Annotated in this window: 46 protein-coding genes, 1 tRNA gene and 4 pseudogenes (1 of these 51 running past the window's edge); 31 read left to right on the top strand and 20 right to left on the bottom strand. The window is 72.5% G+C overall.

The genetic code is table 11. The features are described 5' to 3' along the window. The 6 genes in view from ACWDD7_RS25505 to ACWDD7_RS25480 are tightly spaced (at most 49 nt apart) and all read left to right on the top strand, a layout consistent with a single transcriptional unit that may run on beyond the window. Positions 1-574: the 3' end of a GNAT family N-acetyltransferase gene (locus tag ACWDD7_RS25505; RefSeq protein WP_450459057.1), read on the top strand. The gene continues 701 nt to the left of window position 1, outside the view; only the last 574 of its 1,275 coding nucleotides appear in the window; its start codon lies off the left edge, out of view; the stop codon is at positions 572-574. Next, positions 561-1,022: a type II toxin-antitoxin system RatA family toxin gene (locus ACWDD7_RS25500; protein WP_450459056.1), complete on the top strand. Its 462-nt coding sequence runs from the start codon at positions 561-563 to the stop codon at positions 1,020-1,022. The genes ACWDD7_RS25505 and ACWDD7_RS25500 overlap by 14 nt, the downstream gene beginning before the upstream one ends. Continuing rightward, positions 1,019-2,410 (top strand): aspartate aminotransferase family protein, encoded by a 1,392-nt coding sequence (locus ACWDD7_RS25495; protein WP_450459055.1) that lies wholly within the window; start codon positions 1,019-1,021, stop codon positions 2,408-2,410. The genes ACWDD7_RS25500 and ACWDD7_RS25495 overlap by 4 nt, the downstream gene beginning before the upstream one ends. 49 nt (positions 2,411-2,459) lie before the next feature. Continuing rightward, positions 2,460-2,720 carry an acyl carrier protein gene (locus tag ACWDD7_RS25490; RefSeq protein ID WP_392215698.1) on the top strand — a complete coding sequence of 87 codons (261 nt, stop codon included), beginning with the start codon at positions 2,460-2,462 and terminating at the stop codon, positions 2,718-2,720. Further along, the gene (locus ACWDD7_RS25485) at positions 2,717-3,964 is read left to right on the top strand and encodes a beta-ketoacyl-[acyl-carrier-protein] synthase family protein (RefSeq protein ID WP_351868566.1); all 1,248 of its coding nucleotides are present in this window, start codon (positions 2,717-2,719) and stop codon (positions 3,962-3,964) included. The genes ACWDD7_RS25490 and ACWDD7_RS25485 overlap by 4 nt, the downstream gene beginning before the upstream one ends. A gap of 27 nt (positions 3,965-3,991) precedes the next feature. Further along, complete coding sequence (locus ACWDD7_RS25480; RefSeq protein ID WP_450459054.1) at positions 3,992-5,056, top strand: SDR family oxidoreductase; 1,065 nt, start codon at positions 3,992-3,994, stop codon at positions 5,054-5,056. 44 nt (positions 5,057-5,100) lie between these two features. Here ACWDD7_RS25480 and ACWDD7_RS25475 read toward each other — a convergent pair whose 3' ends face one another. After that, positions 5,101-5,607, bottom strand: coding sequence for a hypothetical protein (locus ACWDD7_RS25475; RefSeq protein WP_450459053.1), 507 nt, complete (start codon positions 5,605-5,607; stop codon positions 5,101-5,103). Between the two features lie 390 nt (positions 5,608-5,997). Here ACWDD7_RS25475 and ACWDD7_RS25470 point away from each other — a divergent pair, with 390 nt between their 5' ends. The 6 genes and pseudogenes from ACWDD7_RS25470 to ACWDD7_RS25445 all read left to right on the top strand — a co-directional run. Continuing rightward, positions 5,998-6,846, top strand: a complete 849-nt coding sequence (locus ACWDD7_RS25470; RefSeq protein ID WP_450459052.1) for a HEAT repeat domain-containing protein — start codon at positions 5,998-6,000, stop codon at positions 6,844-6,846. Beyond that, a complete protein-coding gene (locus ACWDD7_RS25465) occupies positions 6,840-7,877 on the top strand; it encodes a HEAT repeat domain-containing protein (protein WP_450459051.1) in 1,038 nt (345 codons plus the stop codon). The genes ACWDD7_RS25470 and ACWDD7_RS25465 overlap by 7 nt, the downstream gene beginning before the upstream one ends. A 546-nt stretch (positions 7,878-8,423) precedes the next feature. Then, positions 8,424-8,660 carry a hypothetical protein gene (locus tag ACWDD7_RS25460; RefSeq protein WP_450459050.1) on the top strand — a complete coding sequence of 79 codons (237 nt, stop codon included), beginning with the start codon at positions 8,424-8,426 and terminating at the stop codon, positions 8,658-8,660. Beyond that, positions 8,657-9,013 carry a DUF742 domain-containing protein gene (locus tag ACWDD7_RS25455; RefSeq protein WP_450459049.1) on the top strand — a complete coding sequence of 119 codons (357 nt, stop codon included), beginning with the start codon at positions 8,657-8,659 and terminating at the stop codon, positions 9,011-9,013. The genes ACWDD7_RS25460 and ACWDD7_RS25455 overlap by 4 nt, the downstream gene beginning before the upstream one ends. Then, positions 8,991-9,581 (top strand): GTP-binding protein, encoded by a 591-nt coding sequence (locus ACWDD7_RS25450; RefSeq protein ID WP_450459048.1) that lies wholly within the window; start codon positions 8,991-8,993, stop codon positions 9,579-9,581. The genes ACWDD7_RS25455 and ACWDD7_RS25450 overlap by 23 nt, the downstream gene beginning before the upstream one ends. Next, a pseudogene (locus tag ACWDD7_RS25445) lies at positions 9,578-10,210 on the top strand (cytochrome P450); the annotation flags it as partial. The gene ACWDD7_RS25450 and the pseudogene ACWDD7_RS25445, both read left to right, overlap by 4 nt. 72 nt (positions 10,211-10,282) lie before the next feature. Here the strand turns inward: ACWDD7_RS25445 and ACWDD7_RS25440 are convergent. From ACWDD7_RS25440 to ACWDD7_RS25405, 8 genes and pseudogenes are all read right to left on the bottom strand, one after another. Next, a pseudogene (locus tag ACWDD7_RS25440) lies at positions 10,283-10,381 on the bottom strand (ABC transporter permease); the annotation flags it as partial. Between the two features lie 15 nt (positions 10,382-10,396). Continuing rightward, entirely contained in the window at positions 10,397-14,338 is a 3,942-nt protein-coding gene (locus ACWDD7_RS25435) for a non-ribosomal peptide synthetase (protein ID WP_450459047.1), read from the bottom strand. Next, positions 14,335-21,303: an amino acid adenylation domain-containing protein gene (locus ACWDD7_RS25430; protein WP_450459046.1), complete on the bottom strand. Its 6,969-nt coding sequence runs from the start codon at positions 21,301-21,303 to the stop codon at positions 14,335-14,337. Before ACWDD7_RS25430 ends, ACWDD7_RS25435 begins: the two co-directional genes overlap by 4 nt. Then, positions 21,300-24,722: a non-ribosomal peptide synthetase gene (locus ACWDD7_RS25425; protein ID WP_450459045.1), complete on the bottom strand. Its 3,423-nt coding sequence runs from the start codon at positions 24,720-24,722 to the stop codon at positions 21,300-21,302. The genes ACWDD7_RS25430 and ACWDD7_RS25425 overlap by 4 nt, the downstream gene beginning before the upstream one ends. A gap of 89 nt (positions 24,723-24,811) precedes the next feature. Then, positions 24,812-25,054 carry an MbtH family protein gene (locus ACWDD7_RS25420; protein WP_351868582.1) on the bottom strand — a complete coding sequence of 81 codons (243 nt, stop codon included), beginning with the start codon at positions 25,052-25,054 and terminating at the stop codon, positions 24,812-24,814. Further along, positions 25,032-26,351 carry an MFS transporter gene (locus ACWDD7_RS25415; protein WP_450459044.1) on the bottom strand — a complete coding sequence of 440 codons (1,320 nt, stop codon included), beginning with the start codon at positions 26,349-26,351 and terminating at the stop codon, positions 25,032-25,034. The genes ACWDD7_RS25420 and ACWDD7_RS25415 overlap by 23 nt, the downstream gene beginning before the upstream one ends. A 22-nt stretch (positions 26,352-26,373) precedes the next feature. Continuing rightward, positions 26,374-27,318: a TauD/TfdA family dioxygenase gene (locus ACWDD7_RS25410; RefSeq protein WP_392215717.1), complete on the bottom strand. Its 945-nt coding sequence runs from the start codon at positions 27,316-27,318 to the stop codon at positions 26,374-26,376. After that, entirely contained in the window at positions 27,315-29,273 is a 1,959-nt protein-coding gene (locus tag ACWDD7_RS25405; protein WP_450459043.1) for a RiPP maturation radical SAM C-methyltransferase, read from the bottom strand. The genes ACWDD7_RS25410 and ACWDD7_RS25405 overlap by 4 nt, the downstream gene beginning before the upstream one ends. A gap of 594 nt (positions 29,274-29,867) precedes the next feature. Here ACWDD7_RS25405 and ACWDD7_RS25400 point away from each other — a divergent pair. Next, on the top strand, positions 29,868-30,884 hold the full coding sequence (locus ACWDD7_RS25400; RefSeq protein ID WP_450459042.1) for a hypothetical protein: 1,017 nt from the start codon (positions 29,868-29,870) through the stop codon (positions 30,882-30,884). Positions 30,885-30,943: 59 nt separating this feature from the next. On the opposite strand, the gene ACWDD7_RS25395 is transcribed toward ACWDD7_RS25400, so the two are convergent. Further along, positions 30,944-31,408, bottom strand: coding sequence for a GNAT family N-acetyltransferase (locus ACWDD7_RS25395; protein ID WP_450459041.1), 465 nt, complete (start codon positions 31,406-31,408; stop codon positions 30,944-30,946). Between the two features lie 501 nt (positions 31,409-31,909). Here ACWDD7_RS25395 and ACWDD7_RS25390 point away from each other — a divergent pair. Next, a pseudogene (locus tag ACWDD7_RS25390) lies at positions 31,910-32,692 on the top strand (tyrosine-type recombinase/integrase); the annotation flags it as partial. Positions 32,693-32,791: 99 nt separating this feature from the next. Here ACWDD7_RS25390 and ACWDD7_RS25385 read toward each other — a convergent pair. Next, positions 32,792-32,865, bottom strand: a tRNA-Pro gene (locus ACWDD7_RS25385). Positions 32,866-32,971: 106 nt separating this feature from the next. On the opposite strand from ACWDD7_RS25385, the gene ACWDD7_RS25380 reads away from it, so the two are divergent. Then, positions 32,972-33,478: a DUF309 domain-containing protein gene (locus ACWDD7_RS25380; RefSeq protein ID WP_351868598.1), complete on the top strand. Its 507-nt coding sequence runs from the start codon at positions 32,972-32,974 to the stop codon at positions 33,476-33,478. Between the two features lie 137 nt (positions 33,479-33,615). Continuing rightward, on the top strand, positions 33,616-34,389 hold the full coding sequence (gene cobF / locus ACWDD7_RS25375; protein ID WP_450459040.1) for a precorrin-6A synthase (deacetylating): 774 nt from the start codon (positions 33,616-33,618) through the stop codon (positions 34,387-34,389). A gap of 6 nt (positions 34,390-34,395) precedes the next feature. Here the strand turns inward: cobF and ACWDD7_RS25370 are convergent, their stop codons facing one another. Beyond that, on the bottom strand, positions 34,396-35,178 hold the full coding sequence (locus ACWDD7_RS25370) for a cobalt-precorrin-6A reductase (protein ID WP_450459039.1): 783 nt from the start codon (positions 35,176-35,178) through the stop codon (positions 34,396-34,398). A gap of 222 nt (positions 35,179-35,400) precedes the next feature. Between ACWDD7_RS25370 and ACWDD7_RS25365 the strand changes: the two genes are divergently transcribed. Continuing rightward, positions 35,401-36,312, top strand: coding sequence for an aldo/keto reductase (locus ACWDD7_RS25365; RefSeq protein ID WP_450459038.1), 912 nt, complete (start codon positions 35,401-35,403; stop codon positions 36,310-36,312). Here ACWDD7_RS25365 and ACWDD7_RS25360 read toward each other — a convergent pair. From ACWDD7_RS25360 to ACWDD7_RS25350, 3 genes are all read right to left on the bottom strand, one after another. Then, a complete protein-coding gene (locus tag ACWDD7_RS25360; protein WP_351868607.1) occupies positions 36,309-37,088 on the bottom strand; it encodes a sulfite exporter TauE/SafE family protein in 780 nt (259 codons plus the stop codon). The genes ACWDD7_RS25365 and ACWDD7_RS25360 overlap by 4 nt on opposite strands. 54 nt (positions 37,089-37,142) lie before the next feature. Next, complete coding sequence (locus ACWDD7_RS25355) at positions 37,143-38,651, bottom strand: long-chain-fatty-acid--CoA ligase (protein WP_450459037.1); 1,509 nt, start codon at positions 38,649-38,651, stop codon at positions 37,143-37,145. 188 nt (positions 38,652-38,839) lie between these two features. After that, positions 38,840-40,027: a thiolase family protein gene (locus tag ACWDD7_RS25350; protein WP_351868613.1), complete on the bottom strand. Its 1,188-nt coding sequence runs from the start codon at positions 40,025-40,027 to the stop codon at positions 38,840-38,842. Between the two features lie 141 nt (positions 40,028-40,168). On the opposite strand from ACWDD7_RS25350, the gene ACWDD7_RS25345 reads away from it, so the two are divergent. The 4 genes from ACWDD7_RS25345 (at position 40,169) to ACWDD7_RS25330 (ending at position 42,752) form a co-directional block, all read left to right on the top strand. Continuing rightward, positions 40,169-40,975, top strand: coding sequence for an alpha/beta hydrolase (locus tag ACWDD7_RS25345; RefSeq protein ID WP_450459036.1), 807 nt, complete (start codon positions 40,169-40,171; stop codon positions 40,973-40,975). A gap of 210 nt (positions 40,976-41,185) precedes the next feature. After that, positions 41,186-41,662: a Dps family protein gene (locus ACWDD7_RS25340; protein ID WP_351868619.1), complete on the top strand. Its 477-nt coding sequence runs from the start codon at positions 41,186-41,188 to the stop codon at positions 41,660-41,662. Between the two features lie 71 nt (positions 41,663-41,733). Next, entirely contained in the window at positions 41,734-42,108 is a 375-nt protein-coding gene (locus tag ACWDD7_RS25335) for a DUF3140 domain-containing protein (protein WP_450459035.1), read from the top strand. Then, positions 42,105-42,752, top strand: coding sequence for an endonuclease (locus ACWDD7_RS25330; RefSeq protein ID WP_450459034.1), 648 nt, complete (start codon positions 42,105-42,107; stop codon positions 42,750-42,752). Before ACWDD7_RS25335 ends, ACWDD7_RS25330 begins: the two co-directional genes overlap by 4 nt. Before the next feature lie 212 nt (positions 42,753-42,964). Here the strand turns inward: ACWDD7_RS25330 and ACWDD7_RS25325 are convergent. Continuing rightward, positions 42,965-43,064: pseudogene (locus ACWDD7_RS25325) on the bottom strand. Between the two features lie 264 nt (positions 43,065-43,328). Here ACWDD7_RS25325 and ACWDD7_RS25320 point away from each other — a divergent pair. Together ACWDD7_RS25320 and ACWDD7_RS25315 are read left to right on the top strand one after the other, a co-directional pair. After that, positions 43,329-43,685: a PadR family transcriptional regulator gene (locus ACWDD7_RS25320; RefSeq protein WP_392215733.1), complete on the top strand. Its 357-nt coding sequence runs from the start codon at positions 43,329-43,331 to the stop codon at positions 43,683-43,685. Then, positions 43,682-44,617: a hypothetical protein gene (locus ACWDD7_RS25315; protein ID WP_450459033.1), complete on the top strand. Its 936-nt coding sequence runs from the start codon at positions 43,682-43,684 to the stop codon at positions 44,615-44,617. Before ACWDD7_RS25320 ends, ACWDD7_RS25315 begins: the two co-directional genes overlap by 4 nt. Positions 44,618-44,674: 57 nt before the next feature. Here the strand turns inward: ACWDD7_RS25315 and ACWDD7_RS25310 are convergent, their stop codons facing one another. Then, positions 44,675-45,529, bottom strand: a complete 855-nt coding sequence (locus ACWDD7_RS25310; protein ID WP_351868634.1) for a Cof-type HAD-IIB family hydrolase — start codon at positions 45,527-45,529, stop codon at positions 44,675-44,677. Positions 45,530-45,709: 180 nt separating this feature from the next. On the opposite strand from ACWDD7_RS25310, the gene ACWDD7_RS25305 reads away from it, so the two are divergent. From ACWDD7_RS25305 to ACWDD7_RS25280, 6 genes are all read left to right on the top strand, one after another. Beyond that, a complete protein-coding gene (locus tag ACWDD7_RS25305; RefSeq protein WP_450459032.1) occupies positions 45,710-46,498 on the top strand; it encodes an SAM-dependent methyltransferase in 789 nt (262 codons plus the stop codon). Between the two features lie 136 nt (positions 46,499-46,634). Next, positions 46,635-48,038, top strand: coding sequence for a glutamine synthetase family protein (locus ACWDD7_RS25300; RefSeq protein ID WP_351868639.1), 1,404 nt, complete (start codon positions 46,635-46,637; stop codon positions 48,036-48,038). A 2-nt stretch (positions 48,039-48,040) separates the two neighbouring features. Next, on the top strand, positions 48,041-49,216 hold the full coding sequence (locus tag ACWDD7_RS25295; protein ID WP_450459031.1) for an amidohydrolase family protein: 1,176 nt from the start codon (positions 48,041-48,043) through the stop codon (positions 49,214-49,216). Positions 49,217-49,232: 16 nt separating this feature from the next. Continuing rightward, a complete protein-coding gene (locus ACWDD7_RS25290) occupies positions 49,233-49,760 on the top strand; it encodes an NUDIX hydrolase family protein (protein WP_450459087.1) in 528 nt (175 codons plus the stop codon). 167 nt (positions 49,761-49,927) lie between these two features. Next, complete coding sequence (locus ACWDD7_RS25285) at positions 49,928-51,151, top strand: hypothetical protein (protein WP_450459030.1); 1,224 nt, start codon at positions 49,928-49,930, stop codon at positions 51,149-51,151. Beyond that, a complete protein-coding gene (locus ACWDD7_RS25280) occupies positions 51,148-51,744 on the top strand; it encodes a hypothetical protein (protein WP_450459029.1) in 597 nt (198 codons plus the stop codon). Before ACWDD7_RS25285 ends, ACWDD7_RS25280 begins: the two co-directional genes overlap by 4 nt. Here the strand turns inward: ACWDD7_RS25280 and ACWDD7_RS25275 are convergent. Then, a complete protein-coding gene (locus ACWDD7_RS25275) occupies positions 51,702-53,804 on the bottom strand; it encodes a tetratricopeptide repeat protein (protein ID WP_450459028.1) in 2,103 nt (700 codons plus the stop codon). The genes ACWDD7_RS25280 and ACWDD7_RS25275 overlap by 43 nt on opposite strands. Positions 53,805-53,987: 183 nt before the next feature. Between ACWDD7_RS25275 and ACWDD7_RS25270 the strand changes: the two genes are divergently transcribed. Then, on the top strand, positions 53,988-54,419 hold the full coding sequence (locus ACWDD7_RS25270) for a hypothetical protein (RefSeq protein ID WP_450459027.1): 432 nt from the start codon (positions 53,988-53,990) through the stop codon (positions 54,417-54,419). Between the two features lie 160 nt (positions 54,420-54,579). Continuing rightward, positions 54,580-55,368 carry a COG4705 family protein gene (locus tag ACWDD7_RS25265; RefSeq protein ID WP_351868654.1) on the top strand — a complete coding sequence of 263 codons (789 nt, stop codon included), beginning with the start codon at positions 54,580-54,582 and terminating at the stop codon, positions 55,366-55,368. Between the two features lie 79 nt (positions 55,369-55,447). Here the strand turns inward: ACWDD7_RS25265 and ACWDD7_RS25260 are convergent, their stop codons facing one another. Further along, positions 55,448-56,107: a chaplin gene (locus ACWDD7_RS25260; RefSeq protein WP_450459026.1), complete on the bottom strand. Its 660-nt coding sequence runs from the start codon at positions 56,105-56,107 to the stop codon at positions 55,448-55,450. A gap of 251 nt (positions 56,108-56,358) precedes the next feature. After that, positions 56,359-57,268 (bottom strand): IPT/TIG domain-containing protein (locus ACWDD7_RS25255; RefSeq protein ID WP_450459025.1); only part of this gene is annotated, 910 nt, incomplete at its 5' end.

The raw sequence follows: 57,268 nt of genomic DNA, 5'->3' as shown, positions 1-57,268 counted from the left end.
CATCGAGGACTTCGCGCCGCTCGTCCCCGCCGTACTCGCCCTGTACGAGCAGGTCATGGACCGCGCGGACCAGACGCTGGACCGGCTGGACGCGTCCTTCCTCGCGGCCCTGGCGGTCTCGGCAGAGCCCCGGCGGGCGCTGGTCGCCGCGTTCGAGGGCGACCGGCTCGTGGCCTTCCTGCTGTGCCTGTTCCGGGGCACCGGGGCGACCGGCGCACGGATCGGCCTCGACTACCGGATCGCCCACCAGGCACGGCTGTACCACGCCGTGCACTACGGGGCGATCCGGCTGGCGATCGAGTCCGGCTGCACCCACATCCGCTTCGCGCAGACCGCGTACACACCGAAGGTGGAGCTGGGCTGCGGCCTGGTCGCCCAGTCCTACGCGCTCACCCACCGCCGTCCGCTCCCCCGCGCCCTGTTGCGCACCGTACTGCCGCGCGCCCTGGACACCGCCCTGGCCGAGGCCCTCGGCCCGCACGCCGAGCTGCTCGCCCGGCCCGCCGTCGTCCCGTCGCCCGCGCCCGCGCCCGCGCCCGCGCCCGAGAAGAGGACTCCGTATGCCCCGAGTTGACGTGGAACTGCGTATCGCCGCCTCTCCCGAGGACGCCTGGGCCGCCGTGGCCGACGTCGAGTCCTATCCGGGGTGCATGGACAACGTGGAATCGGTGACGGTGGTCGAGCGCGGCAACGCGGAACACCGTACGACCGCGTGGTCGGTCCACCTCAAGGGCTCGGTCCTGCGGTGGACCGAGGAGGAGGTGCTCGACGACGCGGCACGGCGGTTCGACTTCCGCCAAGTCGCGGGCGACCTCGGGGACTTCTCCGGATACTGGGCCGTGACACCGGCCGGGGAGGGGCACAGCACGGTGGCCCTGCACGTCGACTTCGACATCGGTATCCCGCTGCTGGCCGAGATGCTCAACCCGGTGGCCTCGGAGGCGCTGCGGGAGAACGCGGCGCAGATGCTGCGGGCGTTGGAGCGGCGGCTGGGTGCGGCGGACGCGGGGGCGGGGCGGTGACGGCAGGATCGGCGGCGGGGGCGGGCGCGGGCCGCGAGGGCGGGGGTGTCCGGGCGGGTCGGCCGGACGCGGCGGCCGAGGACCACGGGGCGCCGGACGCGGCGGCCGAGGACCACGGGGCGCCGGACGCGGCGGTCCCGTACGATCGACTCCCCGACGCCCGGCACACCTTCGACCTCGTCCGCCGGCACTTCTCCCCCGGTCTCGCCCTGACCGGCAACTTCGCCGGGCGCGGTGCGGTGGAGGTCGGCGCCGAGGGCTGTCGGGTGACCCTGTCCGACGGTCGAGACGTGCTCGACTTCGGGTCCTACGCCGTGCCGCTGCTCGGCCACCGGCATCCGGCGGTCGTGGCCGCCGTGCACCGGGCGCTGGACACCCTGCCCACCGCCACGCGCAGCCTCGCCAACCCGGTGACGGCGCAGGCGGCCACCACCCTGGTGCGGTACTTCGAGGACGCCCTGCCGAAGGTGTACTTCGGGCTGAACGGCGCCGACGCGGTGGAGGTGGCGGTCAAGCTGGCCCGGTTGGCGTCCGGGCGGAGCCGGGTGCTGGCGGTGCGCGGGGGGTTCCACGGCAAGTCCATCGGGGCGCTGGCGCTCACCCACAGCCCGCTCTTCCGCGCCGGGCTGCGCGGCAGCGTGACCGACGTGGCGCACGCGGACCCGGAGGATGCCGAGGCCGTCCAAAGAGCCGCCTCTCGCGACGGGTTGGCGGCGATCGTCTTCGAACCCGTGCAGGGCGAGAACGGCGTCGTACCCCTGCCCCCGGCCGTGCTGCGGCGCTGGTGCGCGGACGCCCGGCGGCACGGGGCGTTCGTCATCGCCGACGAGATCCAGTGCGGACTGCGGCGCTGCGGGGAGCGGTCGGTGGCGCTCGCGGAGGGGCTGCCCGTGGACGCGGTCCTGGTGGGCAAACCGCTGGGCGGGGGCGTCGTACCCCTGTCGGCGGTGGTGTGCTCCGAGGAGTTGTACGCGCCGCTGGCGGCGGACCCGTTCCTGCACTCGGCGACGTTCGGCGGTCATCCGCTGGCCTGCGCCGCACTGCCACCGGCCCTGGCGGCGATCGAACAACGCGCCGCCCATGGAGGGGAGTTGGCCGACGCCATGGCCGAAGGACTCGCCCGGCTGCGAAGCCGGCACGCCGGCGCGGTGCGCGAGGTGCGCGGGCGCGGCCTGCTCTGGGGCGTCGACTACGCCTCCCCGCACCTGGCCGGCGACGTCGTCCTCGGCCTCGCCGACGCGGGCCTGCTCGTCTCCCCCTGCCTGAGCCGCCCCACCACCGTCCGTCTGCTGCCGTCGCTCGCCTGCGGCCCGCCGGAGGTGGGCGAGGCGCTGGCCGCCCTCGACCACGCCACGGCCGAGGCCGCGGCCCGGTGCACCGAGAAATGAACCCGCCGCCCGTCCGCGCCGCGCCGCGCCGAAGGAGAACGGAACCCCCATGCCCTCCCGGACCCGTGAACAGCTCGACCTCCTGCTGCGTACCGTCGTCTCCGATGTGATCGGCACCGAGCCGGACGAACTCCACGGCGCCACCAGCCTGGTGGACGATTTCGGCGTCGACAGTCTCGAACTCATGGAGATCGGCTCCCGGTTGGAGACGGCCCTCGGACTGTGCGTCCCGGTGCGGGACCTGACCGCCGCGGACACCCTGGGCGAGGCCGTGGACCTGCTGGAGACCCGGCTCGCGGAGCCGCGATGACCGCCCGGGACGCGCGCGGCAGGTTCCGGGTGGCCGTCACCGGCATCGGGGTGAAGTCGCCGGCGGGCAACACACCGGAGGAGGCGTACCAGACCTTTCTGGCGGCCGAGTCCACGGCGGCGCCGGTCGATCGGCTGGCCGCCGAGGCCGTACCCGTGCGCTTCGCCTGCCTGGTGCCGCCGTTCGAGCCCGAGGCGTATCTGACTCGCCGCGAGGCCCGGCAGATCGACCGGGTGACCATGCTGGCGCTGTGCGCGGCGGCCGACGCCGTCGCCGACGCCCGCCCGCCCGGCGATCTGGCCCCGGAGCGCACCGGGGTGCAGCTGGGCACCGGCATCGGCGGCCTGCCCAGCATGGAGGCGACCGCGCGCGACCACGGAGACTCCCCGATGGGAATGCCGGTGCACACCGTGCCCCGGACGATGGCCAACTCCCCGGCCTGCCGCATCGCCATGCGGTTCGGGTTCCGCGGCTCGTGCACCACGTACGCCACCGCGTGCGCCAGCGGCACCACCGCGCTCGGCGAGGCGGCCCGCAAGATCCGGTACGGGGAGCTGGACATGGCGCTCGCGGGCGGCGCCGACGCGCCGGTCACGACCGTCATCATGAGCGGCTTCGCCCGGATGCGGGCGCTCTCCCTGCGCAACGAGGAGCCCCGGCTGGCCAGTCGGCCCTTCGACGCGGGGCGCGACGGTTTCGTGGTGGGCGAGGGCGCGGCGATGCTGGTGCTGGAGCGGTGGGACCTCGCGGTGGCGCGCGGGGCGACGGTCCACGGTGAGATCACGGGCTACGCGGACAACTGCGACGCCTTCCACATCGTGGCCCCGCACGAGGACGGCTCGGTCGCGGCGGCCTGTATGCGCTCGGCGCTCGCCGACGCGGGGCTGTCGCCGTCGGACATCGGCCACGTCAACGCGCACGGCACCTCCACGCTGCTCAACGACCACGCCGAGGCCGCCGCGATCGGCCGCTGCTTCGGCGGGCAGTCCCCGCCGGTCACCGCGCTCAAGGGGGTCACCGGCCATCTCATCGGCGGCTCGGGCGCGTTGGAGGCGGCGCTGGCGCTGCGCTGTGCGTCGGTGGGCCTCGTCCCGGCGATCGCCAACACGGTCAGCAGCCCGGAGGCGGACCTCGTGGACCTGGTCACCGGCTCACCCCGGGCGGTGCGTTCGGCTCCCGTGCTCTCCAACTCCTTCGGTTTCGGCGGGCAGAACGCCTGCCTCGTCCTCGCCCCGCCCCCCTGACCCCTCGCGCCGCTCGGAGACGGAACCATGCGCATCCTCCTCACCGGTGCCACCGGTGTGATCGGCACCGAGACCGCCGGCACCCTGCGCGCGGCCGCCGACGCGCCGCGGCACGTCCTGGTGCGTACGGCGCGTCGCGCGCCGGACGCGGGGGTCGTGCCCTGGCCGATCGGGCAGCGGCCGGCGCCGGCGGAACTCGGCGGTCACTGGGACGTCATCGTGCACACCGCGGCCTCCACACGCTGGACGATGACCCGCTCCGAGGCGCTCGCCGCCAACGTGGAGCCGCTGCGCGCGGTCCTCGCCCTCGCCGACCGCGACACACATCTGGTGCACGTGTCCACCGCGTACGTCGCCGGGGAACGGGCGGCGGACGGCACGGGGTTCGACGGCTACCGCAACGGCTACGAGTGGTCCAAGGCGGTGTGCGAGGAGATCGTGCGCCAGGAACACCGCGGCCCCCTGACGATCGTCCGCCCTCCGCTGGTCGTCGGCAGGCGACGGGACGGCCGCATCGCCCGCTTCTCCGGGCCGTACACGCTGCTGCACGCCCTCGTGTCGGGCCTCGCCGCGGTCGTCGTCGGCGACCCGGAGGGCTTCGCGGAGATCAGCCCGGTGGACGAGGTCGCCGACGCCGTCGCGGACGCGGCCCTCGGCGCACCGCCTCGCGCTCCCCGCACCGAGATCGTGGCGGCCGGCACCCGCGCCCTGCGCCTCTCCACCCTGATCGACGTGACCTGCACCGCGCTGAACGCCTTCCGCGCCGCCCACGGCGCCCCGCCGATCGCCCACCCCCCGATCATCCCCCCGGACACCTGGACCCGCTTCTTCCTCCCCCTCGCCGACCGCTGCCTCTCCCCTTTCCAGGCGGAGGCGGTCAAGCTCCTCGCCATGTTCCAGAGCTACACCGGCATGGCCGCCCCTTTCACCCCGACCCGCCCCGTCCGGGACCCGGCTTCCGCGATGACGACGGCGGTCCACCACTGGGCCACCCGAAAACCCCGCCTGGCCCTGGCGGAGCCGCGGCCGTGGACGCTGCTGCCGGAAGACGCCTCGCCACCGCGGAACCCCCCGGGGACGCGGCCCATGTGAGGGAGCGGGAGGCCGCCGTACGCGTCGCCGGGCGGGGAGCACCATTACGGGTGGTAGATCTCCTGCATGGCGGTGATCTGGTTCTTGCCGTTGACGCGGTAGTAGAAGTAGGGGCTGTTGGCGAGCTTGTGGTTCACCAGCCACTTCGGGGTGACCTTCACGGTCGTGGTGTCCTTGAGTACCTTGACGGACGCACCCGACGCGAAGCCGAGCGACCGGACCGCCCCCGTCGAGGTGTAGACGACGTCCTCGTCGTTCCGGGTGTTCACCTTGCACGCCTCCGGGGTGACGCGCACGACGGTGTTTCCGTGGGAGTCCTTGGCGGATTCCAGCTTGAGGAAGTGCTGGTACCCCGTGGGCAGGTAGCAGGGCTTCCAGGCCGCCGCGACCGGCGTCCCGGCCGCACCGGTGGTGGCCGAACCGGTCTTGGCGGAGGCGGCCGGGGTGCCCGCGGCCGGGTTCGGGCCGGCGCTGGACGACCCGCACGCGACGGTGACGAGCGCGGCGGCGGAGGCGAGGACGACGGCGGCGGAGACGTAACGGTGCTTCATGAGCATCCTCTGCTACGAAGTTCTTCTGACGCCCAGGGAGATACCGGACCGTGGGCGCGGGTTTCATCGGCCGACGGCTGTGACGGGACGGTGACAACCGGGACGCGGCAACGGGCGCTCCGGCGGGGAGGTCTCGGAGGAACCCGAAGCCGGCTCTTGGCATTTCGGGCCGCCGACGGCGGCCGAAACGCGCCGGTGGCCGGCCAAGGCGGCTTCAGCCGATGGGCACCGGTGAACCCTTGCGACCATCCCCGCTCGCGCCGGTCCACCCGCGTTCTCCTCGGAATCACCGGCACGTAGCCCGGTTCCGGTCGGCGGGCACGGGTTTGACCTTGGCACGGGTTTGACCTTGGCACGGGTTTGACCTTGCCACGGTGACAAGGTGTCCACTTGGTACAGGAGGTGGTCCCGATCAACGCGACAAACGGAGCCCCGCAGAACACCCGCCTGGTCGACGCCCTGGGCGCTGAGGACTCGTCGGTTCGCCTTCAGGCGGCCCTGGCGGTCGGCTCGAACCCCGACCCCGGCCTCCTGGAGACGCTCGTCGAGCGGTGCGCGGTCGAGCCGGACTTCTTCGTGCGGGACATGCTGTCGTGGGCGCTGACCCGCCTCCCGCCGGAAATCACCCTGCCCCGGATTCGTCAGGAACTCGACTCCGAGCGCGCCCGGGCGCGCAGTCAGGCGTTGCACACGCTCTCCAAGATCGGCGACAAGAGCGCGTGGGCCTGGATCACGCGCGCCATGCTGCGTGACGCCGACGACGAGGTGGCACGGACGGCATGGCGCGTCGCGGTCGCCCTTGTGCCCGAGGACGACAAGAAGGACCTGGCCGACGAACTGGTCCCGCAGCTCGGCCGCGGCGACCGCGATGTGCGGCTGAGCCTGAGCCGGGCCTTCGTCGACCTCGGTGACGTGATCGAACCCGCCCTGGAGAAGGCCGCGGCGAACTCCGACCCGGTGGTGGCCGCGCACGCCCGTGCCACCGTGCTGCTCCTGCGGGACGCGGAGACCGGTTTCGACGCGGCTGTCTTCGAGGCGAGACGAGTCGTCGCACTCGGTCCGGAACGAGCCGCCGCCGCGGCCGCAGCCGCGTCGGGAGGTGGCGAGGCTCCGGAGACCGCCGAGACCGCGGAGGCCGCCCAGACCGCGGAGGCCGCCCAGACCGCGGAGGCCGCCGAGCCCACGATGACGACCGGGCCGACGGAGGCTGCCGAGGCTGCGGAGAGCTCGAATTGCTGATCGGTGAGGTGGCCCGTCGCTCGGGGGTGAGCACGCGGATGCTTCGGCACTACGACGCCCTCGGGCTGGTGCGACCGACCGGTCGCACCGTCGGCGGCTACCGCGAGTACTCCGCCGAGGACGTCCGCAGGATCTTCCACGTGGAGAGCCTGCGGTCCCTGGGGCTCTCCCTCAAGCAGATCGGGCTCGCGCTGGAGGACCCGGCCTTCACCCCGTCCGCTCTGGTCGGCGACCTCATCCGGTGGACGGAAGATCGATTGGAGCGGGAACAGGAGCTGCTCAAGCGGCTCCGCGCGGTCGATGCGTCGGCGCCCACCGGCTGGCAGGGTGTCCTGCGCATCGTCGAACTCATGCAGGGGCTCGACTCGACCAGCGCCGCGCGCAGACAGCAGGCCGTCCTGGCCCGGCCGGAAAGCGTGGCGGTCCCCGCCGAGCTGCTGGCCGGTGCGGTCCTGTCCGAATCCGACCCCCACGTCGCAGGCGCCCTGTGCTGGGCGCTCGCCCGGTCGCGTGGCGACGGCGTGGCGATGCTGGCCGCCGGCGTGCGGTCGGAAGACGTCGACATCCGGCGGCGCGCGGTGCGGGCGATCGCCGGGATGTCCGAAGCCCCGGGTGCGACCGTGGTGCTCGCGGAGGCGCTCGGGGACCCGGACACGACGGTGCGCGAGCACGCCGCACTGGCGTTGGGCAGGCGTGGCGTGACCGCGGCCGTGCCGACACTCGTCGGCATGGTGGTCGAGGGCTCCCACGACGTCGACGCGGCGGAGGTCCTGGGAACGCTGTCCCGGGACCCCGGGTCCGCGGACCGGATCACGACCTCGCTCGTCGACGCACTCGCCGCGCGCACGGCGGACCCCGCGATGCGGATTCGCGTGGCCCAGGCACTGGTCGAGCTGTCGGGGACCACCGTGCCGGAGGTCCTGCGTCAGCTGACCCATGACGACGACCGTGCTGTCGCCCTCGTCGCCTCGGCCTTCGTCGCAGTCCTCGAAGAGCGGTTCGCTGGGGACCGAGCCGACGAGGGTTCCTGAGAGCCCGCGGCCGGGGCGCCGCGGCACCCTGTCCCGGCGGCACCGCTCCGCCGGGACTGCGACCGGTCGGAGCTGCGCTGTCCCGCCGTGATCATGAATGAGGTTGCCGGCGTAGCCGGTGCGGATCGAGGCGAGGGTTTTCACGCTGTTTCACGCTGCACGGCACGACGGCCATGCCGTCCGTCCGGAACGAGCCGGAGGAGGGGACCGACCCTTGCTCGCCGGGCTTGTGGTGGACGTCGGCCAGGCCGATGACCTCCCGCACGGTGCGGGCGGACTCGGCCCCCCTGGACCTCGACGACCTTCGGCGTCGACTTCGGCGAACAACTGCTGGGCTACTGGCACCACCGGCACCACCGGCACCAGCAACCTCCTGGCCACCGTCTTCCGCGCCGGCGCCGACACCCTCTTCGACTTCATCACCGACCGGGTCGGTTCCCTGCCCGGCCTCCAGGCCGTCCGGACCGCTCCCCCACCGAGCACCGCACGATCGTCCGCCGCGGCGGCCACTCCACCACCGCCGAAGCCCGCGCCGCCCTGCGCAAGATGACGGAAAGCGAGGCCGCCGGCTTCACCACCGACCCCAACCAGACCGTCGCCCTGGGCCAGGTGAGACCCGGCGACCTCCGTTACTCCCGCATCGCGGGCGCCGTCCGTACCAGCAGCCCCCACGTCGACATCGGTGTGATCGGCGAGGCCGCCCTGCGGCTGGCGGGAAGCGTCGGCGACCAGTTGGGCGTCAAAACCCGGGTGACCAGCGGCGTGGAAGCACCCCTGGCATGAGCAGGCCGCGGCAGGATCCCGACCTGGTCAGGCCCTACGTCCGCACGGGCGGACGTACCCGCCCCAGTACGGACGTGCGTCTGGAGAGCGTGGTCTTCGCCGCTACCGGCACCCACCCCGGACTTAATGCCGACGGGCGCCGCCTGCTGGCTCTGTTCGCCGGCTCCCGCGGTGGCGGTCTGGCCGTCGCCGAGATCGCCTCCGAACTCGCCCTGCCGCCCTCGACCACCCGCATCCTCGTCGCCGACCTCATCGGTCTCGGGCTGATGACCCTCGCCCAGGCCCAGGACGACGACCGTCCTCCCGCCTCACTGATCGAAAGGGTCCTTCATGGCCTCCGCGCTCACGCCTGACCGGTTCGTCGCGCCGACGGTGACGGCGACCGCGAAGATCGTGGTCGCCGGAGCCTTCGGCGTGGGCAAGACCACGTTCGTCGGCAGCGTCTCCGAAGTGCCGCCCGTGCACATGGAAGAGACGATCACCCAGGCCAGCGCTCTGGTCGACGACCTGGCCCGCACGCTGGAGAAAAGCACCACCACCGTCGGCGTCGACTTCGGGCGCAAGCACCTCGACGACGACCTGGTGCTCTACCTGTTCGGCACCCCAGGCCAGGCCCGGTTCCGGTTCCTGTGGGAGGAGCTGATCGCCGGCGCCCTCGGCGCTCTGGTCCTGGTCGACCCCCGCGACTTGGACGCCTCCCACGAGATCCTCACCCTCCTCGAAGAGGCCGGCGTGGCGTACGCGGTCGCGGTCAACCAGTTCGACGGCGCACCCCGCTACCCGCTCGCCGAGATCCACGAGGCGCTCGCCTTGGAGGCACACACCCCGCTGACCGTGTGCGACGCCCGCGAGCGGGCGTCCTGCATGCAGGCCCTGATCCAGCTCACCGAATACCTCGCACGTCTGGAGCCCCGACCGTGAGCACCGCGCCCCCTCGCATCTCCCTGTACGAGCCGGACTTCGCCCAGGACCCGCACGCCTTCTACCGGCGTATGCGCGAGCAGTTCGGGCCCCTGGTCCCGGTGGACCTGGCGCCCGGCGTGCCGGCCACGCTGGTCGTCGGCTACGAGCACGCTCGCCGTATCCTCGGCGACCCGCAGCGCTTCCCCGCCGACCCGCGCCGGTGGCAGACCACCGTCCCGGACACCTGCCCGATCCGGCCGATGATGGAGTATCGGCCCAACGCGCTGCGCTCCGCCGGCGGCGAGCACGCCCGCTACCGGGCCGCCAACACCGCCGCGCTCCGGGCCGTCGACCAGCACGCGCTGCGGGATCACGTCGAGCAGGTCGCCGCCCAGACCATCAATGCCTTCAAGGCCGGCGGGAAGGCCGACCTGCTGTCCCAGTACGCCTGGCCGCTCGCCTTTAGGACGCTCAACCATCTGCTCGGCTGCCCCGACGAGGTCGGGCAGCGGATCGCGGACGGCATGTCCAAGGTCTTCGACGGGGTCAACGCCTCCATCGGCAACCAGATCCTCGCCCAGGCCGTCGCCGACCTCGTCGCCCTGCGCCGCCGGCGTCCCGGCGACGACGTGACCAGCAGGCTCCTGGTCACCGACCCCATCGCCCCGTAGGTCCGCTCCGCCCGGCAGTTGGCCTCCGAGGTCACGATCGCTCCTACTCAGCGCTGCCAGCCCGAACGCCGTCAGCCACTCCAGGGTTGTGACGTCGGTGGAGCGGAAGCCAACAGCCACAGCGTCGGCGCCGATGAGAACCACGCTCCTGCGTCCGGTGGACTACCGCGTCATCCGGTCGATCAGGCGGGCGAGTTCGATAACGTACGGTGGCTCGAACAGGGTTAGGTGGTCTCCTTCCAGGACGTGGTGGGTCAACCGGGCAGGGGCACAGACACAGGACCAGGAGCGGATCGCGGCGCGCCGGAAGTCCACGTCCTGTTTGTCAGCCTGGACGAGTGCGACCGGGCCGGCGTACCGCGAGGGGCGGTAGGCTCGGGCGGCCCGCAGATGGGCGCGGTTGGTACGCCACCGGAGGTCCAGCCGGATCAGCTCGGCGGCGCTCACATCCTCCTCCGCCGCTACGGGGCCCGGCTTCCCCCGGTCGTCGTCCTCGTCGAACTCCGGGAGCTGTGCGGAGAGGTAGCTCTCGACGAGGAAGACCATCTCCGCCCGCTCACCCCGCAGTTCGAGCAGCCGTGCCATTTCGAAGGCCACCAGCCCGCCCATGGACCAGCCGAGCAGCAGATACGGGCCGGTCGGCGCCACCGCGCGTACGGCCGCCAGATAGCGGGCGGCCAGCGCCTCGACGCTCTGGTCCTCGCGGTCGGCTCCGTCCGCCGATGTCTGGAGGGCGTACAGCGGGCCGCGCAGCTCGGGGCAGGCGGCGAGATGGCGGAAGCCGGTGGCCTCGCCGCCCGCCGGGTGGACGCAGAACAGCGGGGTGCCCTCGCCCCGGGGCCTCAGTGTCACGATGTCGTCCGGAAGGGCGTGGGGGACGGCATCGCGCGCCTTGAGCAGCCGGGCCAGGTGCCTCGGCGTGGCCGCCCTTCCGGGCCGCCCCACCTCATGCTCCGGCCCCGGCCCCGTATCCGGTTCTGAGAAGAGCACGGGGACCGGGAGCTCGGCGTGGAACTCCCCGTTGAGCCGTGCGATCAGCCGTACGGCCAGCAGGGAGTGGCCGCCGAGCGTGAAGAAGTCGTCGTCCGCACTGACGGGGGCGACGCCGAGCAGTTCCTCGAAGACCCGGGCCACGGCGGCCTCCACCGGGTCGGCCGGCGGCATGTCGGCCCCGCCCACCGACGAGACCGAGAACCCGGTGCCGCCGGCCTGGACGAGGGATCGCACCGCGGCCTGGTCCACCTTGCCGTTCGATGTGAGGGGTATCGCCTCGGTTCTTGCATACGCGGTCGGCACCAGCTGGGCCGGCAGCCGCTCGGCCATGTGGGCGCGCAGCGCCTGCGTCGTCGTGGTGTGGACGTCGTCGGCGACGACGCAGGCGGCCAGGTGGTCGCCGTACTCCTCGCCCGAGACCAGGACGACTGCCGCGTCCCGCACCGCAGGGTGCCGCAGCAGCACGGCCCGGATCTCCTCGGGCTCCGCCCGTACCCCGTTGACCTTGATCTGGTCGTCCACTCGCCCCAGGTATCGGATCAGGCCGTCCGGGCCGACGCAGGCGAGGTCGCCCGAGCGATACAGACGGCGGCCGGGTTCCGGTGAGAAGGGGTGCGGTACAAACCGTTCGGCGGTGGCGGCCGGGGCGCCCAGATATCCGCGGGCGAGGCTCGTGCCGCCGATGTAGATCTCACCCGGCACGCCCACCGGCACAGGGGCGAGGTCCTCGTCCAGGACGAGGACCTCGGCGTGGTCCATGGGCTGGCCGATGGGGACGGGGCCGGGGCCGTCGTGGGCACCCACCTCGTGCACGCACACGCCGACGGCGGTCTCGGTCGGCCCGTACTCGTTGAAGATCCTCGTCCCCGGTGCGTGTGTCATCCAGGTGTCGACCGCGCTCCTGTCGAGGGCCTCACCGCCGAGGACGAGGGAGCTGGTGGTGCCGGTGAAGTCCCGTGATTCCACGGACTGATTGACGACCTTCAGGTGCGACGGGGTCAGCTTGAGCAGGTCCAGGCCGGTCCGGTCGGCCAGGTCCGCGGAGAGGGCGAGGGCGTCCCGCCAGGCGGGGTCGAGGAAGACGGGACGACCTGTGATCAGCGGCAGAAACAGACTCGTCACGGTGAGGTCGAAGCCGATCGAGGAATGCGCCATCGCTCCGCCCTCGCCGCTCCGGCCGTCCGCGCCGTCGCTCTGGGCGTCGTCCACACCATCGTCGCGAACGGCGCCTGCAGCGACGTACGTCCGAGCACTCCACAGCAGGTAGTCGCACACAGCCCGGTGCGGCAACATCACCCCCTTCGGTGTCCCGGAGGAGCCGGAAGTGAACATGATGTACGCGAGGTGGTCCGGGCCTGCCTCGCACGACCGTCCGGGTGCTGCTTCCCCGTCCGTACTGGCGGGTGGCAGGTTGCGCAGGTCAACGCACGCGACGCCCTCGACTGCCACCGCCTCGTCCGGGCGGTCGGTGAGCAGCGTGCGGCATCCGGCCCGCTCCAGCAGCTCCCGGGTCCGCAGGGGCGGGAGCAGTGGATCGAGCGGCACATACGTCCCTCCGGCCTTGAGCACGGCCAGCAGGGCGACGACCAGCGCGGCCGAGGGGGCCGCCCGCACCGCCACCGGGGTTTCGACGCGGACGCCCCGGGCGCGCAGCACGCCGCTCCACCGGTCCGCCCACGTGTCGAGTTCCTGGAAGGTCAGCCGATCGGTTCCGGCCACGACGGCGAGGGCGTCCGGGGACCGTCGGGCCTGCCGCTCGACGAGGCCGTGCAGACACCAGCCGTCCGCCGGCTCCGGGAGGCGGGCTCGCAGCTGGGCGGCGCCGGCCGCGGGAGGCAGGCTCGCCTCGCGCACCGGGGTGGCGGGCGCGGCCAGCAGCGCGGCGAGAAGTATGGCGTACTGGTCGGCGAGCACCCGGACATACGCGTCGTCGAACTGCCGGCCGTCGTAGTGCCAGGTCGTGCGGCCTTCCGTCGCGCTCAGGGCGCAGGTCAGCCGTAGGGCGTGGGACTCGGTCTCGACGTCGTCCCAGGCCACGGCGAAGGTGACGCCGCCGGCGCACCGTGGTACCGGGGTGTCCGCGCAGAGGAAGCCGATGTCGCGCCCCGCCTGCTCCGCGGCGCCGGAGGGCGGGGCGTACTGCTGGGTCTCCTCGGCGTCGGACAGGGCGCGTTCCGCGCGGGCGGCGAGGGCGTCCAGGACCAGACCGGGGTCGATCCGCGCGGTGATCTCCGCCCACTGGGCGAAGTGGCCGAGGACGGTGGCCGTCTCCTCGAACTCCCGGCCGCTGAGTAGCGCGTCGACGGTGACGTCGTGCTGTCCGCTGATCCTGGCCAGCAGCGTCTGCCAGCAGGCGAGCAGCACAGCCCCCGGCCGCACACGCCGCCGCCGCGCGTAGTCGTGGACGGCCGTCGTGACGGCGTCCGGCAGGGGCGCGGTGACGGTACGGCGCTCCGGCCGGTCAGAGTCGGGAGGCCGACGGAGCGGCAAGGACAGCCGTGGGGTGGGTCCGCCCAGTGCCGGGTGCGGTGGTTCCTCGCCGAATTCCTGGTGTTGCCACTCGGCGAACTGGCTGTACTGCAGCACCTCGTCGGTGGGCGGTGTGCCCGCGTACCGCTCGGCCAGCTCGTCGACGAGCAGCCGCAGCGTGTGGCCGTCTGCGGCCAGGGCGGTGGTGGTGAGCAGCAGCAAGTGCCGACGGGGGCCGAGGGCGAAGAGGGCGGCCCGCAGCACCGGATCGCCCGGCCCGCCGTGCGGCTGCTTCCGCCGGGCGCGGACCTCCTCGTCGAGCCTGCGGCGGCGCGCCGTCTCGTCCAGGTGGCCCAGCTCTGAGTGGGACCAGTGTGGGCCCGGACGGTCCGCGTCGTGGACGACGAGTAGCGCGTTGCGGGCGCCCGGCACCCGCCGGTAGACCGAGCGGAGAATCTCGTGCCGGGCCACCGTGTCGTGCAGCGCGGCCGCGAGCCGTTCCGTGTCCAGCTCGCCGTCGACGGTGACGAGCACCTGCGCCCAGGACAGCACGCCGCGTTCTGCGAGCTCCCACAGCCGCCGCTGCCGGAACGACAGCCGGAACCCCTCCACCTGCCGCTCCTGCTCCGCCTCCGCCGTCACTGGTACCTCACCATGTCGCCCATGGCGACGAGGAGTTCGCGCTCGCCGCGGAAGGGATTACGGGCATGGGCTGTGAGGATGTTGTCCAGCAGCATCACGTCACCGCGCTCCCAGGGGAAGGAGACCTCCAGCTCCTGGTAGACCCGCAGGATCTCGTGCATCGCCTCGTCGGGTATCTCGGTGCCGTCGCCGAACTGGCAGCTGCGCGGGAGTTCCTCCGGGGCCATGGTGGACAGCAGCGACTCCCGTACCTCCGCGGAGAGGCAGGCGGTGTGCCAGTGCTGTGCCTGGTTGAACCAGGACGACTCGCCGGTGCGCGGATGGCGCAGCACGGCGGGCCGTACGGCGGTGGTGCGCAACCGGTCGCCGTGCCACTCGTAGCGCAGTCCCTGTCGGGCGCAGCAGGCCTCGGCCTCGGCCCGGTCCCCGGTCCGGAAGACGTCCCGCCAGTCGAGGCCAAGTCCGGTGCCGTAGTTGCGGACGTACATGACCCCCTTGGCGGTGAACTCCTCGCGCACCGCCGGGTCCAGCCTTCGGTGGACGGCGCGGCTGTCGACCAGGGGTGTCTCGCCGCCGGAGTCGGCCGGGCGTGCGCAGCAGAACCAGATGCGGGTCGGGCCCTCGTCGTTGAAGGAGTTCTCGTTGTGCCAGAGCAGCTTCTCCTCCGGCGGGAAGAACACCGGCGTGTAGACGTTGCCGCTGAGTGCGGCTCGTGGGTGCTCGCCGTTCTCGCCGAAGAGGTCGTCGACGAACACGGAGGCGAAGCGTTCCAAGGCGTCCGGGTCGGTGACGGCGAAGCCCCGGAACAGCAGGGCGCCGTGCCGTTCCAGGTCGGTGTCGAGCCGAGTGCGGTGCGAGCGGGCCCAGGCCACCAGGTCGACGTCAGGGTGGCCCGGGCGCAGCACGAGCGGCAGGTCGGCGCCGTCCCGCAGCGGCTCCCGTACGACCATGTCGTCGGAGGCCACGGCGACCTTGGTGGGCTTGATCGCGCGCAGGGCCCCGGGGCCGCGCCGCCTGGCCCGGCCCGGAGCGGAACGGGCCGTGGGAGCCGTCGTGGGCAGGGGTGTTTCGGCGATCGAGGCGTCCGGCCTGGCGGCCATGTCCGCGACCAGCGCGACGTACTGCTCGCGCAGTTCCTCCATGGTCGACGCGTCGAAGAGGTCCGGATCGTAGTTGAGGAACCCGGCGACCCCGTCGTCGTCCTCTTCCAGGACGAGGGTGACGTCGAAGCGGCTGGTGTCGATGAGGTCCACCGTGAACGGGCTCAGCCGCAGGCCGGCCATGGCGTCGGCAGCCCGCCGGTTGCTGTTGAGTACCAGCTTTATCTGGAACAGCGGGCTCAGGTTGCGGGTGCGGGGCGGGCTGAGTGCCTTGACGACCTCCTCGAACGGCAGGTCCTGGTGCGCGTAGGCGTCCAGCGCCACGTCCTTGGTGCGACCAAGCAATTCGCGCCAGGTCGGGGCACCAGTGAGGTCGGCGCGCAGTACGATCTGGTTGACGAAGAAGCCAATCAGCGGCTCGGTCCTGCTGTCGGAGCGGCCGGCGACGTCCGAGCCCACCACGAGATCAGTCTCCCCGGTCCGCCGGTTCACCACCGCGTACAGGGCAGCGAGCAGCGCCATGAACAGGGTGCTGTCCTCCTCCCGGCACAGCGCGCGTATCCCGTCCGTGGTCGGGGCCGGGATCCGGAAGCGCAGGCTCTCGCCTCGGTTTTGGGGGTGCGCCGGGCGCGGCCGGTCCAAGGGGAGCCCCGGCAGGTCGAGGATGCCCCTCAGGCGTGCCGTCCAGTGATCCACCAGACGGTCGAAGTGGCCGGCCTCGGCGAGCCGGCGCTGCCAGACCGCGTAGTCCGCGTACTGCACGGGCAGTTCGGGCAGGCGGGGCGCTCGGTGCTCGCGGCCCGCCGTGTACAGCTCAGCCAGCTCGTCCAGCAGGACGGCGGCCGACCAGCCGTCCACCGTCACATGATGGGCGGTCAGCAGCAGAACATGGTCCTCCACGCCCAGCCGGAGCAGCCCGGCCCGCAGCATGGGCCCGGTGGCCAGGTCGAAGGGCTCGGCGTACTGCTCCCTGGCCAGCCGCTGCGCCTCCGGTTCCCGTCGCTCCGGCGGGTGGAAGGTGAGGTCGGTGAGCGGGAGCGCGGGAGGCTCGGCGGGCAGTACGGTCTGGAACGGCTGCCCGTCGCGGGCGGTGATCACGGTTCTGAGTACCTCGTGCCGCCGTACGATCTCCGCCACCGCTCGGCGCAGCAGGCCGACGTCGAGTTCGCCGCTCAGCCGGACGAGGACCGGGAAGTTGTACTGGGCGGTGCCTGGGTCCATCTGGTGGAGGAACCACAGGCGTTCCTGGGCGAAGGAGGCCGGTACGGTCCCGTCCCGTTCGGCGGGGGCCAGCGCGGGCAGCAGGGGCCGGTTCTTCTCGGCGACCAGGCCGTCGACGAGGGCGGCCAGTGCGCCGAGTGTCGAGGCGTCGAACGGGCCGCGGATCGGCACCTCCACCTCGAACTCCTCGCGCAGCCGGAACACGAGGCGGAAGGTGAGGAGGGAGTGCCCGCCGAGGTCGAAGAAGTCGTCCTCGGCACGGATACCGTCGCGGCCGAGCAGTTCGCTCCAGATGGCGGCCATCCGCCGTTGCGTGGACGTGAGTTCGACCTCCGACCGCACCCCGTAGTCCCCGGTGCCGTCCTTGTCCTCGGTTGTCAGCAGCAGGTCCGTGAGCGCGGCGCGGTCGACCTTGCCGTTGGCGTTGAGCGGGATCCGGCGCAGCAGGACATAGCGGGCGGGGAGAAGGGGACCGGGTAGCCGTTCGGCGAGCCGGGACTCGATCCCGGGCAGTGCGGCGAGAGCCGCAGGGCGCCACAGCGGTGCGGTGGCGAGCCGGTGCGGCTCCGTGGCGGTGACGACCGGCGGCAGCGCCGTCGGCGGCGTTCCCCGGCGGTGCAGCAGCAGGTCGAAGGAGCCGTCGGACCGTCCCTCGGCCCAGCTCGGTTCGGCTTCGTACCCATGGCGCCGGGCCAGGCGGCACAGCTCCTCCGGGTCGGCGCCCGGCCGTACGGCGTCCTGTGCCGCGCCGGAGAGCCGGGCCAGCAGCCGCAAATCCTCTGTCAGCCGGGCGTTGGGGATGCCGTGCAGCACGAGCCGGGCGGGGCGTTCGGCGCCGAGCAGCGCGTCCAGGCCGTCGGCGTCCAGGCCCTCCGCCTGCCAGTCCCTCTTCGGCAGTGACCCGGCTGGCCCGGCCCCGGGGCCGTCGTCCGCCGTGCGCTCGCCGGTGACGGTGAGGACGACGTCGTAGCGGTACCGGGTCAGTTCGTTGTCAGCCGTTCCCCGCTTCAGCAGGACCCTTACCGAGCCGACCCTCGGCCACCGTGCGGTCAGTCCGCTGAAGAACCGGGGGTCGAGGCAGAGTTCGTTCTCGGTCTCCACGCGCCAGGTGGTCTCGGCGCGCAGGACGGCGTCGGGCGTGCCCGGCTTCGCCCGGTGGGCGGCGACGGAGGCGTGGAAGGCGTCCAGGAGGGCGAGGTTGCGCAGGTCGCCGAGGAACACCTGACCACCGGCGGGCAGCGCGTCGATCGCCCGCTCAAGGACCGCCAACAGGTAGTCCACGGACGGGAAGTACTGGACGACGGAGTTCAGGATCACAGTGTCGTACGTCTCTCCCGGGCGCATCGCGAGATGGGCGGGGCCGGCCCGCAGCCCGATCCGCTCAGGGGCGACAATGGTGCCGATCTCGTGCCGCAGCCGTTCGATGACCTGCTCGGACAGGTCGACACCCTGGTAGAAGTCGCAGTCGGGGGCGACCCGGGCGAGGATCAGGCCGGTGCCGCAGCCGATCTCCAGGGCCCGGTTCGGCCGCAGCGTGCGTATGCGGTCGACCGTGGTGTCGAGCCACTCGCGCATCGCATCGGCCTCGATCGGGTCGCCGGTGTAGCTGCTGCTCCAGCCGGCCAGGTCGAACGACGGGTCGGCGGGGCGCTCCCCGCAGCTGTAGGTGTCCTCGTACAGCGTCTGCCAGCGGCTCACCCAGTCCGTCTCGGCCGCCGCGCCCGACGGTGCGCCGACGTTGGTGTCGGGGCTGACGAAAGCGATCAGCTGCCGGGACTCGGGGGTGGGGCCGTGCGCGATCACGGCGGCCTCCCGGACCGCCGGATCCCGGGCCAGTTCGGCGGCCACCTCCTGCGGCTCGACCCGGTGACCGCGTATCTTCACCTGGTCGTCGAGGCGGCCCAGGTATTCGAGGTCTCCGCCGGCCGTCCGCCGCACCCGGTCACCGGTCCGGTACAGACGTCCGCCTGGCTCCCCGCCGAAGGGGTCGGGGATAAAGCGCTCCGCCGTCAGGCCGGGGCGGTTCCAGTAGCCGTGGCAGACGCCTGCCCCACCGACGTACAGCTCTCCGGGCGCGCCCGGTGGCACCGGGTTCATCGCCTCGTCGAGCACGTACAGCCGCGCGTGGTGCACCGGCCTGCCGATCGGCACGCGGCCGAAGCCGCCGGCCGGCTGCGCGCTGTCGTACGCGGCGCAGGCCACGGCGGTCTCCGTCGGGCCGTACTCGTTGATGATCCGGGGCGCTCCGGCAGCCGTGCGCCAGGCCGCGAGCTGCTCCTCGTGCAGCTCCTCGCCACCGAGGACCAGGGTGCGGGTCCACGCCCCGGCACGCGCGGGGGCCGTGGAGCCCTCCAGCATCTTCAGGTGCGAGGGGGTGAGCTTCACGAAGGCCAGGCCGGTGTCCGCCTCGGCCGAGACGCGCAGGGCCTCGCCGGGTGTGCCGAAGTCGTCGGCGAGCAGCAGGCGCCGACCGGCCAGCAGCGGGGCGAAGAGGCTCGTCACGGTCAGGTCGAAGGAAAGCGAGGAGTGCACGGGGACAGCGCCGTCCGCCCCGGGCGGCAGGTACGTCTCCACCGCCCACAGCAGGTAGTTGGCGACCTGACGGTGGGAGAGCATGGCGCCCTTGGGCCCGCCGGTCGAGCCGGAGGTGTACATCAGGTACATCAGGTCGTCGGGCCCGCCGTCTCCTTCCGGCGGGGCCCCGGTCGCCTCCTCGGCCATCCGGTCCGGGTCCACCACGATGGTCGGGATGTCCGGGACGGCAGGGAACGCCGGGTCCGCCGGTCGTGCGTCGGTGACCACCAGCATGGCCCCGCTGTCGTGCAGCATGTGATCGCGCCGGGCCTTCGGATAGGCCGGGTCGAGCGCTACGTACGCGGCGCCGCTCTTCAGCACGGCGAGCAGCGCGACCAGCGCCTCGGGCGTGCGGGGCAGCAGCACCGCGACCACGCGGCCGGGACCGGCGCCGAGGCCACGCAGCCGGTGGGCGAGGCCGTTGGCGCGGCGGTCGAGGTCTCGGAAGGTCAGGTCGGCGCGGCCCGGCGCCGACACGGCCACGGTGTCGGGGGCGGTGCGCGCCCGCTCGGCGAAGAGCCGGTCCACGCGCGTGTCCTCGGGGCGGTCGGCAGGTGCGCCGTGACCCTCGCGCAGGACCTGCTCGCTCTCCACGGCTGTCAGCAGCGGCAGTTCATCGATCCGTGTGTAGGGGGTGGCGGTCACGGCGTCGAGCAGGACACCCAGCGATCGGGTGAGCCGCTCACCGGTCGCCGTGTCGAACAGGTCCGTGGCGTGGATGAGCCGGCCCTCCAGTCCGGCGTCGGTCTCCCAGATGTTCAGGTCGAGGTCGAAGCGGGCGGCGTCGTGGTCCAGGTGGTCCAGTGGAATGAGACCGATCCCGCCCGGCAGGGTACGAACTGGACGCGGCGGCGTGTTGTGCAGGGTGAAGTTGACCTGGTAAATCGGATTCCGGCCGGGGCTGCGCTCCGGGTGCAGCCGCCGGGCGATTAGGTCGAGGGGCACGTCCTGGTTCTCGTACGCCTCCAGGCACGTCGTGCGGACTTCGGCTAGGAAGTCCTCGAAGGACGCCTCCGATGCGACCCGCGAGCGCAGCGGGACCGAATTGGCGAAGAAGCCGACCAGATCGTGGAAGCCGCGGTAGCGGCGGTTGGCAACGGGAGTGCCGACCACCACGTCGTCGTGGCCGCCGTACCGGGCGAGCACGATCTGGAACGCCGCGAGCAGCACCATGAACAGGGTGCTGCCGGTGCGCGTGGAGATCTTCCGCAACTCGTCGGTCACGGGCGCGGGAATGGTGAACACCGTGGACTCGGCGCGCCCCTGGGGGCGCTCGGGCCGGGGACGGTCGGCGGGCAGTGGCATCGGGTCCGGGGCACCGGCCAGCCGGCGTTCCCAGTAGTCCAACTGGCTTGCGGCCTCGGCGCCTTCGGCCCACTCGTGCTGCCAGCGGGCGTACTCGGCGTACTGCACCGTGTGGGCGGGCGGTTCGGGCGTCTGCCCGTCCACGCGCGCCCCGTACGCGGTGCCCAGATCGCTCAGGAGGACGCCCAGCGACCAGCCATCGACGACCGCGTGGTGGAAGGTGAGTACCAGGACCGCGTCGTCGGCCGCGAGGCGGAGCAGCCGGAACCGCATCAGCGGTCCCTCGGCCAGGTCGAACCGTTTCTCGGCGTCCGCCCGCGCGAGTCGCTCGGCCTCCGCCTGCCGGTCGTGCCCGGGCAGTGCGGACAGGTCTACGACGGGCAGCGCGCGATGCCGGTGCGGCAGGACCCGCTGCACGGTACGGCCGTCCCGGACCGGAAGAACGGTGCGCAGGACGGCATGGTGGCGCAGCAGGTCGTTGAGGGCGGCTTCGAGGGCGTTGTCGTCCAGTGGTCCGGTGAGGCGGTGCACGACGGGGCTGTGGTAGGCCGGGCTGTCCGGATCCAGCCCGGACAGGAACGCCATCCGTCGTTGGGTGAAGGATGCGGGGGCCTCCCCGTCGTCGTCCAGGGCGGGCAGCCCGGTCGGGGCGCCCTTCTCCCACAGACGCTGTCGCAGCAGGGCCCGCTGCCCGGCAGGGAGGCGTTCGATCCTGCCCCGCAGATCCGCGTCGATCGCGTCGGCCGTCTTCGTGGTGCGCGTCATGCGGCTCCCCCCGCTCGTCCCTCGGCGCGCCGGGACTCGGCGAGCCGCTCCAGTTCGGCCACCAGGCCGTCGAGTTGTTCCGAGTCGTCGTCCGCTCGCGCGGACGCCGGTACGGCCGCCGCCGCGTCGACGGCCCGCTCGACCTCGACGGCGAGGCCGGCCAGAGTCGGCGCGTCGAACAGGGTGCGCAACGGCAGGGCCACCCCGAGTCGTTCGCGGACCGAGGTGCGCACCATCGAGGCCAGCAGCGAGTGACCGCCGACGAGGAAGAAGCTGTCGTGCACGCCGAAGGACCGCACGCGCAGGGCATCCGCCCAGATCTCCCACAGCGCGCGCTCCGTCGCCGTCCTCGGCGGCACGGTGTCGGCGCCCGGCGGACCAGCCGCACCCTCGGCGATGCCGGGCAGCGCCCGTCCGTCTATCTTCCCGCTGGGCGTCGTGGGCAACTCGTCGAGCATGACGACATGGCCGGGCACCATGTGCGACGGCAGCCGGTCCCGCAGCCCGCCCAGCAGCTCCGGCGGGGACAGTCGGCGCCCCGGCCCGGGGACGACGTAGGCGACGAGCCGCCGGTCCCCGGCGACGTCAACCGCCCGCACGACACATTCGCGCACGTCGTCGCGGTCCAGCAGCGCCGCCTCGACCTCCCCCGGCTCGATGCGGTAGCCACGGATCTTCACCTGCTGGTCGGCCCGGCCGAGGAAGTCCAACGCCCCGTCCGGGAGCCTTCGCACCAGGTCTCCGGTGCGGTACATCAGCGCCCCTGGCCTGGAGGCGAACGGATCCGGCAAGAAGCGCTCCGCGGTGTGGCCCGGGCTGCCCAGATAACCCCGGGCGACCCCCAGCCCACCGACGTACAACTCGCCGGTCACCCCGATCGGCACGGGGTCCAGCTCCTGGTCCAGCACGTGCAGCGTGGTGTTGGTGAGGGCGCAGCCGATAGGCACGCTCAGGGTGTCCTCGGACAGCCGGTCCACCTGGTGGGTTGTGGAGAACGTCGCGTTCTCGCTCGGGCCGTACCCATTGTGCAGGTGCCCGGGCGGCGCGCCGCCGCGCAGCACCGCGCGCGTACGACGGGGGTCCATCACCTCTCCGACAACAAACAGGTGGCGCAGCCCGCCGAAAGCCCTCGGGTCGATGTCGGCCACCCGGTTGAAAAGGGTGCCGGTGAGGGCGACGATCGTCGGCCGCAGCTCACGCAGCGCGGCCAGCACCTCGTCGGGCCCGAGGGGTTCGTCGCCGGGCAGCACGTCCACCCGGGCGCCGTTGCACAGCGCCCCCCACACCTCGAAGGCGGTGATGTCGAAGGCCGGGTCGCCAAGGTGCAGCAGGACGTCGCCGGGGCCGATGGACACGTAGTCGGTCGCGGTGATCAGCCGCACGACGGCCCGATGGGGTATGCCGACAGCCTTGGGCCGCCCGGTCGACCCAGAGGTGTGCACCACCGCGGCCAGCCCGACGGGGTGGGAGCGGGACCGCGGAAGCGGGCCGACGGGGCAATGCCTGACGTGCTCCGGGCCAGCTGCCACAGGCTTGTCGTGTGTCGGCCCAGCTGTCAAGGGCCCCTGCCGCTGCGTTGCGGACGTATCGGCGCTGTCGTGTTCCGCGTGGGTGAGTCGCAGTACGGGTACGCCCAGGCCGTGCAGCCAGGCGGGGGGTTCGGCGCGGCTGAGGACAGCCGATATCTCGGCGTCGTCGGCCATGAACCGCAGTCGTTCCTCGGGGTGGCCGGGGTCGAGGACGAGGGGGGCGCCGCCGGCCAGGAGCACGCCGAGCATGCCCGTGACCAGGTCGGCGGAGCGTCGCATGTGCAGGGCGACGACGGAGTCCGGGGTGACGCCAGCCCCGATCAGGGTCCGTCCGACACGCTCGGCCCGCCCCCGTAGCCGCGCGTACGTCCAGGTTCCGGTGCGGTCGGTGAGGGCGAGAGCTTGCGGGGTACGCTCCGCCCACGCGAGGAACAGGCCGTCCACGGTAGCCGGTTCGGGCAGGGGACGGTCGGTGGCGTTCCAGGCGTCGACCCGGGCCCGGTCCTCGGGCGACAGCACCGGAATCTCCCCGATCCGCCGGTCGGGGGTCTCGGCGAGGGCGGTGAGCAGAGTGCGGAAAGCGGTCGCCATGCGGTCAGCCGACTCCGGCAGCCACAGGTCGGACGCGAGGCGCAACTCGGCCCCGAGGCCGCCCCGCCCATCGTCATCTGTCACCGTGCACTGCAGGTCGTAGGGGATGGTCGCGTCGTCCAGGGCGAGTGCGGACGTGGTGAGCCCCGCCGCGGTGAAGCCCGTACGCCGCGCCCCCGTCATGGCGAAGACCGCCTGGCAGAGCGGGTGACGACTCAAGTCCCGCTCCTGACCGCAGAGTTGAACGAGCCGTCCGAAGGAGACGTCGGCGTGCCGCTCCGCCTCGTCCCGGGTGCGTGCGACGCGACGCACCGCTTCTCGTAAGGAGGGACGGCCCGCCAGGTCGACCCGCAGCAGGAGCAGATCCTCGTACGGCCCGAACGCTGTCCGCGTGGACTCCGGCGGACGACGGTCCACGGGGGTGCCGAACACCAGGTCGTGCCGACCCGTCCAGCGCGCCAGCAGCACGGCGAAGGCGACCGCTGGCACCGTCCACGCCGGTACGCCTTCCTCGCGGGCGAGCCGCCGCAGGGCCTCGGCGTGCCGGGCGTCGAGGAGCAGGCCGCGGCCCGTCGCCCGGTGGGTCGGTGTCCTCGGCCGAATCCGGTCGACCGGCAGGTCGAGCGGCGGGAGACCCGCCAACCGCCGCTTCCAGTACGGCAGCCCCTCGTCCCGGATTTCCCGCTCCAGGACCGCCCGCTCCAGGGGCGTCCGGTCCGCGTACGAGAGCGGGAGCTGCACCGGGCCCTCGCTCAATGCCGCGTAACGGCAGGCCAGTTCATGTTCCAGCACAGTGAGCGAGGCCCGGTCGGCGACGATGCGGTGCGCTGTGAGCAGCATCACGTGCCGCTCTTTGCCGGTGTGCACCAGGGTGGCACGCAGTACGGGCCCGCTGCCGAGGGCGAAGGGCCGACCGCTCTCCTCGGCGAGTACACCGCGCAGCTCCGCCTCGGGCACGGATCCGTCCCGGGCGTCCGTGCCCGGCGCGGATCCTCCCTCGAGGTCCAGTTGCCGCAGCGGCACGTCGGCCGTCGCACGGACGGTACGGCTCGGCCCGTCCCCGCGATCGTCGAAGGTACTTCGGAGCAGCTCGTGGCGGGAGACACAGTCCCGCAGGGCGGACTCCAGTCGACCGGCGTCCAGCGGGCCCTCGACTAGAGTGGCGGAGGACACGTGGTGGACCGGGGCAGCGGCGGCGATTTGCTCCAGGTACCAAAGTCTTTTCTGGCCGTGGGAGAGCGGCAGCCGGGGCGCCCCTGCCGAGCGGGCCGTCGGTCGTGTTTCCAGGTCGTCGTGCACGATGGCCTTCCCTGGTTCGCGGTACGGCGGGTGCGGTGACGGACCGGGAGTCAGCCCGCCCGGTCGGCGCCCTCCGCCACCGGTCCGTCCTATCCGTTCCGTCCGTCCGGTACATCCTGTTCGCCCGCCCGCAGGTGACGGCGCAGGCTCAGCGGACGCATGTCGGTCCACACGTCCTCGATATGAGCGAGACAGTCGGACTTCGGGCCGGTCCTGCCCGCGTCCGACCATCCGGCCGGATTGTCCCGGTCGGCGGGCCAGACGGAGTACTGCTCCTCATGGTTGACCACGACCTTGTACAGCCGGTCGTCATCGTCGGGCTTCGGCGTCATCCCCGTGACTCTCCTCTCGTGGTAGCGGCGCATCAGTGGGCCGCGTCTGCGGGAGCGGTGAGGCGGTCTGCTCCGGTTGGCGCTGTCGAATGGGAGTAAAGGCGGCGGCCACCACCACGGCCAGGAAAACGACCGCCACTGCGGTCAGCGGCCCGCGTGTCCCTAGTCGGCCGACCAGGGCGGTGAGCAGGGCCGCGCCGAGGGGCGCGAGGCTGCCGTGGATCGTCCAGAACGCAGAGGTAACCCGGCCGAGCAGATGGTCTGGCGTGACCTGCTGCCGCAGGGACATCGAGCAGACGCCCGCCAGTGCCATGCCGAAGGAGTAAAGACAGATCGTCACGGCCGCCATGGACACCTGCCCGGTGTTGCCCAGCACCAGCACCGACACCGAGCACAGACTCATCGCGCCGAGCCAGCAGGGGCCGAACCCCCAGGAGCGGCGTAGCCTGGCGGTCGCGGCGGCGGCCGCGCACGTGCCGAGCCCGGCCAGCGCGAGTACGTAGCCCACCGTGCGTTCGTCCTGCCCAAGACCGTGCCGCAGGTGGTAGATGAACACGTCGGTCATGCCCAGGCTGAGGAAGGTGGTGACGGTCAGCAGCACGGTGAGCGCCCGCAGCACCGGCGTGCGCCACAGGAACGCGGCGCCGACCCGGAAGCCGGAGCGCAGGTCCTGGGCCCGGGCCGCCTTGCTCTCGGCCTCGTCTGCCGACGGCCGCGCGATGGGCCTGAACCTGATGAACGCCAGGCCCACCAGAGAGATCCCGAAGCTGCCCGCATTGATCGCAACGGCGGCCGTCGGCCCGAAGAACCCGGCCACCACACCGGCCAGGGCCGGCCCGGCGATGTACGCGATCGCGTTCGTCGCCTCCAGCCGGCCGTTCGCCGCGACGATCTGCTCCTTGTCGACGAGGTTCGCCACGGCGGTGACATACGTGATCTTGAACAGCATCTCGAAGACCGAGGCCAGCGCCATGACCACGTACAGCAGCCAGATCTGCGGGGTCAGGGCCCAGCAGACCGGGATCGCGCCGTACAGCACCAGCCGGGCGGCATCACACAGCATCAGCAGGCGCCGCCGGTCGAAGCGGTCGGCCCAGGCGCCGCCGACCAGACCGGTGAGCAACGAGGTGGCGCCGGCGACGGCGGTGAGCAACCCCATCTGCGCCGCCGACCCGGTGGTGTGCAGCACCAGCAGCGGAAGCGCCACCAGGGAGAAGGCGTTGCCGACCTCGGACAGCGCCTGGACCGCCCAGAAGACGGAGAAGTCCCGGTTGGACCAGAGTGAACGCGCGAACATGAGAGGGTCTTCCGTCCTGGGGCTAGCGTTCAGGGGTGTACGGCTCCGCCATGGCGACCGCGATCCGGCGGGGCCCCGTGAACGGCTCGCGGCCGTGCGAGACCAGCATGTTGTCGATCACCAGGACGTCGTCCGCACGGTAGTCGAAACGGGTTGCCGCGGCCCGGTAGCAGGCCCGGAGATGGTCCATGACGGCGTCCGGGATCGGTCCGCCGTCGCCGTAGTAGGTCTGGCTGGGGAGATTCTCCTCGCCCAGCATCTCCAGCAGCCCCAGCCGGACTGACTCCGGCAGCGTCGTGACGTGGAAGACCGTCGCGTGGTTGAACCACACCGGCTCGCCGGTCACCGGATGCCGGTGCACGACCTCCCGTACCGCCCGGGTGCGCAGCCCGCCGCCGGCCAGCCACTGTGCCTCGATGTCCCGCTCCCGGCAGTACCGCTCGACCTCCGCGCGGTCCTCGGTGGCGAACGCCTCCTGCCACGGCAGGCCGACCAGGTCGCCGTAGTTGCGTACGACCGTCCAGCCGCGCCGGTCGAACTCTCGGCGCACCTCGTCGTCGACGGCGGCCAGCACCCGCCGGGTGTCGGCCAGCGGCGTGGCGCCCCGGGTCAGCGGCGGGCGCACACAGTGGAAGTACAGGGTCAGCGGCCAACTCGCCTGGTACGAGTTCTCGTTGTGCAGGAAGATCTCTTCACCGGGCGGGTAGTCGGTGGATGTGTAGACGTTCCCCTTGATCACGCTCCGGGGGGAGGAACGCTCGGTGTACGGCAGCGGCTCGCCGGAGAGCGCGCGGACGATGTCCGCGAAGCCATCGGCTCCCCCGACGTCGAAGCCGCGCAGCAGCAGCGCACCGCGTTCGCGCAGCGCGGCCCGGAGTTCCTCCCGCCGGGCGCGCAGCCGTTCGACGGCCGACTCGCCGTGCCCCTCGACGACCAGCGGGAGCATCGGGGTGGTCTCGACCGTCATCGAGGTGCCTCCGACAACAGCGGCAGCAGCAGCCGGGCACCGACCGTGGCGCGCTCCTCCCGCGCGGGTTCCTCGATCTCACCGTCCGCTCCGGTCAGCACCAGGCTCATCACCCGGCCGTTCTCCGCGAAGAGGAACCGCTGTTCGGTCAGCGTGTCCAGGCGTTGCCGCAGATCGTCCGGCCCCTCCGGCCAATCCCGGGCCAGCTGCTCGGGCTTGGCCGGCGAGGACAGCCGACGCAGCAGCCGGCCGGTCACCGAGTCAACGGGGTGCGTCCGGAGAGCCCCGGAACGGGAGTCACGGACCGTGAGTCGGCCGTCATCATCGGCGACCAGCCGCAGCTCGCGAGGGGCCGCTCCGTCCTCCCCGTACCAGGCTGCACGCCACTGGGTGACCAGCCCGCTCAACTCGTCGTGCCACTCGACCGCGTTGAGCATGTACGGCGCCAGGTTCTGGTCGGCGAAGAAGTAGGCGAGATCGGCCAGCGCTGACTCGTCGAAGGGATACGTGAGGGAGTAATAGTCCACTGGCTTCAGGAAGAGCCCGTACTCGTCGCTCCGCTTGAAGTAGGGACTGAAGCGGTCGAAGCGCACCATGTACACGCCGTGCGGCGGCACCAGGTGGACGAAGTCGCGCAGTTCCTCGGCGTACTTGCGGTAGACCGTCGGGTCCTCGCCGGGGAAGCCGATCAGCAGGTTCCACTCGGGCTTGATCCCGAACTCCTCACAGTTCTTGAGGAACTGCAGGTTCTGGAACGCGGTCGTGCCCTTGCCCATCAGTTTGAGCGTCGAGGAGGACAGCGCCTCGATGCCGGGCTGGACGACGGTGACCCCCGCGTCCGTCATGGCGCGCAGGTCCTGACGGCTCAGTGGGAGCTTGACCTCGTAGAAGATCTCGGCCCCCGGCGGCGGGTCGAGTCGAGGGAAGACCTCACGCGAGTAATTGCGTGGCATGACATTGTCCGTGCAGAAGAGCGAGGTGTAGGTGGGCGCGAAGCCGAATAGCCACTCGAACTGCTGGACTGCCAGGTCCGGAGCCATGGCCCGATAGGCCATGCTTTCGCCGTTCAGCCCACAGAAGGTGCAGTGGGAACGCTGTCCCCACCAGCAGCCGCGGGACGTCTCGAAGAACAGCATGGGTTTGCTGGTACCCGTGCGCCGCAGTTCCGGATGTTCCTCCAGCGCCTCGAAGAAACTGTCATAGTCGGGCAGGAAGAAGTCGTCGATATCGCGTTCTGCACCGATGGCCTTGCGGAAGCGCGGGTCTCGGCAGTTCCGCTCGGAAAGGATTCCCGGAACGGCATCGGCGCGCTCCAGATCCTCGTCTAGGACACACCGCAGGAACTCGCCGAAGGTGTTCAGCGCGGGCCCGGAGAAGACGAAGTCGACGGCCGGCACATGCTCGGCGACCACCGAGCCCATGGGCGCCTCGCAGTTCGCCCCACCGAGCACGACGAGCGTCTGCGGGCTGCGCTCCTTGATCAGCCGCGCCAGGGCGATACTCGGCACATGCTGGGCGAACATCGAGCTGAACCCTACGATGTCGGCCTCGTCAAGCCGGTAGCGGTCGATCAGTTCCTCGCAGAACTCCCACAGTCCGTCCCGCGCTGACAGGATCTGCTCACGGAAGTCGGCCCACCGGGCACCCCGGTAGTAGCGCTGAAAGTACTCGGTGGCAGTGTCGGCCTGGCCGGGAAAGGCGATGTGCCGGAACAGCCAGTCCCCGATCCCTGTGTCCACATGATCGTGACTCACAGAGAGGGCCTCGTACAGACGTGTCCCGAAAAACTCGGCCATGTCCTGGTTGAGGTAGCACACGTGCGCTCGCGCCCGGTCGTCGAACTCCCGGTGAACGAGAGTCGATAACTGTCCCAGGGCGAATGACGGACGATTCCAGTCGGCGAATGGCATGTTCACTAAAGCGACACGCAACAACTGCGGCCTCCCCGTGGTCATTCGTTTTGAGTCTAGTGCGCCATGGCTTTAGTCGGCAGAGATGTTCAGGCCAACGGGGATTCCGACGGGCACGGGGTGAGGTCCGGATGGACGGTATCCTTTCCTGCTGCCACGCAGGTGCGTTCGCCGTGGTCCGACGTGTGTTCGTCGAAGACTTCGCCGACGTGGCGGCCGGTCCTCACGCGGGACCACGTGGACGGGGCAGAGGGATGATCCAGCCAAGTGCAGCAAACACTTGCGTCATCGGACGGGAGGCTGGACCGCTGGACGTACGCCTCGTCACCGCGTCCAGTGGACGAATGCTACGGAAGCGGGCCCCTTGAAGTAGGGGGTGGCAGGGCCTCGGTAGTCGACCGTCGGGGCGAGGGGCCTCGTGCGGGCCGTGTACGTCGACAAAGCCCACGATCCCGTGGTGCGCGTTGGCCAAAGGGTCCGACTTCTCTGTCCTGAGGGGCTCAACCGGCACGGCGATGGTCAACGTGGCACGGGCAGTCTCTGCGAGTCCCGACTTGTGCCGTCACGGTCCCGTGATCCAGCAGCGAACCCGCACGCCTGAGGCGGTAATTGACTGGGTGCCCCTTGGGTTCCGGCGAGTTGCCCTTTGAGATTCCGGGAACCCGTCGGCTTCTCGGCTCCGGCGGATACAACGCCGAGCTGCTCGCCCACGTCGTCGGACCGACCGGCCGGGTCGTCACGGTGGACATCGACCCGTACGTGGTGCACCGCACACGGCGGCTGTGCGCGGAGGCCGGCAGCGGTCGGGTCACCGCCATCCTCGGCGACGGCGGTCTTGGCGCGCCGGGACACGTCCCCGCCCGCGGCTTCGACGGGGTGGTGATCACACACAACGCGTCGGACATCGCCCCGGCCTGGCGCGAGCAACTCCGTGACGGAGCGCGGCTGGTGGTGCCGCTGGAGATGGGCGGCTACACCCGCTCTCTCACCCTGGTCCGGCGCGGCGACGTGCTGCACTGCGAGCACTGGACGTACTGCGGATTCGTACGGGACCGCGGCGCCGCCGCCCGCACCACTCCCACCGTTCGCCTGACCGACGGCGAGGTCACCGTGCGATGGGAAGACGGGGAGCCCGGTGACATCACCGGGCTCCAGGAGGCGCTGCACGGGCCCCGGCACGAACTCACCACCGGCCTGGTGGTGCGAGGCACCTTCAATTTCGAGACCCTGCAGACCTACGCCGCGACCACCCTGCCCGGCTTCTGCCGCCTGACCGCCAGAGAAGGATCCGCGCTGGTGGCGCAGCAAGACGCGGCCGCGCTGTTGGCGGGTGGCTCCCTCGCCTACCTGACCTACCGCAAGGTCAAGGACGCCCCGGACCCGGCCGACCGTCTCACCGAGTTCTTCATCCACGCCTACGGCCCGGCAGCCGACGAACTGGCGCAGCGCTTCGCCGACTGCGTGCGCGCCTGGGACCAGGAAGTGCGCGAGAGCGGGTACCCACCGATGACCGTCCACCCCGCCGGCACCCCGGATGAGCAGCTGCCGGCAGGGGACGTACTCGACAAACCCTCCGCACGGCTTGTCTTCCAGTGGCCCGGCCGCGTTCCCGACGAGACGCAGTCCCTGCTCATGACGGGCGGACAGCGTGCCTGACGACGATGAACTGATCCGCGCTCAGGCGGAGGCCGACGCCGGGCGGGGCGGTCCTCCGGCTATCGCGGTGAGCCGCTGCTGAGGGCCTTGGTCATGGCCCGGTTGATTCGCGGGTCGCGTCCGGCGACGTAGGAGGGGCAGGGCAGGTAACCGGTGCGGTGGTAGAGGGCCAGGGCGGCGGTGTTGCGCCGTCCGGTCTCCAGCATGATGCGGGTGGCCCCGCGGCTGGCGGCGTGTTGTTCGAGGTGTACGAGGAGGTGCCGACCGATTCCGTGGCCGCGGGCGTCACCGGAGACGTACATCCGCTTGATCTCCGCAGTGTGCTCGTCAAGCAGGCGTACGCCTCCGCACCCGACCGCCTTTTCGCCGACGTGGGCGATGAGAAAGAGGCCGGCGGGCGGATCGAAGTCTGCCTCGGGGGTGGTGTCCGGGTCGTCGGCGAAGCCGTACAGGCCGAGCTGCTCGATATGGAGGGCCTGGGTCAGGCGCCGGGCGTCCGGGTGGTCGTAGGGCGCGGCTGTCACGGATGGCGTCCGGCGTGACGAGGCCGGGTCGTTGGGGGCGGTGGGGACCTGACCCGGTGACGTTGGGATGTCCTCTCCTTCCTCCTGGGAGCTGCCGTTCGTCCTGCCGCCCAACGCGCCCTCCAGCGTCAGATCAACGGCTTTCCGTCTCGCGGCGATTGTCCCCTTCTCCCGTGGGCGGCGGAACCACGCCCGGCGGCCTGCCTCCGGGACGCCGAGCAGGGTACGGGACGGAGCAGTTGGCCAGGGCGGCTGGGCGGACAGCGTCTTCTCCGAAACTGTGACGGGCGCGGTCTGCCGCGGCTTCTGCTGCCCGCGCGCGCTCGTCGGCGGGATCGAACAGGAGCTGCTGGTGGGCCTCGCCGCGGGAACTGAGCTGATTCGCGCTCAGGGTGTAGGCGCGGACCCGCGCGCGCTGCAGTCCCAGCGAGGCGAGCGCGCCGAAAGCGGTGACGGCCAGGGCGGGAGAGTGGGCGGTGGGTTCGGGCAGGGAGCGGGTACACCATCGCCGTCCTGGTCCGCGTCATGGAGCAGGCAGTCCGCGACGGCATCATCAAGGTCAACCCCGCCCGGGTGACCGGCTGGCAGAAGCTCTACAAGCAGGCCGAGGACGAACTCCTCGACCCGCGGGCGCTGGCCCTGCCCAACTGGGAGACCCTCATTGCGCTGGCCGACGCGCTCGTTGCCGCCTCCCACGACCAGTACCGCGGCTGGGGAGACGTGGTCATCTTCGCCGCATGCACTGCCGCACGGATCGGCGAGGTCTCAGGCTGCCGTGTCGGGGACATCGACACCAACCAGTGGATCTGGACCGTGCGGCGCCAGACCACACCCGCGCCCGGCGGGCTGACCGACAAGGGGACCAAGGGCAAGCGGGCCCGCAAGGTTCCCATCGTCGAGGAGATCCGCCCCCTCGTCGCCCAGCGCATCCTGTCCGCCGGCCCGAATCCCGATGCCCGCCTGTTCACCGGCCCGCACGGCGGACGCATCTCCACCGCCGTCCTGCGCGACGCCACACACTGGGACAACGTGGTCACCAAGCTCGGCTATGAGCATCTGCGCCGACACGACCTCCGGCACACCGGACTGACCTGGTTCGCCGACGCCGGAGTCCAGGTACACGTCCTCCGCAGGATCGCCGGCCACGGCTCCCTGACCACCACTCAGCGATACCTGCACCCCGACGTACACAAGATCACGGCGGCCGGGGCGGCGCTCTCCGCACACCTGAGCGTGCTGCGCGCACCACGCTCACTGCCGAGCCCGATCGTCGTGACCCGCTGACCTCGGTCAAGGGCGCCGGTCCCCATCTGGTCCCCAAGAATGATCAAGGGCCGGTTTCGGATGCCTCCGAAACCGGCCCTGACCTGCGACTGTCTCCAGTCGGGACGACAGGATTTGAACCTGCGACCCCTTGACCCCCAGTCAAGTGCGCTACCAAGCTGCGCCACGTCCCGTTGCGCTGACTCGCGGTGAACCGCGTGATCGCGCGAAGAGAACTTTACCGCATGTACGGGGGTGCGCAGAAAAGGGCTCGGGGCGGGGCGGGGGAGAATCGGCGGTATGACGAGTGCGGGCGGAGTGGGGGGACGGGACCGGGACGCGGAGGGGCGGGCGCGGAGCGCGCGGCCGCGGGACGGGCTCGGACGGCCGTTGCCGTACGGCGCGGAGGGCGTGCCGCGGCAGCCGGAGGGCGTCGTACGAACGCCTGAGGAGACGGTCGCCGAGGCTCAGTCATTGCTGGACGCGGGCCGGCCGTTCCACGCCCACGAGGTGTTCGAGGACGCCTGGAAGTCGGGGCCCGAGGACGAGCGCGCCCTGTGGCGGGGGCTGGCGCAGTTGTCGGTGGGTCTCACCCACGCGGCCCGGGGGAACGCGGTCGGCGGGGCACGGCTGCTGCGCCGCGGCGCGGGCGCGGTCGAGGGCTGGGAACGGGAGAGGGGCGAGGACCGCCCGTACGGGATGGATCTCGCCGGTGTCGTCCGGTGGGCGCGGGAGCTGGCCGGGCGGGTGGAGGCCGGGAGCGGCCCTGTTGACGCCGCGACCGAGTCACCCCGACTCGGGCCCTGACGCGCGCGTCCGTGGCGCCGCCGCCCCCGTGCTCGATCCCCGTACCACCCACCCCACGCCTACGCGAACCCCCTGCTGTCGCTGTCCGTGCGGAGGCGGTGGACCCGTTGTCAGTGGCATGCGGCAGACTCGGTGGCGTGCGAAAGATTCATGTCATCGGTATCGGCGCGGGCGACCCCGAGCAGCTGACGCTCCAGGCGGTCAGGATGCTGCGCGGCACGGACGTGTTCTTCCTGCTCGACAAGGGCGAGGCGAAGAGCGATCTCACACAGCTGCGCCGGGACATATTGGACGCGCACCTGCCCGACGGGTCGTACCGGGTGGTCGAGGCCCGGGATCCGGAGCGGGACCGCAAGGCGGGCGGTTCGGCGTACTCGCCCGCCGTCGGGGACTGGCGCAGCGCCCGCGCCGGTATCTATGCGCGGATGATCGCCGAGGAGATGGGCGACGACGAGACCGGCGCGTTCCTGGTGTGGGGCGATCCGGCGCTGTACGACAGCACGCTCGGCATCCTGGACGAGGTGCTGGCGCGGGGCGAGGTCGCGTTCGAGTACGACGTGGTGCCCGGGGTCAGCAGTGTCTCCGCGCTGGTCGCCCGCCATCGCACCGGCCTGAACCGGGTCGCCCGCCCCGTGCAGATCACCACCGGGCGGCGGCTCGCCGAGGGCTTCCCGGAGGGGGTGGACGACGTGGTCGTGATGCTCGACGCCCACCAGGCCTTCCGGCGCTACGCGGACGAGGACATGGACATCTACTGGGGCGCCTACATAGGCACTCCGGACGAGATCCTCGTCTCCGGGCCGCTCGCCGAGGCCGCGCCGGAGATCGAGCGGGTGCGAGCGGAGGCCCGGGAGCGCAAGGGGTGGATCATGGACACGTATCTGCTGCGGAGGAATCCCGGCGAGCGGTAGCCCGGTTCAGCCGGCTACCTCCGGAGTGAGGGCCAGCCGACGCAGTACGGCGTCCACGTCGGGTACGGCCGTCACCCCCGCGGGCAGCGCCGGCCGCCGTACGACGACCACGGGCAGCCCGAGTTCCCGCGCCGCCGTGAGTTTCGCCGTCGTGGCCTCGCCCCCGCTGTCCTTGGTGACCAGGACGTCGATGCGGTGCGCCCGCAGCAGCTCGCGTTCGCCGGCGACGGTGAACGGGCCACGCGCGAGGACGATCCCGGTGTGCGGGGGCAGTGGCGGGTCCGGCCGTTCCACCGACCGCACCAGGAAGTACCGGTCCGTCAGGTGCGCGAAGGCGGCAAGGCCCAGGCGCCCGGTGGTCAGGAACACCCGCTCGCCCAGGCCGGGCAGCGCCTCGGCGGCCGCGGCCAGGGACGGGACGTCGTGCCAGTGGTCGCCGGGGAGCGACCGCCAGCCGGGGCGGCGCAGCACGACCGCCGGTACCCCGGTGGCCGCCGCCGCGCGCGCCGCGTGCGCGGTGATCGACTCGGCGAACGGGTGGGTGGCGTCGACCAGCGCGTCCACCTGGTGCGCCCGCAGCCACTCCGCCAGCCCCTCCGCTCCCCCGAAGCCACCGATCCGCAGCTCCCCCGCCACCGCCTCCGGCCGGGAGGTGCGGCCGGCCAGCGAGGTGGTCACCCGGACGCCCGAGGGGTGCGCGGCCAGACCGGCGGCGAGGCGGCGCGCCTCGGCCGTGCCGCCGAGGACGAGGACATGCCGTCGCGGGGGCCGTGGGGAGGGAGAAGGCATGGAGGTGAGCGTACGACAGGCGGCGGGGCGGAGGAACGCGTCCCCGGCGGTGTCCTCCCGGCAGAGCGAGCGGGCGCCTTCTCAGGAGAGTCAACGGCTGGGCGACCGGGGATGGTTCCCGCCGCGGATGTGACATCCCGCCCGGCCGGACACCCTGCCGCGGCACGCCGTACCCGCCTCATACTCCAGGGTCTGCGACGAACCCGCGGCCGGAGGAGAACGGTGAACACAGCGGCGGCGGAAGGTACTTGGCGGCTCGGGGACCTGGAGGTGAACCGTGTCGGCTACGGCGCGATGCGGCTGACGGGCAACGGCATGCGGGGGAACTCCGACGGCACGCCGATCGACCGCGCCGCCGCCGTCGGCCTGCTGCACAGCGCGTTCGAGCAGGGGGTCGACCACATCGACACGGCCGCCTTCTACTTCTCGCCCCTGCGGTCCGCGAACGAGCTCGTCAACCGCGCGCTGTCCGCCTGGCGCGGCGACGTGGTCGTGGCGACCAAGGTCGGACCGGGGCGCGAGCCCTCCGGTGAGTGGCTCACCATGGCCCGCCCCGACCAGCTGCGCGGCCAGGTCGAGGAGAACCTGCGCCAGCTCGGCCGGGACCACCTGGACGTGGTGAACCTGCGCCGCAACGGACCCGACACGGCCTCGGTCGCCGAGCACTTCGGCGCCCTGGCCGAGCTGCGCCGGGCGGGCCTGATCCGGCACCTCGGACTCTCGAACGTCCGCCCCGAGCACGTGACCGAGGCCCTGGCGATCGCGCCCGTGGTCTGCGTGCAGAACTCCTACGCGCTGGACTGGCGCCGCGCCGACGAGACCGGGCTGGTGGACCTGTGCCCGGAACTGGGCATCGCCTTCGTCCCGTTCTTCGCCATCTCCGGCCTGCGGCGTGAGGCGTCCGCGGACCGGCGGCACGACGCCCGCGTCCGCTCCGTCGCCCGCGCCCATGGGGCGACGCCGGCCCAGGTACGGCTCGCCTGGACCCTCCGTCGCGGGCCGCATGTGCCGGCCATCCCCGGCACCCGCGACCCGGCCCACCTCGCGGAGAACATCGCGGCCGGGGCCCTGCGGCTGTCCGCGGAGGAACTGGCCCTCCTCGACACGCCGGCCGAGGACGCCGCGGGGAGCTAGCCCAGCAGGAGTTGCAGACCGCCCACCACCGTCGCCGCGATCACCAGCCGTTCGAACAGCCGCTGGTTGATGCGGGGTACGGCCCAGCGGCCGAGGAACGCGCCCGGGACGACGAAGAGCACGAGGGCGGCGTCGAGGAGGAGGGAGCGGGTGCCGATCAGGCCGAGGGCGGCGCTGAAGGGGAGCTTGGAGACGTTGACGATGAGGAAGAAGAAGGCGGAGGTGCCGAGGAAGCCCAGTTTGCGGAAGCCCGCGGAGAGGAGATACAGGGACATCACCGGGCCGCCCGCGTTGGCGACCATCGTGGTGAAGCCGCCGAGCACGCCGTAGGAACGGGCCCTCAGGCGGCCCGAGGGGGTCGTCACCGCGTCCGGCGCGTCGTCCGCGCCCTCCTTCTCGCGGTGCCGGCGCCACAGGGTGACACCGGTCATCAGCAGCAGGATCGCGCCGATGGAGGTCCGTACGATCCCGTCGTCGGCCCACATCAGGAACAGCGTGCCGGCCACCACGCCGGCCGCGACCGCCGGGAACAGCCGCCACAGGGTGGGCCAGTGGGCGTGCCGCCGGTAGGTGAGGACGGCGAGCACATCGCCGGCGATCAGGATGGGCAGCAGGACGCCGGTGGAGGCGCGGGCGGGCAGGACCGCCGCGAAGACGGCGAGGCTGACCGTGTTGGCGCCGCTCACCGCGGTCTTGGAGAAGCCCACGAGCAGGGCCGCGAGGGCGAGAGCGGCGAACTCCCAGCCGGTCATGTGCCAGAGCGTCATCATGTTCATGCGGAGACCGATGCTAGGGCGCGGGCATCGGCTCCGCGAACGAACCCCCGGCCGTCAGCCCGTGTACCGCGCCCGCAGCTCCCGCTTGAGGACCTTCATGCTCGGCCCGAGCGGCAGTTCCGCGGCGAACTCCACGCGCCGCGGGTACTTGTGGCGGCCGAGGTGCTCCTTGGACCACTCGATCAGCTCGGCGGCCTCGGGGGCACCGCCCTCGGCGGCTACGACGATCGCGCAGACCTCCTCACCGTGCAGCTCGTCGGGCAGGCCGATGACGGCGACCTGGGTGATGGCGGGGTGCCGTACCAGGATCTCCTCGACCTCGCGCGGATAGACGTTGTAGCCACCGCGGATGATGACGTCCTTCTTGCGGTCGACGATCCTGAGGAAGCCCTGCTCGTCCTTGGTGCCGAGGTCGCCGGTGCGGAACCAGCCGTCGACCAGGGCCTCGGCGGTGGCCTCCGGGCGGCCGAGGTAGCCGGAGAACACGTTGTGGCCGCGGATGACGACCTCGCCCAGCTCGCCGGGCGGCAGCAGTTCGACACGGTCCTCCACCTCGGCGCGCGCGATCTCCGCGTCGACGCCCCACAGCGGGTGCCCGATGGTGCCGGCCCTGGTGCCGAAGGCCGGCTGGTTGACGGTGGCCGTCGGGGAGGTCTCCGACAGCCCGTACCCCTCGTAGACCCGGGCGCCGAACGCGGCCTCGAACCGCTCCAGCACGGCGACCGGCAGCGAGGCCCCGCCGGAGATGCACACGCGCAGTTCGGGCAGCACATCGGCGTCCGCCGCGGCCGCCGCGAGGGCGACGAACATGGTGGGCACGCCGTGGAAGGTGTTGACGCCCTCCTTCACCATCAGCTCGATCGCGCGGGCCGCGTCGAAGCGGGGCAGCAGCACCAGCGTGGCGCCCGCCCGCCAGGTGGAGTTGAGCGAGACGGTCTGCCCGAAGGCGTGGAAGAGGGGCAACGCGCCGAGGGCGACGTCGTCGGGGCGGACGTCGTTGGCGTCGAAGGCGCAGACGGTCGCGTTCATCACCAGGTTGAAGTGGCTGAGCACGGCGCCCTTGGGGACGCCGGTGGTGCCGCTGGTGTAGAGGATCACGGCCGGATCGTCGGCGGACCGGGTGGCGTACGTCGGCAGCGGCTCGGCCTCGGCGGCGAGCCGGTCGAACTCCCCGCCCAGGGTGACCACGGGGACGCCGAGCGCGTCGGCGGCGGCCCGTCCGGTCTCGGCCTGCGCGGGGTGGACGAGGAGCAGCGTGGCGCCGCTGTCCCTGAGCACATGCTCGATCTCGCCCGCGGACAGCAGCAGATGGACGGGGACGACGACACCGCCGGCCGCGGCGACGGCGTAGTAGGCGAGGGGGAACTCCGTGGTGTTCGGAGCCATGAGGGCGACCCGGTCGCCCGGTCGTACGCCGAGGCCGGTGAGCGCGCCCGCCTGGGCCAGGGCGGCCTGCCATGCCTCGCCGAAGCTCAGCCGCCGTTCTCCTTCCACGAGTGCGGTGCGGGCGGGCCGGCGCCTGGCGTTCTCGGCCAGGATGGCGGCGACGGACAGGGTTGCCATGGAGTGCGGCTCCGTTTCCTTGCTGCGGCTCGGGGTGCGAACCGGTCGTACTGTCGTTCCCTCGGGGGTCTTTCCCTCAGAGGCCGGTCCTTCGGAGACCGTTCCCCGGGAAATCGTTCCCGGGGAACGGTCCCTGGAGATCGATCCCCGGAGATCGGTCTCCGGGGGAATCCCTCGTCGGATGGTTGCTAGTGCCTCTCGACCAGCACCGCGCTGCCCTGGCCCACGCCCACGCACATGGTGGCGAGCCCGCGCTCGGCGCCCGTGCGGCGCATGCGGTGCAGCAGGGTGGTGAGGATGCGGGCGCCCGAGGAGCCGAGAGGGTGACCGAGGGCGAGGGCGCCGCCGGTGGGGTTGACCAGGCCGGGGTCGATGCCGAGCTGGTCGACGCAGGCGAGGACCTGTGCGGCGAACGCCTCGTTGAACTCGGCCTCCTGGAGGTCGCCGATCTCCCAGCCGGCCCGCGCGAGCGCCTTGCGGGTGGCGGGCACCGGCCCGATGCCCATGACGTCGGGGTGGACGCCCGCGGAGGCACCGGCGACATACCGGCCGAGGGACTCCAGGCCCAGTTCGCCGAGCGCCTCCTCGCTGACCAGCAGCAGCCCCGCGGCGCCGTCGTTCATCGGCGAGGTGTTGCCCGCGGTGACCGTGCCGCCCGCGCGGTAGACCGGCTTGAGGCGGGCCAGCTTCTCCAGCGAGGTGTCCTCGCGGATGCACTCGTCCTGCCGGACCACGATGCCGTCGGGGCGCTCGATGGGAAGGATCTCGTCGTCGAAGACGCCGTCCTTGCGGGCGGCGGCGGCGAGCTGGTGGCTGCGCAGCGCGAACTCGTCCTGCCGCTCGCGGGTGATGCCGTGGCGCGTGGCGACCTCCTCGGCGGTCTCGCCCATGGCGAGCACTCCGTGCAGGTCCTTCATCGCGGGGTTGGTCAGGCGCCAGCCCAGCCGGGTGTCGAAGGTCTCCATGCGGTGCGGCAGGGCCTCGTCGGGGCGGGGCAGCACGAAGGGGGCCCGGCTCATGGACTCGGAGCCGCCGGCGATCACGATGTCGGCCTCGCCCGAGGCGATGGCACGGGCAGCGGTGGTGACGGCTTCGAGGCCGGAGGCGCACAGCCGGTTGACGGTGGCGCCGGGCACGGACTCGGGCAGTCCGGCGAGCAGGGCGGCCATCCGGGCGACGTTGCGGTTGTCCTCGCCCGCCTGGTTGGCGGCGCCCCAGTAGACGTCGTCGATCCTGGCGGGGTCGAGCGTGGGCACCTCGGCGACCAGTCGGCGGATCACGGCCGCCGCGAGGTCGTCGGGCCGGACGGACGAGAGGGCGCCACGCAGCTTGCCGATGGGGGTGCGGCGGGCAGCCGCGAAGTGGACGGGACGCACGGCTTCGACTCCTGACCTACGACGGTGTGGATCAGCGGACCGGGACAGCAGTTAATTAGCACTGCTAGTTTTCGACTATAGACCCCGGGGCGGCCCCCTGGGAAGATCCTCCGGGACCGTACCGAGGCAGTTGGAGGAGAGATGCCCCACGTTCGCACGCACGTCCTCGACGGCACCCGCGGCGACATCGCCGTCCGCGAGTGGCCCCATCCCGCGCCCCGCTTCCTCGCCCTGCTGGTGCACGGGTACGGCGAGCACGCGGGCCGGTACGACGGGCTCGCCGCCGTGCTCACCGGGCACGGGGCCGCCGTGTACGCGCCCGACCATATGGGTCACGGCCGGTCGGCGGGCGAGCGGGTGCTGATCGAGGACTTCGAGGACGTGGTCGCCGATGTGCGCTCCGCGGCCGATCTCGCCCGCGCCGCGCACCCGGGGCTGCCGCTGGTCCTGGCCGGCCACTCCATGGGCGGGCTGATCGCGGCCCGCTACGCCCAGCTCCACCGCCCGGAACTCGGCGCGCTGATCCTTTCCGGGCCGGTGATCGGCGCCTGGGAGCTGCCGGGCCGGCTGCTGGCCCTGCCGGAGATCCCGGACACCCCGATCAGCCCGTCCGCGCTCTCCCGCGATCCCGCGGTGGGCGCCGCGTACGCCGCCGATCCGCTGGTGTGGCACGGCCCGATGAAGCGGGCCACGCTCAAGGCGTTCGCGCGGACCCTGGACGCCGTCGCCGAGGGCGGCGACGTGGGGGATCTGCCCGTGCTGTGGCTGCACGGGGACGACGACCGGCTGGTGCCGTTGGCCGGCAGCCGGCCGGGCGTCGAGCGGCTCGGCGGCGACCTCACCGAGCGGATCTTCCCCGGGGCGCGGCACGAGGTGTTCCACGAGACGGTGAAGGACGAGGCGTTCGCGGAGGTGACGCGCTTCCTGGACCGGGTGCTGCCCCGCTGAGCAGGGCCGTTTGCCTCCCCCGACGCGGGGCACCCGCCTTTTCGGACGAGATCCGCCGAGGTCGTACGAACCGAGGGCGGCCGTATGGAGCCGATGACGACCGCACGGACCCGATGAGGGTCGTACGGAAGCCGTTGAAAGCCCTACGACGCCGCCGCGAGGCGTACGACCGCGTCGGATACGACGCTGACGAAAGGGGACGCACGCACCATGACCGTGGTGAAGAGCACGCTGCCCGAGAGGGCCCTCGGTGTCACCGGGACCGCGCTCCAGGACACCCTGGTGGACCTGCTGGGCCTGTCGCTGATCGGGAAGCAGGCGCACTGGAACGTCGTCGGTCCCAGGTTCCGCTCGATCCACCTCCAGCTCGACGAGGTGGTGGCGACGGCCCGCGCCCACTCCGACACGGTCGCCGAGCGTGCCGCCGCGCTGGGCGTGCCTCCGGACGGCCGGCCCGAGACGATCGCGGCGACCTTCGCGCTGCCCGGGGCCAAGGACGGCTGGCTGCGGGACACCGAGGTGGTCGAGCTGATGGTCTCGGCCCTGGAGGCGGCCGTCGGACGGCTGCGCGAGCGGATCGCCGCCACGGACGAGCCCGATCCGGTGACCCAGGACCTGCTGATCGCGATCACCGCGGACCTGGAGAAGGAGCGCTGGATGTTCGCGGCGGAGAACCGGACGCACTGAGACCGACCCCGTCGGGAACGACCCGCAGGGAACGACTCGTAGGGAACGACCCGCAGGGAAAGGGGAGTCCCATGGCCGACGCCCTGGAGACCGAGGCGCTGTGGGAGGACTTCCACCGCGTGGTGAACATGACCTCGGCGGAACTCGCGGCCTGGCTCAGGGTCCGCGACGCCGCGGAGAACACGGAGCCGCTGCCCGACGAGGCGGGCAGCGCGACCGGGCGGCATGTCCTCGCGATCCTCCAGAAGCGCCGCACCGACCTCACCGACGACGACGTCCGCGTGATGTACGAGGTCGTCGACACCGTCGGTGACCTGGTGGACCTGGAGGACGAGCCGGAGCCGGAACGGGCGCCGCAGGACACCCGGCGACGGCACCGGCTGATGACGCTGGGCCACGATCCGCTCAAGGCCCAGCGGCGCGGCAGCAGGGAGCGGCAGCCATGAAACGGGACGAACGCGTCGTACGGGAGCTGGTGTCCGCGTACGGGCGGACGTACGCCGAGGAGGCGGGCATCCGGCTCGCGGACACCCCGCAGCCGCTGTACCGGCTGCTGGTGCTGTCACTGCTGCTCAGCGCCCGGATCCGGGCCTCCGTGGCGGTGGCGGCCGCCCGGGCCCTGCACGAGGACCGGCTGGACAGTCCGCGCCGGATGGCCGACGCGGACCGGCAGCGGCGGGTCGACGCGCTGGGCCGGGGTGGCTACCGGCGCTACGACGAGCGGACCGCGACCCGACTCGGCGACGGCGCCGAGCTGTTGAGCGAGCGCTGGGGCGGCGACCTGCGTCGGCTGCACGAGGAGGCGGGCGGCGACACCGGGGAGTTGAAGCGGCTGCTCCAGGAGGAGCCGGGGATCGGGCCGACCGGCGCCGACATCTTCCTGCGCGAGGCGCAGCGCGTATGGCCGGACGTCGGACCCTATCTGGGCGGCAAGGCCCTCGACGGCGCCGAGCGGCTCGGGCTGCCGAAGGACGCCCAGAAGCTGACGAAGCTGGCGAAGAACACCGAACCGGCCGTGCTGGCCGCCGCGTTGGTGCGGGCGGCGCTCGACAGGGCCGTGGCCGAGGACTGCCTCCAGCGCGCCGCGTGATCATGCCGGACCACTGTCCGCGACAACGGGGACACGGAAGCCACACGGCCCGATCCGTGGCCTGCTCACCACCGTGACCGCGGCCCGATCCGTGGCCTGCTCACCACCGTGACCGCGGCCCGATCCGTGGCCTGCTCACCACCGTGACCGCGGCTCGGCCCGGGCCGCTTCCCGAAAAGCCGGTCGCGGTCCCAGGGCGTCTACGCGGGCTCTGGCGGAGAGGGCAGGATTCGAACCTGCGCGGGCCCCCGAGGGGGCCCGACCATGAGACGAGCTCGCTGGTCCCCGATCAACCACTCCGGGCACCTCTCCCTGTTCCCGACGTCCGGTCTCCCGTGCCGGTCACAGGAACAACCGTGCCAGGCACCGCTGACCGGACCCTGACGTGGCGCTGACCTCGTACCGGCCGCGTGCCGGGCGAAACCGCCTGCCGCCGACCGCGGTTCGAGACGGCGGCCTCCAGATCACAGGCCCCGCGGGGCAGCAGCTCCCCCAAGGGGGCGAATCGGCCCTCGGAGCCGCGGAGTCGATATGCCACTCGACAACATATGCCGGTCGCCGATATATATAGGCGGCATGAGTGACCGACCGCTTCAGGAGCCGACGCTGCTCCTCCTCACCGCCCTGGCCGACGAGCCCAGGCACGGTTACGGACTGATACAGGAGATCGACGCGATCTCCCGGGGCCGCGTGCGGATGCGCACCGGCACCCTCTACGGCGCCCTGGACCGGCTGCTCCAACAGGGCCTGATCCGGGTCGAACGCGAGGAGGTCGTCGACGGCCGGGCACGCAAGGTCTACGCCCTCGCGGAGCCCGGCCGCTCCGTGCTGGCCGCCGAGACCGAGCGCCTGCGCACCGTCGTCGCCGAGGCGGAGCGCCGGATGGCCGCCCGCCGTGCCACGGCCACCGGCCCGAAGGGAGCCCTCGCATGACGGAGCAGCGCCCGCCGCGCGCCCTTCGCTGGGCGGTACGCCTCCACCCGGCCGCCTATCGCGCCGAGCACGAAGCCGAGTTGACCGCGATCTACACCGAGGCGACACAGGACGCCGGCCCGCTCGGCCGGCTGCGCGAGGCGCTCGACGTCGCCGGCCACGGCCTGCGGCGGCGCACCGGTCTGGGCTCCGACCGGATGGCCGGTCAGGTCCTCGCGCACGCGGCACCGCTGACCGTCGCCGCCGCCGCGGGCGGCAGCGTGGCGAGCCTGCTGTGGCTCTTCGCCCCCGGCGTCCGGGGCCTGCCCTCGGCGTCTTCGCTCCCGGGTGTGCTCCTCCTGGCCGACCAGGGACTCGTGCCGCTGTTCTGGCTGGCCGCGCTGACGGCTGTCTGGACCGGCCGCTGGAGCGTGGCCCGGACCCTGGTCGTGCCGGCGACGGTGCTGCGGCTGGCCGACCTTCCCCTGCTCCTGCTCGCCCACTCCTTCCACGACACCTACGCGGGCGCTGCGCTGAACCTGATCGTGCCGCTGCTCACCGGCGCCATGGTCCTCGCCGCGCCCGGGGACCTGCTCGGCGCCTCCCGGCCGCAGCGCACCGCGATCGCGGGCACCACCGCCCTGACCGCCGTGCTGTGGGTGGCGGATCTCGTCGGCGTCTACCACCCCCTGGTGGGGGGACCTCCCCTCATCCATGCGCTCTGGGCCGGGGTCCTCGCGGCCGCTCTGCTCTTCAGCAGGCGTGACCGGTTGACCGCCGCGGGGCTGGCGGTGGCTCTGCTGCCCGGCGCGCTGAAGATGACCGTGTCACTGCTGTACCCGATGTCCCCCGCGGGCGTGGGCGCCCTGCTCGTCATTCTGCTCAGCGGCGCGGTCTCCGTCGTGCGCGCGCGCCGGCGCCGCGCCCAGGTGATCCCGCCGAGCGCGGCATAGCGGGACTTCGCGGGACCCCGGCCGGCGGCCCGGACCGAGCCGGGCGCCTCCGCCGGGTCACAGCCCGAGAACCCGGGAGATCGTCCGCAGGACGCCGTTCTCGTTGTTGGACGGGGCAAGGTGGCGGGCCCGGCGGACGACCTCCGGGTGGGCGTTGGACATGGCGAAGGACCACTCCGCCGCGTCCAGCATCTCCAGGTCGTTCAGGTAGTCGCCGAAGACCATGGTCTGGGCCGGGGTGATGCCCAGGGTCCGCTGGAGGGCCCGCAGGGCGGTGCCCTTGCCGGCGGTGCGGGTCATGACGTCGACCCAGTGCTCGCCGGAGACGACGACCTGGTGGGTGCCCGCGAAGGGGGCGAGCGCGGGCGCGGTGGAGCGCTCGGCGGACCGGAAGTCGAAGACCGCGACCTTGATGAAGTCGTCGTCCACCGCGGTGACGTCGTCGACGACGCGGTGTTCGACGTAGTAGCGGCGCACCTCGGCCAGAAAGGCCTCGTCGGTCCGCTCCACGTATGCGGCCCGTTTGCCGCAGACGACGGCGCCCGCGTCGCCGCCGGCCGCGTTCAGCCCCCGTACCGCCTCCGCCACCCCGGCCGCGACCGAGCGGTCCAGCGGGTCGGAGCTGAGTTCGGCGCCGTCGCGGACCACGTAGGTGCCGTTCTCGGCGATGAAGACCATGCCCTCGGCGACGTCCGCGAACTGCCGGGCCAGCGTGGCGTACTGGCGGCCGCTGGCGGGGCTGAACAGCACGCCGCGCCCCCGCAGTTCGGCGAGCATCGGCCACAGGCCGGCCGGGATCCGCTTGTCGTCGTCCAGCAGCGTGCCGTCCATGTCGGTGACGATGAGCCGGATGTCCGCGGGGCCCGCCGGGAGGCCGGGAACGTCGAGGAGGGGCGTGGGTATGGCGGACATGTCCTGCTTCCGGCCGGGGTCAGGGTACCCGTCCAGTGTCCCTCATGGGGGAGAACCTCCCCGGGCCGCCCCGAACCGCCGACCGTGCGCGGTTCCCGGGACAGCGCGATCGGGCGGCGGCACAATGACGGCGGGCACCCGCACGACAGAGGGGCGAGAGACGTGACCGACGGTGACGCTGTGACCACCGGAGCGCGGCTGGACACGTCCGTGGCGCACAACGCCCGGGTGTGGAACTACTGGATCGGCGGCCGCGACCACTACGAGGTCGACCAGCGGGTCGGGGAGCACATCGCCGGGATGTTCCCGGTGATCCGCGAGGTGGCCCGCGCGGACCGCGGGTTCCTCGCGCGGGTGGTGCGCCACCTCACCGCCGAACAGGGCCTCCGGCAGTTCCTGGACGTGGGCACCGGCCTGCCCACCGTGGAGAACACCCACGAGATCGCGCAGCGCATCGCCCCCGAGTCGCGGGTCGTGTACGTCGACAACGACCCGATCGTGCTGGTCCACGCCCGCTCGCTGCTCACCAGCTCCCCCGAGGGTGTCACGGACTACGTCGACGCCGATGTGCACGACCCCGACGCCATCCTGCGGCGCGCCGCCGACACCCTCGACCTGGACCGGCCGGTCGCGCTGATGATGCTGGGCATCGTCAACTTCGTCATGGACACCGACGAGGCCCGGGACATCGTGCGGCGGCTGATGGCGGCGCTGCCCTCCGGCAGTCACCTGGTGCTCACCCACCCCACCACCGACCCCGAGGTGGGCGGCGAGGGCAACGTCGCCGCGATGGAGTTCTGGAACGCCCACGCCACCCCGCCGATCACCGCCCGCGGCCGCGCCGAGATCGCCTCCTTCCTCGACGGCCTCGACGTGGCGGAGCCGGGCCTGGTGCCCTGCTCCCAGTGGCGCGCCGAGCCGGGCGCCGCTCCGGTACCGCAGTTCGGCGCGCTCGCGGTGAAGCGCTGACGCCGCAGCGGCGGGCACCCGCGGGACGCGCCCCCTCGTCCGATGCCGCGCGAGCCGTGCGCGAGCGCGGACAGCGGCACCCACCGGAACCACCTGTACCCCCGACCCCACCGGGCCCCGCCCGCGGAGGACACGTATGACCACTCTCGCCGACCCCGTGCCCGGCGGCCGCCCCGCCGACCTGAGCCGGGTCGCCGCCCTCACCGCCATGCTGGCCGCCCAGGGCGTGCGCGGCATCGTCCTGGCCTACGTGGACACGGCGGGCGTCACCCGGGTGAAGACCGTTCCGACGGCCCGTCTGGAGGCGGCGGTCTCCTGGGGCGTCGGGATGTCCCCGGTGTTCGACACCTTCCTGGCCGACGACTCGATCGTCACCACCGACGTCCTCGGTTCCCCCGACGGCGATCTGCGGCTCTACCCGGACCTCGACCCCCTGGTGGCGCTGGCCGGGCAGCCCGGCTGGGCGTGGGCGCCGGTGGACCGGATCACTCAGGAGGGCGAGCGGCACCCGGGCTGCGCCCGCACCTTCCTGCGCCGTACCGTCACCGAGGCGGCCGAGCGGCACGGGCTCGCCTTCAAGGCGGCGATCGAGGTCGAGTGGGCGGTCGGGCTCGGCTCGGCGCCCGCCGGGGAGTACGTGCCAGCGGTGTCCGGACCGGCGTACGGCGCGATCCGGCAGGTGGAGCTGGGCGACTACCTCGCCGATCTGCTGGGCGCCCTCGACGCCCAGGACGTGGACGTCGAACAGGTCCATCCCGAGTACGCGGCCGGGCAGTTCGAACTGTCGGCGGGCGCTCTCGACCCGGTGGCGGCGGCCGACCGCAGCGTGCTGGTGCGCCAGACCGTCCGGGCGGTCGCGCAGCGGCACGGGCTGCGGGTGTCGTTCTCCCCCGCGGTGCTCGCCGGGAGCGTCGGCAACGGCGGCCATGTGCACCTGTCCTGCTGGCGCGACGGCGTCAACCTGCACGCGGGTGGCGAGCGCCGGTACGGCATGACGCCCGAGGCGGAGTCCTTCGCCGCCGGCCTCCTGGCACACCTGCCCGCGCTGACGGCGGTCACCGCGCCCAGCCCGGCCAGCTACCTGCGGCTGCGGCCCTCCCAGTGGGCGGGCGTGTTCACCGCGTGGGGCCGCGAGACCCGCGAGGCGGCGCTCCGGCTGGTGACCGGCAGCGCGGGCCGGCAGCGGCAGGAGGCCAACCTGGAGGTGAAGCCGGTCGACCTGGCCGCCAACCCCTATCTGACGCTGGGCTGTCTGATCGCCGCGGGACTCGACGGGCTCGCGGCGAAACGCCCGCTGCCCGAGGAGGTCACCGGCGACCCGGCCCGCTACGGTGCGGACGAGGCCGCGGCGCTCGGCGTACGACGGCTGCCGACCGCCCTGCCCGAGGCGGTGGCGGAGTTCCGCGCGGACGAGGTGCTGCGGGCCGCGCTCGGCCCGGTCCTCGCGGACGCGGTGAGCGCCGTACGGCTCGGTGAGGCGGCCGCCGCCGAGGGGCTGGACGACGCGCAGGTGGCGGCGGCCTACCGCTGGACGTACTGACCATGGCACCCGCCGGACCGGTCCACGAGGCGCTGGCCGCACTGGAGTTGGTGGACCACCACTGCCATGGCGCGGTGACCGCCGACCTGGCCTTCGACCGGTTCGAGTCGCTGATCACCGAGGGCGGGACCTGGCCCGGCGTCTCGCCCTTCGACAGCCCCGTGGGCGTCGCCGTACGACGGCACTGCGCGCCCCTGCTGGACCTCCCCCGTCACGCGACGCCGGACGCGTACGTGGCCCGGCGCGCGGAACTGGGCTGGCGGGAGGTGAACCGGCGGTTCCTGAGGGCGGCGGGCGTCGGGACGTTCTGCGTGGACACCGGGTACGCCCCGCATCCGGTCACCTCCCCCGCCGAGCTGGCCGCCGCGGCGGGCGCCGCCGCGTGCGAGGTCGTACGGCTCGAACAGCTCGCCGAGGCGGTGGCCGCGCGGGGTGTGGAGGCGGGCGAGTACGCGGCCGTCTTCCGCACGGCGGCCGAGGAGGCGGGACGGCGGCCGGGGGTGGTGGCGGTGAAGTCGGTGGCCGCCTACCGCACCGGGTTCGCCCTGGCCCCGGAACGGCCGTCGGACGCCGAGGTGACCGGGGCGGCGGAGCGCTGGCTCGCCGACGGCGGCCGGCTCACCGATCCGGTCCTGGTACGGCACCTGCTGTGGACCGCCGTCGACCTGGGCCTGCCGCTGCAACTGCACACCGGTTTCGGGGACGCGGACGTACGGCTGCACCGGGCGGACCCCGCGCTGCTCACCGACTGGCTGCACCGGATCGCCGGGACCATCCCCGTCCTGCTGCTGCACTGCTGGCCCTATCAGCGCCAGGCCGCCTATCTGGCGGCGGTGTTCGAGCGGGTGTACCTGGACGTGGGGCTCGCCCTGCACTACACGGGCCCCGCGCGGGCGCGGGCGGTGCTGGCGGAGGCCCTGGAGATCACCCCGTTCCGCAAACTGCTGTACAGCTCCGACGCCTATGGTGTCGCGGAGTTCCATCACCTGGGTGCCCTGTGCTTCCGGCAGGGCCTCGCCGAGCTGCTGCAAAACCGTGTGGACGCCGATGAGTTGAGCCTGTCCGACGCCCTGCGGATCGCGTCCTGGACGGGCCGCGACAACGCCCGCCGCCTGTACGGACCGCCCCTGTCCGAACCGGTCCGCGATCCCCGCGGACGCCCCACCCGGAAAGTATGATCAAGCAATGTCTGACATGACCGAGACCACGCCCGGCTGGCTGACCACGGACGAGCTGGAGATGGCCAGGGCCCGGATGCCGATCCTGTACGTCGAGGCCGTGCCCGTGCGGGTCGACGACAGCGGCGAAGTCACCAGCATCGGACTGCTGTTGCGCATCGGACCGGACGGTACGGTCAGCCGGACCCTGGTCTCCGGGCGGGTGCTGCACCACGAGCGGGTCCGCGACGCGCTGCTGCGCCATCTGGAGAAGGACCTCGGACCGGTGGCCCTGCCCCGGGTCCCCGCCTCGCTCCAGCCCTTCACGGTCGCCGAGTACTTCCCGACGTTGGGCATCACCCCGTACCACGACCCGCGCCAGCACGCGGTGTCCCTCGCCTACGTCGTCCCGGTCACCGGCGACTGCCGCCCCCGCCAGGACGCCCTGGACCTGGTGTGGTTCAGTCCCGAGGAGGCCGCATCGGTGACCCTCCAGAGCGAGATGCCGGGCGGCCACGGCGCGCTGCTGAAGCAGGCACTGGCCCACGTGGGCCTGGTGTACTGACCCGGTTCCGGTGCCGGGGCGGCCGACCCGCCCCGAAACCGGACCGCGCCCGGCTCCCCGTCCCCGCAAGGTTTCTGCAAGGCACCGGCAAGGCTTCCGTCCGGTCGCCCCGGGCAGATCCGGAGCAACGGCCCGCAGGGGGCACTCGGGAGAGACGGGGGTACAGCATGTCGGCGTTGGGTTCACAGGCGGATCCGTCGGCCACCGGCAGGGAATGGCGGACACTGATCGGCCGCAAGACGGTCCTGGCCGTCGCGCACACGCTCACCTACGCGAAACGACTGGTCGACATCCTGTCGCTGGTGGAGGACGACTTCCGGGTCCAGGTGGCGTTCACCGCGCCGCCGCACGTCTTCGGCGACGAGGTACCGCGGTTCCTGCGGCGGCTCGGCTGCGCGGTGCTGCCGTGGGAGGAGGCCGTGCGCCTGCCCTTCGACGTGGCGGTGGCGGCGGGCCCGAAGGGCGTCGAGCGGCTCTCGGCGCCCCTGATCACGCTGCCGCACGGCGCCGCGTACCTCAAACTCGTTCCCTCGGCCACCGGACCGGGGGTCGCCGGGCTACGCCGGCAGGACGTCGCGCCCGGCGGGAAGTTACCCGCCGCCGTGGTCATGCCGCACCACGCCGACCTCGCGGAGCTGGCCCGCCACTGCCCCGAGGCGGTACCGCTCGCCCATGTGGTCGGGGACCCGGTGTACGACCGGATGTCCGTCAGCCTGCCGCTGCGCGACCGCTATCGCGCGGCCCTCGGGCTGCGGGAGTCGGAGAAGCTGGTGGTCGTCGCGTCCACCTGGGGCGCGCGGTCCTCCTTCGGCCGGTTCGAGGCGCTGCTGCCCCGGCTGCTCGCCGAACTGCCCGGCGAGCGCTACCGCTGCGTCGTCCTGGCCCACCCGAACGTGTGGTCGGGACACGGTGCCTGGCAGGTCAGGTCCTGGCTGACGCGCTGCGCCCGGCTGGGCATCTGCCTGCTGCCGCCGGAGGCGGAGTGGCGCAGTGTGCTGATCGCCGCGGACTGGATCATCGGCGACCACGGGTCGGTCACCCTGTACGGCACGCTCACCCCGGCGCCGATCCTGCTGGCGTCGTCACCGGCGCAGGACATCAACCCCGCCTCCCCGGCCGCCGCGCTCGCCCTGACGGCACCGGCGCTGTCCCCGGTGCACCCGCTGGTCGACCAACTCCACTACGCCGCCGCCGAGTATCGGCGCGAGGAGTACGCGGCGATCAGCGCGCGCATCACCTCCGAACCGGGGCGGTTCCACCGCAACATGCGGCGGCTGCTGTACCGGACCCTCGGGCTCGGGCAGCCCGCCCATGCGCCGGTCACCGCTCCGCTGCCGGCGCCGTCGCCGTTGAGCGCCTGGCCGACGGCGGGGCAGGAGGTGCCGGCATGAGCGGCCTGGTCGTGGTACGGCTGCTGCCCGCGGACGGGGAGGCGTTCGGTGCCGCTCCGTGGGCGGGTCCGGTGCTGCGGGTGCGCATGGGGTCGGCGGGGTCGGGCGCGGAGGTGATCGCCGAGGCCGGTCGAGTCCGGCCCGGGGCACGGGCGTTGCCGGAGGGCGACGAACACTACGCGGTGAACGCCGAGGCGGCCCCCGAGAACCGCCGGCTCGCCTGCGCCGACGTGCTGTACGCGGTGCGGCCGCGGCCCCCGGCCGCGGCGGTGCACTGGCTGACCCGGGTGGCGGACCGCCATCCGTCGTGCGCGCTCGCCGCGGTGCCCGTGACCGGCGGCGGCTGGCTGGCCCTGGCGGGCCCGGCCGGTGGCGGACGGAGCGGCGGCGGGCCGCGGGTCGTGGCCGGGGCGGTCGGTCCCGACCAGCCGCTGCTGGCGTCCTGTCTGCACGCGTGGCTGGTCCGGGGGCGCTCACTCGCCGAACTGGCGTATGTACGGCCCCTGCGGCAGGTCACCGCGGGCGGTCGGACGGCGGCCGGCGCGTGCGCTCACCCCAGGCGGCGCGCGTCGGCGGGGCTGGTGACCTCGTAGAGGGAGCGCGCCTCGGCGAGGCACGCGCGGGCCTCGTCGCCGTCGCCCTGTTCCTGTGCGCTCCGCCCCAGCATCTCCAGGGTGCGGGCCTGCCAGTGCAGGGCCCCCGAGGCGCGGAACACCTCCAGTGCCTCGGTCAACTCCGCCATGCCCAGGGCGTGTTCCCCGCCCTGGGCATGGGCCCGGCCGAGGAAGGCCAGGGCCCGGGTGGCGTCGTGCGGGTCGGCCACCTCGATGAGGATCCGCCGGGCCTGTTCGAGGAGCGGGACCGCCCGGACCGCGTCCTCCCGGCGCAGGGCGGTCTCGCCGAGCAGGATGCCGGCGAGCGCAACGCCCCGGCGATAGCCGCACTCCTCCCAGATCCGCACGGCGAGGTTCAGGTGCCGCACCGCCTCGTCCATCCGACCGCCTGCCATATGGCAGGTTCCGAGTCCCAGTTGGGCCTGCCCCTCGTCGCGGACGTCACCGGCGGCGCGGGCGGCCTCCAGGGACCGGGTGTACCAGGCGGCTGCCTCCTCGGTGCGCCCAGCGGCGGAGAGGCCGATGGCTCCGGAGTTGAGCATCTGGCGTTCGGCCTCGGCGTGCCCGTCGGCGCGTGCGGCCTCCAGACCGATGGCGTGGGCCTCGGCCCACAGGTCGTAGTAGCGCAGCCGGAGGAACAACGGCCACATGGCGTCGACCAGTTGCCAGGCGGTGGCATGCCAGCCCCGCCCGGCGGCCGCGCGCAGCAGGGCCATGAGGTGGTGGCGGTGGGCGTCGAGCCAGTCCAGCGCCCCCTTCTCGGCGGCGAACGGAGCGGGTGGCGAGGACGGATGGGCGTAGGTCCTCGGGAGGGTCAACTGGGCCGGGGTGATGAGTTGTTCGGCCGCGGTGGTCGTCCGCAGGTACCACTCGGCGACGCGGCGCAGTGCCTCGGCCCGGTCGTCCTCTCCGTCGTGGGCCTCGGCGCAGGCGCGTGCGTGGACCCGGACGAGATCGTGGAAACGGAAGGTGTCGGGGCCGATGTCCTCGACCAGGTTGGCCTCGATCAGTTCGTCCAGCCGGCGTTCCGCCCACTGCTCGCTCTCGGCGCAGCCCGCGGCCGCCGTGCGGGTGTCGAAGGTGGGCACGGGGAGCGTGCCCAGCGTGCGGTAGAGACGGGCGGCCCGCGGGTCCAGCACCGCGTACGACGCGTCCAGGGCCTTGCTCACCGTGATCTCCCCTTCCACTTCCAGTGCGGCCAGCCGGTCGGCGTCCGGCGCGAGGGAGTCCGCCAGGGCGGCGATGGGCTGCCGGGGGCGTGCGGCGAGGCGGGCCGCCGCCAGGCACACCGCCAGGGGAACGCCGGCGCACAGCTCGACGACCTGTTCCACCGCGGGGAGTTCACCCGCCACACGTTCCTCGCCCACCCCGCGCGTGAGCAGTTCCAGGCCGGCGGCGGGGCCGAGGGCGTCCAGCCGGAAGAACGCCGCTCCGTCCAGGCGCAGTCCGGTCAGCCGCCGTCTGCTGGTCACGACCACGAGGGCACCGGAGCCACCGGGCAGCAACGGCCGGATCTGTGCCGCGGTGAAGGCGCTGTCCAGCATGACGGCGACACGCAGCCCGGCCGTCACCGACCGCCACAGCGAGGCCTGTTCGGCGAGTCCGACGGGTGGGGAGGCGACGCCGAGGGCCCGCAGGAACTGCCCGAGGACCTCGCCCGGGTCCGCGGGCCCCTCCGCCGCGTGGCCGTACAGGTCGGCGTACAACTGGCCGTCGGGGAAGGCCGCTTCATGGGTGTGCAGCCAGCGAGAGACCAGTGCGGTCTTGCCGATCCCGGCCGGACCGTTGACCACGATCAGCGGGGGCCCGGCCTGCGCGTCGCCTCCGCTGGTCAGCAGGCCGTCGAGTTGCGAGAGTTCGTCCGTACGGTCGGTGAAATGATGGGGTACTGGGAGGAGTTGCCGGGGAACCGGTAACGACTCCTTCCCCGGCATGTGGACGTGGACGTCACGGGCCTGGACCACCGGACCCGAGAAGGTGCCGTTCGAGATGCTGTTGCCGACTCCGCCGTCCCGGCCGGCCTCTCCCGTCGCTCCCATCCGTTTCTCCCCCGCCCGTTGTCATATTCACCAGTCACCCAGCTCTGCCCTGACATGGCACGCCGTATTCGGCATGGGGAACAATCCGGCCATTGGGTGGCATCCCGTGGTGCTCTTGAAGGCGGCGCGTCCACCCCGCACAGTGGAGGGGCCAGACGAACGGGACGGGGGAGGGTGTCGCGCATGGATCCGGTATCGGTGGGGCTGCTGACGGCTCTGGCGGGAGGGGCCGGCGGGGAGCTGGGCCGACAGGCGTGGACAGGGCTCGGGGAGCTCGTACGGCGTCCGTTCCGGCGTGCCGCCGTGCCGGACGGGGAGCGCGTGCCCGACGGATCGGGAGAGGCGGACGGGTCCGGAGAGGCGGAACTGGCCAGGCTGGCCCGGGACCCGGGCGACGCGGCGGCCGCGCGGGCGCTGAGCGCCGTGCTGTCGCTGCGAGCCGCGGCCGACGCGGAGTTCGGGGAACGGCTGCGGCGGTGGGACGAGTCCGCCCGGCGGGTCTCCCTCACGAGCGGGGACGTCCACAACTCCATCTCGGGCGGCACGTTCTCGGCGCCGGTCATCCAGGGGCGCGACGTCACGGCCACCTTCGGGACGCCCTCGGCCGACGGCTGATCGCCACCGGCCGGGCACCGCACCGACCAGGGACTTTCCGCCGTAGGTCACAGGTTGCGTGCGGATTCGGCAAGAGCCGGCCAACGGCTGCGCCAGAGGCCACAAAACAATGGCAAAGGGGGCTGGGGGCGGGTCTGTCGCGCGTGCGAGGGTGCGGGACATGAGCACAGAGCACGTCCTCGACCACCGGCCCGACGGGCACATACGCGCGCGCGTACGCGAGAGCGCGAGCAAGGTGCCGGAGGTCACCGTCTACTTCTGGATCGTCAAGGTCCTCACCACCGGCATGGGCGAGACCGCCTCGGACCTGCTGGCGCGGGTGCTGGGCCCGATTCCCGCGGTCGGCCTCGGCGGTCTCGCGTTCGTCGCCGCCCTCGTGCTGCAGTTCGCCGTCCGCCGGTACGTGGCCTGGATCTACTGGACGGCCATCGTCATGGTGAGCGTGTTCGGCACGATGGCCGCGGACGTGCTCCACGTGGGCCTCGGTGTGCCGTACACCCTGTCCACGCCGCTCTTCCTCGTCGCGCTGGCCGCCGTCTTCGCCCTCTGGTACGCCAGCGAGCGGACCCTGTCGATCCACACCGTGCGCACCCGCCGGCGCGAGTCCTTCTACTGGGCGGCCGTGCTCGCCACCTTCGCCCTGGGCACCGCGGCGGGCGACCTCACCGCGACCATCGGCCTCGGATACCTGGGCTCGGTCGTCCTGTTCGCGGTCGCCATCGCGGTCCCGGCCCTCGCCCACCGCGGCGGCCTCCTCGGCGCGGTGACCGCCTTCTGGGCGGCGTACGTCATCACGCGCCCGCTCGGCGCCTCGCTCGCGGACTGGATGGCCGACCCGACCGGGCGTGGGGGCCTCGGCTGGGGGCTGGGGCCGGTCACCCTGTCGTGGACCGTGGCGATCGTCGCGTTCGTGGCGTTCTTGGCGGTGTCGCGGCGGGACAGCAGGTGACGGGTCGCCACGACCGATGACGGGGCAGGCCCCGTGGGACGTGTCCCACGGGGCCTGCCCGCTGTCGCGGCCGCTGCGGTCAGCGCGTCGCGCCCGCGCGGAAGCGCCGGTACAGAGCCGCGCCGCCGGCCAGCGAGGCCGCGCCGGCGAAGGCGGCCGTGAGCGTGCCGTCGGAGCCGGTGTGGGCGAGGGTGCCCGTCGGCTGGTGGACGGCCGCGGACGGCTCCGGCGCCGAGCGCGCGGGCGGCACCTGCGGCTGGGCCGGGTGCTCGGCGCGCGGCGGGGTGCTCCGCGGGGGTGTCACGGGCTGCGTGGCGTGGGTACTCGACGTGTTCTCGGAGTGGTTGCCGAAGACGGGGTTGAGGATGCCCACCACGTTGACGCTGTCGCCGCTGATGTTGACCGGCAGGTCGACCGGCAGCTGGATGCCGTTGCCGGACACGGCGCCCGGCGAGCCCTTCTCCGCCGAGGCGGCCGTGGCCCCGCCCCCGTTCGCGGCGCCGCCCTCGGTGGTGGTGCCGCCGCCCGTGTTGGCGCAGCTGTTGCCCATCGCGGGGTTGAGCAACCCCACCACGTCCACGGTGTCCCCGCACACGTTCACCGGGACGTGTACGGGGAGCTGGATCCCGTTGCCGGAGATCAGCCCCGGTGAGCCGACCGCGGCGCCGTCCGCCGTGGAGTCGGCGTACACCGGCCCCGCCACAGCGATCGCGCCCGAGGCGGCCGCGAGGGCGATCACACCGTTTCGGGTAACCCGTTTCATAGGTTCCCTGCCTTCCAGACTTGATCGCGGGCACTCGCCCGCACGGAAGTAAACGGCGGGAAAAACCCGTGAGTTATGGCTTGTCAATCTTTCGGCCGGTATATGCCACGAACGCTGTCCTCCGCGGGCTCGGCTGTTGATGTCTTGTCGTACGAGGACCACCACCGCGGCGAGGCCGGGCGGGGCGGCGGTGCTGCCTGCTCGGTCCGGTTACGCGGGGGAGCGCTTCAGGGCTCGTACGTGAAGGAGAGGCCGTTGCTGGTCCCGCCCGGTGAGTGCACGGTGACGGTGAGGGTCCCCGCCGGTCCGGCCGGAGAGGTGGCGACGACCTCGTCGTCGGAGATCGGGGCGAAGGAGGCCGCCGGGCCGGCCCCGAAGGAGACGTCGTCGATGAAGGTGAGACCGCTCCCGGAGATGAGGACACCGGTTCCCCCGGAGGTCGGTCCGTGGTCGGGGGCGATGCTGGTGATATGCGGGACCGGAACATAGATGTAGTAGGGGTTGCCCTGGTCGGACGGGCTGCTGCCACCCGGTGTGGTGACGGTGACGACGACCGTTCCGGTCCCCGGGGGAGCAGTGACCGTGATCTCGTTGTCCGAGGTCACGGTGATGTTCGTGCCGGTGCCGGGGCCGAACGTGACCGAGTTGGTCAGCGACAGGTCAGTGCCGTAGATCGTGACGGTGTTCCCCCCTGCCACCGGCCCCAGGCCGGGGTCGACGCTGTTGACGACCGGCGCGGGGACGTACGTGTAGCCGACGGCGTTGCTGACGCCGTTCGCGGTGGTCACCGTGACATCGACCAACCCCGCCGCATGCTGCGGCGCCACAGCAGTGATCTGACCATCACCATCCACCGTGAACACAGCCGCCACACCACCGAACGAAACCAACGTCGCACCACTGAACGCCGAACCCGAGACAACCACCGCGTTCCCACCCGCAATCGGACCCTCAACAGGAACAAGACCCGTAATGTGAGGAGCAGGAACGGAAACATACGTATACCCGACCGCGTTACTGACACCGTTCGCAGTGGTCACCGTGACATCGACCAACCCCGCCGCATGCTGCGGCGCCACAGCAGTGATCTGACCATCACCATCCACCGTGAACACAGCCGCCACACCACCGAACGAG

It is taken from the genome of Streptomyces sp. NPDC001056, assembly GCF_053598955.1.
The sequence above is the reverse complement of the archived record's forward strand: the minus strand, read 5'-3'. Positions and strand labels throughout refer to the sequence as shown.

Excerpts from the sequence above, each read along its gene's own strand:
- ACWDD7_RS25280 (WP_450459029.1), top strand. The coding sequence starts at position 51,148 with ATGAGCGGCCTGGTCGTGGTACGGCTGCTGCCCGCGGACGGGGAGGCG.
- ACWDD7_RS25460 (WP_450459050.1), top strand. The coding sequence starts at position 8,424 with ATGACGGAAAGCGAGGCCGCCGGCTTCACCACCGACCCCAACCAGACC.
- ACWDD7_RS25335 (WP_450459035.1), top strand. The coding sequence starts at position 41,734 with ATGGCCGACGCCCTGGAGACCGAGGCGCTGTGGGAGGACTTCCACCGC.
- ACWDD7_RS25415 (WP_450459044.1), bottom strand. The coding sequence starts at position 26,351 with ATGTTCGCGCGTTCACTCTGGTCCAACCGGGACTTCTCCGTCTTCTGG.
- ACWDD7_RS25450 (WP_450459048.1), top strand. The coding sequence starts at position 8,991 with ATGGCCTCCGCGCTCACGCCTGACCGGTTCGTCGCGCCGACGGTGACG.
- ACWDD7_RS25430 (WP_450459046.1), bottom strand. The coding sequence starts at position 21,303 with ATGACGCGCACCACGAAGACGGCCGACGCGATCGACGCGGATCTGCGG.
- ACWDD7_RS25330 (WP_450459034.1), top strand. The coding sequence starts at position 42,105 with ATGAAACGGGACGAACGCGTCGTACGGGAGCTGGTGTCCGCGTACGGG.
- ACWDD7_RS25370 (WP_450459039.1), bottom strand. The coding sequence starts at position 35,178 with ATGCCTTCTCCCTCCCCACGGCCCCCGCGACGGCATGTCCTCGTCCTC.
- ACWDD7_RS25485 (WP_351868566.1), top strand. The coding sequence starts at position 2,717 with ATGACCGCCCGGGACGCGCGCGGCAGGTTCCGGGTGGCCGTCACCGGC.
- ACWDD7_RS25270 (WP_450459027.1), top strand. The coding sequence starts at position 53,988 with ATGGATCCGGTATCGGTGGGGCTGCTGACGGCTCTGGCGGGAGGGGCC.
- ACWDD7_RS25300 (WP_351868639.1), top strand. The coding sequence starts at position 46,635 with ATGACCACTCTCGCCGACCCCGTGCCCGGCGGCCGCCCCGCCGACCTG.
- ACWDD7_RS25360 (WP_351868607.1), bottom strand. The coding sequence starts at position 37,088 with ATGAACATGATGACGCTCTGGCACATGACCGGCTGGGAGTTCGCCGCT.
- ACWDD7_RS25290 (WP_450459087.1), top strand. The coding sequence starts at position 49,233 with ATGACCGAGACCACGCCCGGCTGGCTGACCACGGACGAGCTGGAGATG.
- ACWDD7_RS25275 (WP_450459028.1), bottom strand. The coding sequence starts at position 53,804 with ATGGGAGCGACGGGAGAGGCCGGCCGGGACGGCGGAGTCGGCAACAGC.
- ACWDD7_RS25340 (WP_351868619.1), top strand. The coding sequence starts at position 41,186 with ATGACCGTGGTGAAGAGCACGCTGCCCGAGAGGGCCCTCGGTGTCACC.
- ACWDD7_RS25455 (WP_450459049.1), top strand. The coding sequence starts at position 8,657 with ATGAGCAGGCCGCGGCAGGATCCCGACCTGGTCAGGCCCTACGTCCGC.
- ACWDD7_RS25315 (WP_450459033.1), top strand. The coding sequence starts at position 43,682 with ATGACGGAGCAGCGCCCGCCGCGCGCCCTTCGCTGGGCGGTACGCCTC.
- ACWDD7_RS25380 (WP_351868598.1), top strand. The coding sequence starts at position 32,972 with ATGACGAGTGCGGGCGGAGTGGGGGGACGGGACCGGGACGCGGAGGGG.
- ACWDD7_RS25420 (WP_351868582.1), bottom strand. The coding sequence starts at position 25,054 with ATGACGCCGAAGCCCGACGATGACGACCGGCTGTACAAGGTCGTGGTC.
- ACWDD7_RS25355 (WP_450459037.1), bottom strand. The coding sequence starts at position 38,651 with ATGGCAACCCTGTCCGTCGCCGCCATCCTGGCCGAGAACGCCAGGCGC.
- ACWDD7_RS25265 (WP_351868654.1), top strand. The coding sequence starts at position 54,580 with ATGAGCACAGAGCACGTCCTCGACCACCGGCCCGACGGGCACATACGC.
- ACWDD7_RS25405 (WP_450459043.1), bottom strand. The coding sequence starts at position 29,273 with ATGACCACGGGGAGGCCGCAGTTGTTGCGTGTCGCTTTAGTGAACATG.
- ACWDD7_RS25490 (WP_392215698.1), top strand. The coding sequence starts at position 2,460 with ATGCCCTCCCGGACCCGTGAACAGCTCGACCTCCTGCTGCGTACCGTC.
- ACWDD7_RS25500 (WP_450459056.1), top strand. The coding sequence starts at position 561 with ATGCCCCGAGTTGACGTGGAACTGCGTATCGCCGCCTCTCCCGAGGAC.
- ACWDD7_RS25285 (WP_450459030.1), top strand. The coding sequence starts at position 49,928 with ATGTCGGCGTTGGGTTCACAGGCGGATCCGTCGGCCACCGGCAGGGAA.
- ACWDD7_RS25320 (WP_392215733.1), top strand. The coding sequence starts at position 43,329 with ATGAGTGACCGACCGCTTCAGGAGCCGACGCTGCTCCTCCTCACCGCC.
- ACWDD7_RS25295 (WP_450459031.1), top strand. The coding sequence starts at position 48,041 with ATGGCACCCGCCGGACCGGTCCACGAGGCGCTGGCCGCACTGGAGTTG.
- ACWDD7_RS25475 (WP_450459053.1), bottom strand. The coding sequence starts at position 5,607 with ATGAAGCACCGTTACGTCTCCGCCGCCGTCGTCCTCGCCTCCGCCGCC.
- ACWDD7_RS25480 (WP_450459054.1), top strand. The coding sequence starts at position 3,992 with ATGCGCATCCTCCTCACCGGTGCCACCGGTGTGATCGGCACCGAGACC.
- ACWDD7_RS25345 (WP_450459036.1), top strand. The coding sequence starts at position 40,169 with ATGCCCCACGTTCGCACGCACGTCCTCGACGGCACCCGCGGCGACATC.
- ACWDD7_RS25410 (WP_392215717.1), bottom strand. The coding sequence starts at position 27,318 with ATGACGGTCGAGACCACCCCGATGCTCCCGCTGGTCGTCGAGGGGCAC.
- ACWDD7_RS25310 (WP_351868634.1), bottom strand. The coding sequence starts at position 45,529 with ATGTCCGCCATACCCACGCCCCTCCTCGACGTTCCCGGCCTCCCGGCG.